At 43.7% G+C, this 45,820-nt stretch carries 51 protein-coding genes; 46 read left to right on the top strand and 5 right to left on the bottom strand.

Going from position 1 to position 45,820, the window contains the following annotated elements:
• The 25 genes from hepS to ypjB all read left to right on the top strand — a co-directional run.
• Window positions 1-670, top strand: a 670-nt coding sequence (gene hepS, locus RAC86_RS08345; RefSeq protein ID WP_377885489.1) for a heptaprenyl diphosphate synthase component 1, incomplete at its 5' end; no start/stop codon positions are given.
• A 6-nt stretch (window positions 671-676) separates the two neighbouring features.
• Complete coding sequence (menG, locus tag RAC86_RS08340; RefSeq protein ID WP_072566489.1) at window positions 677-1,378, top strand: demethylmenaquinone methyltransferase; 702 nt, start codon at window positions 677-679, stop codon at window positions 1,376-1,378.
• Window positions 1,379-1,403: 25 nt separating this feature from the next.
• A complete protein-coding gene (hepT, locus tag RAC86_RS08335; protein WP_003246013.1) occupies window positions 1,404-2,366 on the top strand; it encodes a heptaprenyl diphosphate synthase component II in 963 nt (320 codons plus the stop codon).
• A 115-nt stretch (window positions 2,367-2,481) separates the two neighbouring features.
• Complete coding sequence (ndk, locus tag RAC86_RS08330; RefSeq protein WP_080490493.1) at window positions 2,482-2,931, top strand: nucleoside-diphosphate kinase; 450 nt, start codon at window positions 2,482-2,484, stop codon at window positions 2,929-2,931.
• A gap of 238 nt (window positions 2,932-3,169) precedes the next feature.
• The gene (cheR, locus tag RAC86_RS08325) at window positions 3,170-3,940 is read left to right on the top strand and encodes a protein-glutamate O-methyltransferase CheR (RefSeq protein ID WP_072566487.1); all 771 of its coding nucleotides are present in this window, start codon (window positions 3,170-3,172) and stop codon (window positions 3,938-3,940) included.
• Between the two features lie 74 nt (window positions 3,941-4,014).
• Window positions 4,015-5,187, top strand: a complete 1,173-nt coding sequence (gene aroC, locus RAC86_RS08320) for a chorismate synthase (RefSeq protein WP_072566486.1) — start codon at window positions 4,015-4,017, stop codon at window positions 5,185-5,187.
• Window positions 5,187-6,275, top strand: coding sequence for a 3-dehydroquinate synthase (gene aroB / locus RAC86_RS08315; protein ID WP_072566485.1), 1,089 nt, complete (start codon window positions 5,187-5,189; stop codon window positions 6,273-6,275). Before aroC ends, aroB begins: the two co-directional genes overlap by 1 nt.
• On the top strand, window positions 6,272-6,655 hold the full coding sequence (gene aroH / locus RAC86_RS08310) for a chorismate mutase (RefSeq protein WP_014114208.1): 384 nt from the start codon (window positions 6,272-6,274) through the stop codon (window positions 6,653-6,655). Before aroB ends, aroH begins: the two co-directional genes overlap by 4 nt.
• A gap of 223 nt (window positions 6,656-6,878) precedes the next feature.
• Window positions 6,879-8,426, top strand: a complete 1,548-nt coding sequence (gene trpE / locus RAC86_RS08305) for an anthranilate synthase component I (RefSeq protein WP_072566484.1) — start codon at window positions 6,879-6,881, stop codon at window positions 8,424-8,426.
• Window positions 8,398-9,414: an anthranilate phosphoribosyltransferase gene (trpD, locus tag RAC86_RS08300; protein WP_072566483.1), complete on the top strand. Its 1,017-nt coding sequence runs from the start codon at window positions 8,398-8,400 to the stop codon at window positions 9,412-9,414. Before trpE ends, trpD begins: the two co-directional genes overlap by 29 nt.
• Complete coding sequence (gene trpC / locus RAC86_RS08295) at window positions 9,407-10,159, top strand: indole-3-glycerol phosphate synthase TrpC (protein WP_014114205.1); 753 nt, start codon at window positions 9,407-9,409, stop codon at window positions 10,157-10,159. The genes trpD and trpC overlap by 8 nt, the downstream gene beginning before the upstream one ends.
• A gap of 4 nt (window positions 10,160-10,163) precedes the next feature.
• Window positions 10,164-10,811, top strand: coding sequence for a phosphoribosylanthranilate isomerase (locus RAC86_RS08290; protein WP_072566482.1), 648 nt, complete (start codon window positions 10,164-10,166; stop codon window positions 10,809-10,811).
• Window positions 10,792-11,994, top strand: a complete 1,203-nt coding sequence (gene trpB, locus RAC86_RS08285) for a tryptophan synthase subunit beta (protein ID WP_072182220.1) — start codon at window positions 10,792-10,794, stop codon at window positions 11,992-11,994. The genes RAC86_RS08290 and trpB overlap by 20 nt, the downstream gene beginning before the upstream one ends.
• Window positions 11,987-12,790, top strand: a complete 804-nt coding sequence (trpA, locus tag RAC86_RS08280; RefSeq protein ID WP_072566481.1) for a tryptophan synthase subunit alpha — start codon at window positions 11,987-11,989, stop codon at window positions 12,788-12,790. Before trpB ends, trpA begins: the two co-directional genes overlap by 8 nt.
• 11 nt (window positions 12,791-12,801) lie before the next feature.
• Window positions 12,802-13,884, top strand: a complete 1,083-nt coding sequence (hisC, locus tag RAC86_RS08275; protein ID WP_014114201.1) for a histidinol-phosphate transaminase — start codon at window positions 12,802-12,804, stop codon at window positions 13,882-13,884.
• A 48-nt stretch (window positions 13,885-13,932) separates the two neighbouring features.
• Window positions 13,933-15,048 (top strand): prephenate dehydrogenase, encoded by a 1,116-nt coding sequence (locus RAC86_RS08270; RefSeq protein ID WP_072566480.1) that lies wholly within the window; start codon window positions 13,933-13,935, stop codon window positions 15,046-15,048.
• Window positions 15,049-15,059: 11 nt separating this feature from the next.
• Window positions 15,060-16,346 (top strand): 3-phosphoshikimate 1-carboxyvinyltransferase, encoded by a 1,287-nt coding sequence (aroA, locus tag RAC86_RS08265; RefSeq protein WP_072566479.1) that lies wholly within the window; start codon window positions 15,060-15,062, stop codon window positions 16,344-16,346.
• A 346-nt stretch (window positions 16,347-16,692) separates the two neighbouring features.
• Complete coding sequence (locus RAC86_RS08260; RefSeq protein WP_072566478.1) at window positions 16,693-17,964, top strand: tetratricopeptide repeat protein; 1,272 nt, start codon at window positions 16,693-16,695, stop codon at window positions 17,962-17,964.
• A 71-nt stretch (window positions 17,965-18,035) separates the two neighbouring features.
• A complete protein-coding gene (locus RAC86_RS08255; RefSeq protein WP_003225551.1) occupies window positions 18,036-18,575 on the top strand; it encodes a ReoY family proteolytic degradation factor in 540 nt (179 codons plus the stop codon).
• Window positions 18,576-18,629: 54 nt separating this feature from the next.
• Window positions 18,630-19,076 carry a YpiF family protein gene (locus tag RAC86_RS08250; RefSeq protein ID WP_072566477.1) on the top strand — a complete coding sequence of 149 codons (447 nt, stop codon included), beginning with the start codon at window positions 18,630-18,632 and terminating at the stop codon, window positions 19,074-19,076.
• A 142-nt stretch (window positions 19,077-19,218) separates the two neighbouring features.
• Window positions 19,219-19,722, top strand: coding sequence for a Rieske (2Fe-2S) protein (locus RAC86_RS08245; protein ID WP_003225556.1), 504 nt, complete (start codon window positions 19,219-19,221; stop codon window positions 19,720-19,722).
• 1 nt (window position 19,723) lies between these two features.
• A complete protein-coding gene (gene qcrB, locus RAC86_RS08240; RefSeq protein ID WP_003225560.1) occupies window positions 19,724-20,398 on the top strand; it encodes a menaquinol-cytochrome c reductase cytochrome b subunit in 675 nt (224 codons plus the stop codon).
• 34 nt (window positions 20,399-20,432) lie between these two features.
• A complete protein-coding gene (locus RAC86_RS08235; protein ID WP_014114196.1) occupies window positions 20,433-21,200 on the top strand; it encodes a menaquinol-cytochrome c reductase cytochrome b/c subunit in 768 nt (255 codons plus the stop codon).
• Window positions 21,201-21,310: 110 nt separating this feature from the next.
• Window positions 21,311-21,904, top strand: a complete 594-nt coding sequence (lhaT, locus tag RAC86_RS08230; protein WP_175304911.1) for a lipoprotein heptaprenylglyceryl N-acetyltransferase LhaT — start codon at window positions 21,311-21,313, stop codon at window positions 21,902-21,904.
• Between the two features lie 68 nt (window positions 21,905-21,972).
• Window positions 21,973-22,767 carry a sporulation protein YpjB gene (ypjB, locus tag RAC86_RS08225; RefSeq protein ID WP_003225565.1) on the top strand — a complete coding sequence of 265 codons (795 nt, stop codon included), beginning with the start codon at window positions 21,973-21,975 and terminating at the stop codon, window positions 22,765-22,767.
• Window positions 22,768-22,807: 40 nt separating this feature from the next.
• Here ypjB and RAC86_RS08220 read toward each other — a convergent pair whose 3' ends face one another.
• On the bottom strand, window positions 22,808-23,680 hold the full coding sequence (locus RAC86_RS08220; protein WP_003230635.1) for a YitT family protein: 873 nt from the start codon (window positions 23,678-23,680) through the stop codon (window positions 22,808-22,810).
• 139 nt (window positions 23,681-23,819) lie between these two features.
• On the opposite strand from RAC86_RS08220, the gene RAC86_RS08215 reads away from it, so the two are divergent.
• From RAC86_RS08215 to RAC86_RS08130, 18 genes are all read left to right on the top strand, one after another.
• Window positions 23,820-24,155, top strand: coding sequence for a nucleotide pyrophosphohydrolase (locus RAC86_RS08215; protein WP_003225569.1), 336 nt, complete (start codon window positions 23,820-23,822; stop codon window positions 24,153-24,155).
• Window positions 24,156-24,166: 11 nt separating this feature from the next.
• Window positions 24,167-24,970, top strand: a complete 804-nt coding sequence (gene dapB / locus RAC86_RS08210) for a 4-hydroxy-tetrahydrodipicolinate reductase (protein ID WP_072566476.1) — start codon at window positions 24,167-24,169, stop codon at window positions 24,968-24,970.
• 15 nt (window positions 24,971-24,985) lie between these two features.
• Window positions 24,986-25,399: a methylglyoxal synthase gene (mgsA, locus tag RAC86_RS08205; protein WP_003225572.1), complete on the top strand. Its 414-nt coding sequence runs from the start codon at window positions 24,986-24,988 to the stop codon at window positions 25,397-25,399.
• Window positions 25,392-26,102 (top strand): bacillithiol biosynthesis deacetylase BshB1, encoded by a 711-nt coding sequence (gene bshB1, locus RAC86_RS08200; protein WP_072566475.1) that lies wholly within the window; start codon window positions 25,392-25,394, stop codon window positions 26,100-26,102. Before mgsA ends, bshB1 begins: the two co-directional genes overlap by 8 nt.
• A complete protein-coding gene (gene bshA, locus RAC86_RS08195; protein ID WP_061187644.1) occupies window positions 26,099-27,232 on the top strand; it encodes an N-acetyl-alpha-D-glucosaminyl L-malate synthase BshA in 1,134 nt (377 codons plus the stop codon). The genes bshB1 and bshA overlap by 4 nt, the downstream gene beginning before the upstream one ends.
• A gap of 4 nt (window positions 27,233-27,236) precedes the next feature.
• On the top strand, window positions 27,237-28,430 hold the full coding sequence (locus tag RAC86_RS08190) for a CCA tRNA nucleotidyltransferase (protein ID WP_072566474.1): 1,194 nt from the start codon (window positions 27,237-27,239) through the stop codon (window positions 28,428-28,430).
• Window positions 28,415-29,392: a biotin--[acetyl-CoA-carboxylase] ligase gene (locus RAC86_RS08185; RefSeq protein WP_061187646.1), complete on the top strand. Its 978-nt coding sequence runs from the start codon at window positions 28,415-28,417 to the stop codon at window positions 29,390-29,392. The genes RAC86_RS08190 and RAC86_RS08185 overlap by 16 nt, the downstream gene beginning before the upstream one ends.
• Before the next feature lie 244 nt (window positions 29,393-29,636).
• Window positions 29,637-30,470 (top strand): 3-methyl-2-oxobutanoate hydroxymethyltransferase, encoded by an 834-nt coding sequence (gene panB / locus RAC86_RS08180; protein WP_014114188.1) that lies wholly within the window; start codon window positions 29,637-29,639, stop codon window positions 30,468-30,470.
• Between the two features lies 1 nt (window position 30,471).
• Window positions 30,472-31,332 carry a pantoate--beta-alanine ligase gene (gene panC / locus RAC86_RS08175; protein ID WP_072566473.1) on the top strand — a complete coding sequence of 287 codons (861 nt, stop codon included), beginning with the start codon at window positions 30,472-30,474 and terminating at the stop codon, window positions 31,330-31,332.
• A gap of 1 nt (window position 31,333) precedes the next feature.
• Complete coding sequence (gene panD / locus RAC86_RS08170) at window positions 31,334-31,717, top strand: aspartate 1-decarboxylase (protein ID WP_003225586.1); 384 nt, start codon at window positions 31,334-31,336, stop codon at window positions 31,715-31,717.
• A 125-nt stretch (window positions 31,718-31,842) separates the two neighbouring features.
• Window positions 31,843-34,638 (top strand): ATP-dependent DNA helicase DinG, encoded by a 2,796-nt coding sequence (dinG, locus tag RAC86_RS08165; RefSeq protein ID WP_014114186.1) that lies wholly within the window; start codon window positions 31,843-31,845, stop codon window positions 34,636-34,638.
• Window positions 34,639-34,779: 141 nt separating this feature from the next.
• Complete coding sequence (locus RAC86_RS08160; RefSeq protein WP_003225588.1) at window positions 34,780-34,950, top strand: YpmA family protein; 171 nt, start codon at window positions 34,780-34,782, stop codon at window positions 34,948-34,950.
• Window positions 34,951-34,958: 8 nt separating this feature from the next.
• A complete protein-coding gene (gene tseB, locus RAC86_RS08155) occupies window positions 34,959-35,444 on the top strand; it encodes a cell wall elongation/penicillin-binding protein regulator TseB (protein WP_014114185.1) in 486 nt (161 codons plus the stop codon).
• Between the two features lie 22 nt (window positions 35,445-35,466).
• The gene (aspB, locus tag RAC86_RS08150) at window positions 35,467-36,648 is read left to right on the top strand and encodes an aspartate transaminase AspB (protein WP_014114184.1); all 1,182 of its coding nucleotides are present in this window, start codon (window positions 35,467-35,469) and stop codon (window positions 36,646-36,648) included.
• A gap of 141 nt (window positions 36,649-36,789) precedes the next feature.
• Window positions 36,790-38,082, top strand: a complete 1,293-nt coding sequence (gene asnS, locus RAC86_RS08145) for an asparagine--tRNA ligase (RefSeq protein WP_003225591.1) — start codon at window positions 36,790-36,792, stop codon at window positions 38,080-38,082.
• A gap of 94 nt (window positions 38,083-38,176) precedes the next feature.
• Complete coding sequence (gene dnaD / locus RAC86_RS08140) at window positions 38,177-38,875, top strand: DNA replication protein DnaD (protein WP_072566472.1); 699 nt, start codon at window positions 38,177-38,179, stop codon at window positions 38,873-38,875.
• Window positions 38,876-38,893: 18 nt separating this feature from the next.
• Entirely contained in the window at window positions 38,894-39,553 is a 660-nt protein-coding gene (gene nth, locus RAC86_RS08135) for an endonuclease III (protein WP_072566471.1), read from the top strand.
• A complete protein-coding gene (locus tag RAC86_RS08130; RefSeq protein ID WP_014114182.1) occupies window positions 39,550-40,044 on the top strand; it encodes a YpoC family protein in 495 nt (164 codons plus the stop codon). The genes nth and RAC86_RS08130 overlap by 4 nt, the downstream gene beginning before the upstream one ends.
• A 73-nt stretch (window positions 40,045-40,117) precedes the next feature.
• On the opposite strand, the gene RAC86_RS08125 is transcribed toward RAC86_RS08130, so the two are convergent.
• Window positions 40,118-42,856, bottom strand: a complete 2,739-nt coding sequence (locus tag RAC86_RS08125; RefSeq protein WP_072566470.1) for a PBP1A family penicillin-binding protein — start codon at window positions 42,854-42,856, stop codon at window positions 40,118-40,120.
• A 21-nt stretch (window positions 42,857-42,877) separates the two neighbouring features.
• The gene (recU, locus tag RAC86_RS08120) at window positions 42,878-43,498 is read right to left on the bottom strand and encodes a Holliday junction resolvase RecU (protein ID WP_014114180.1); all 621 of its coding nucleotides are present in this window, start codon (window positions 43,496-43,498) and stop codon (window positions 42,878-42,880) included.
• Window positions 43,499-43,538: 40 nt separating this feature from the next.
• Here recU and RAC86_RS08115 point away from each other — a divergent pair, with 40 nt between their 5' ends.
• Window positions 43,539-44,501 carry a DUF2515 domain-containing protein gene (locus RAC86_RS08115; RefSeq protein ID WP_072566469.1) on the top strand — a complete coding sequence of 321 codons (963 nt, stop codon included), beginning with the start codon at window positions 43,539-43,541 and terminating at the stop codon, window positions 44,499-44,501.
• A gap of 24 nt (window positions 44,502-44,525) precedes the next feature.
• On the opposite strand, the gene sspM is transcribed toward RAC86_RS08115, so the two are convergent.
• Window positions 44,526-44,630, bottom strand: coding sequence for an acid-soluble spore protein SspM (sspM, locus tag RAC86_RS08110; protein ID WP_003225606.1), 105 nt, complete (start codon window positions 44,628-44,630; stop codon window positions 44,526-44,528).
• A 198-nt stretch (window positions 44,631-44,828) separates the two neighbouring features.
• Between sspM and RAC86_RS08105 the strand changes: the two genes are divergently transcribed.
• A complete protein-coding gene (locus RAC86_RS08105; protein WP_014114178.1) occupies window positions 44,829-45,074 on the top strand; it encodes a DUF5446 family protein in 246 nt (81 codons plus the stop codon).
• 45 nt (window positions 45,075-45,119) lie between these two features.
• Window positions 45,120-45,491 carry a YppE family protein gene (locus RAC86_RS08100; RefSeq protein WP_072566468.1) on the top strand — a complete coding sequence of 124 codons (372 nt, stop codon included), beginning with the start codon at window positions 45,120-45,122 and terminating at the stop codon, window positions 45,489-45,491.
• A 39-nt stretch (window positions 45,492-45,530) separates the two neighbouring features.
• Here the strand turns inward: RAC86_RS08100 and RAC86_RS08095 are convergent, their stop codons facing one another.
• Window positions 45,531-45,719: a YppF family protein gene (locus RAC86_RS08095; RefSeq protein ID WP_003225611.1), complete on the bottom strand. Its 189-nt coding sequence runs from the start codon at window positions 45,717-45,719 to the stop codon at window positions 45,531-45,533.
• Window positions 45,720-45,820: the final 101 nt, after the last annotated feature.

Below are 45,820 nucleotides of genomic sequence, written 5' to 3'. Positions count from 1 at the left end.
TGCGCCAAAAATTGATGAGGATAAGCTTCTTCTTTTTCATGCTTTATTTGAAGAAGCCGACATAAAAAACAACGACAGAGAAAATTATATTGTAACAGCGATGCTTGTACAAAGCGCCCTTGATACCCATGATGAAGTGACGACAGCCAGAGTCATAAAACGAGACGAAAACAAAAACCGCCAATTGACTGTTCTCGCAGGCGATTATTTCAGCGGGCTGTACTACTCTTTACTATCTGAAATGAAGGATATCTACATGATTCGGACGCTTGCTACAGCCATCAAAGAAATCAATGAACATAAAATTCGTCTATATGACCGTTCTTTCAAGGACGAACACGATTTTTTCGAAAGTGTCGGCATCGTTGAATCAGCTTTATTCCATCGGGTTGCGGAACACTTCAATCTTCCGCGCTGGAAAAAGCTGTCGAGTGATTTTTTTGTATTTAAGCGGCTTATGAACGGAAATGATACATTTCTGGATGTGATCGGCAGTTTTATACAGCTGGGAAAAACAAAAGAAGAGATATTAGAAGATTGTTTTAAAAAAGCGAAAAACAGCATTGAGTCACTTTTGCCTCTAAATTCACCTGTTCAGCACATTTTATTAAACCGTCTGAAGACAATCAGCCAAGATCAAACCTATCATCAGAAAGTGGAAGAAGGGTAAACCATTATGCAGGAATCAAAAGAACAGCGCGTACATGGAGTATTTGAAAAAATATCTAAAAACTACGACCAAATGAACTCCGTCATCAGTTTTCAGCAGCATAAAAAATGGCGCGATAAAACGATGCGCATTATGGATGTGAAAGAAGGCGCCAAAGCGCTTGATGTCTGCTGCGGAACGGCTGACTGGACGATCGCTCTTGCAAAAGCAGCCGGAAAAAGCGGCGAGATTAAGGGCTTGGATTTCAGTGAAAATATGCTGAGTGTCGGACAGCAGAAAGTGAAAAACGGCGGATTCAGTCAAATTGAACTGCTGCACGGAAATGCGATGGAGCTTCCTTTTGATGATGATACATTTGATTATGTCACTATTGGCTTCGGACTTCGCAATGTCCCTGATTACTTGACCGTATTGAAAGAGATGAGACGTGTGGTAAAGCCGGGCGGCCAGGTGGTATGTCTGGAAACGTCCCAACCAGAAATGTTCGGATTCAGACAGGCTTACTTTATGTACTTTAAGTATATTATGCCGTTTATCGGGAAACTGTTTGCGAAGAGCTATAAAGAATATTCTTGGCTTCAAGAATCAGCCAGAGAATTCCCTGGAATGAAGGAACTGGCAGGCCTGTTTGAAGAGGCGGGCCTGAAAAATGTCAAATATCATTCGTTTACTGGCGGAGTCGCTGCCACGCATATCGGATGGAAATGAAAACACAGATGTTTGGGTGAATGATATGAAATTTAAAATGGCCTACTCTTTTTTAAATGACGATATTGATGTAATCGAAAGAGAACTTGAACAAACCGTACGTTCCGATTACCCGCTTTTAAGCGAGGCAGGTCTTCACCTGCTGCAGGCCGGAGGGAAACGTATTCGGCCCGTTTTCGTGCTGCTTTCCGGCATGTTTGGCGATTACGATATTAATAAGATTAAATATGTCGCCGTCACTCTGGAAATGATTCACATGGCATCTTTGGTTCATGATGATGTCATTGATGATGCGGAGCTTCGCAGAGGGAAGCCGACAATCAAAGCAAAGTGGGATAATCGCATTGCGATGTACACAGGCGATTATATGCTTGCGGGATCTCTTGAAATGATGACGAGAATTAACGAACCGAAAGCCCATAGGATTTTGTCACAAACGATTGTTGAAGTGTGTCTTGGGGAAATCGAGCAGATCAAAGACAAATACAACATGGAACAAAATCTCAGAACGTATCTCCGCCGCATCAAAAGAAAAACGGCGCTCCTGATCGCGGTCAGCTGCCAGCTCGGTGCTATTGCGTCCGGGGCTGATGAAAAGATTCATAAGGCGCTGTACTGGTTTGGGTATTACGTCGGCATGTCTTATCAAATCATCGATGATATCCTTGATTTTACTTCAACTGAAGAAGAGCTGGGCAAACCCGTTGGAGGAGATTTGCTTCAAGGGAATGTCACATTGCCAGTGCTGTATGCTCTGAAAAATCCAGCATTAAAGAATCAGCTTAAATTGATTAACAGCGAGACAACGCAGGAACAGCTTGAACCAATCATTGAGGAAATCAAAAAAACGGATGCGATTGAAGCATCTATGGCAGTAAGCGAAATGTATTTGCAGAAAGCTTTCCAGAAGTTAAACACGCTTCCGAGAGGGCGGGCACGTTCGTCTCTTGCGGCCATCGCAAAATATATCGGTAAAAGAAAATTTTAATTTTTGTAGATATTAAGAAATTTCTCCACCCCGGATTGATTAATTATCAGAAAGATGTTACGATTTCGGTGTGCAGTGTGAAAGCCTATACATACATAATGATGGGGTGGAGAATGTGATGGAAAAGACTTTTATCATGGTGAAACCAGACGGTGTCCAACGTCAGCTCATTGGAGATATTTTATCCAGATTCGAACGTAAGGGCTTACAATTAGCTGGTGCCAAGTTAATGAGAGTGACTGAACCAATGGCTGAGAAACACTACGCCGAACATCAAGGGAAGCCTTTCTTCGGAGAGCTCGTTGAGTTTATTACTTCAGGACCTGTATTCGCAATGGTTTGGGAAGGCGAAAATGTCATTGAAGTAACGAGGCAGCTGATCGGAAAGACAAATCCTCAAGAAGCTTTGCCTGGTACGATTAGGGGAGATTATGGCATGTTTGTCGGAAAAAACATCATCCACGGCTCTGATTCTCTCGAAAGTGCAGAACGCGAGATTAACATTTTCTTTAAGAATGAAGAATTAGTATCATATCAACAGCTCATGGCAGGCTGGATCTATTAATCATTATGAAAATAAGTAACAGAGCCGGCACCATGTAATGCCGCCGGTTTTCGTTTTCTTTTGTAAAGGTTTACATTAAAGTGAATAAAGAGTTTAATGGCAGGATGCATCAGATTCCTGCCTTTCCTAACGATCTAAAATCAGCTGCAAAGCTGATTTTTTTATTGAAACAATACAATTTCCTGATAAAACAAGCTATACTAGGACAAAAAGACAGCGAGACTGGGAGAGTAGAGAGATGGATACATACAGCGTATTTACAACGAAGTGGAAACAATTAACCGGAGTCGATTTGACATTATATAAAGAAGCACAAATGAAGAGAAGGCTGACGTCGCTTTATGAGAAAAAGGGGTTTCAAAGCTTTAAGGACTTTGCGGCGGCATTGGAAAAGGATCAAGCCCTCTTAAATGAAACATTGGACAGAATGACGATCAATGTTTCAGAATTTTATCGTAATTATAAAAGATGGGAAGTTCTTGAGACTGCTATTTTGCCGTTAATCAAGAACTCTAAGCCTTTAAAGATATGGAGTGCCGCCTGCTCAACGGGTGAGGAGCCTTATACGCTTGCCATGCTTTTGGATCAGCAAAAAGGTCTTCCCGGCTTTCAGATCCTGGCGACTGATATTGATGAAAAAGCATTGGAAAAAGCGAAAAAAGGCGTCTATCAGGAGAGGTCTTTACAAGAAGTGCCGTCATCTGTGAAGGATCGTTATTTTACTCAAAACGCAAATAGAAGTTATGAAGTCAAACCGGAAATCAAAAAGAATATTACATTCAAAAAGCACAATCTACTGGCTGATCGTTATGAACAAGACTTTGACTTAATTGTGTGCCGCAATGTATTTATTTATTTTACAGAAAGCGCGAAGGAAGAGCTTTATTTAAAAATGGCACATAGCTTGAAAAAGAATGGAGTTCTATTTGTCGGCAGCACCGAGCAAATCTTCAATCCTGAGAAATTTGGCCTGATTCCAGCCGATACATTCTTTTATCAAAAAAGATAGACTGACTTTTTGCTGAAAAATATGTTATAGTAGTTTTACTTAAAAGCGTTAATGCGATGAAGGGAGAAGAAGTCATGAGATATTTAACAGCCGGAGAATCACACGGCCCCCAACTGACAACCATTATTGAAGGTGTGCCTGCCGGGCTTTACATAACGGAGGAAGATATCAATTTTGAGCTTGCCAGACGCCAAAAAGGCCATGGCCGCGGCCGCCGTATGCAGATCGAAAAAGACCAGGCCAAAATTATGAGCGGGGTGCGCCATGCACGAACACTCGGTTCACCAATTGCTCTCGTCGTTGAAAATAACGATTGGAAGCATTGGACAAAAATCATGGGCGCGGCTCCGATTACAGAGGATGAAGAAAAGGAAATGAAGCGCCAAATTTCCAGACCGAGACCTGGGCACGCTGACTTAAACGGTGCGATTAAATATAATCACCGTGATATGAGAAATGTGCTTGAGCGCTCTTCAGCAAGGGAAACAACTGTCAGAGTGGCGGCAGGAGCTGTCGCTAAAAAGATTCTTTCTGAGCTCGGCATTAAGGTGGCAGGTCACGTATTGCAAATTGGCGAAGTTAAAGCTGAAAAAACAGAATATACGTCAATTGATGACCTGCAGCGTGTAACGGAGGAGTCTCCGGTCAGATGCTACGATGAAGAAGCGGGCAAAAAAATGATGGCTGCCATTGATGAAGCGAAGGCCAACGGAGATTCCATCGGCGGAATTGTAGAAGTCATTGTCGAGGGAATGCCGGTAGGCGTGGGCAGCTACGTCCATTATGACCGCAAACTTGACAGCAAGCTTGCTGCTGCTGTTCTGTCAATTAACGCATTTAAAGGTGTGGAATTCGGCATCGGCTTTGAAGCAGCCGGAAGAAATGGAAGCGAAGTCCATGACGAGATCATTTGGGACGAGGAAAAGGGATATACCCGCGCTACAAACAGACTCGGGGGACTGGAAGGCGGCATGACGACAGGAATGCCGATTGTTGTCCGCGGAGTCATGAAGCCGATTCCGACTTTGTATAAACCGCTGAAAAGCGTAGATATTGAAACGAAAGAACCCTTTTCTGCCAGCATTGAACGTTCAGACAGCTGTGCAGTGCCTGCGGCAAGTGTAGTAGCTGAAGCGGCTGTCGCATGGGAAATTGCCAACGCAGTCGTTGAACAATTCGGCTTAGATCAAATCGACCGTATTAGAGAAAATGTGGAGAATATGAGAAAACTGTCGAGGGAATTTTAATGAAAACACTGCATGTTCAAACCGCTTCCTCGTCGTATCCTGTTTTTATCGGGCAAGGCATCAGAAAAGAGGCTTGCGAACTATTAACCTCTTTAAACAGGCCTTTAACACGGATTATGCTTGTCACTGATGAAGAGGTTGACCACCTGTATGGTGATGAAATGCTTCATTTGCTGCAAGAAAAATGGCCTGTGAAAAAAGTGACGGTGCCGAGTGGAGAGCAGGCGAAATCCATGGACATGTACACAAAACTGCAGAGTGAAGCGATTCGTTTTCATATGGATCGCTCCTCATGCATCATCGCGTTCGGTGGCGGTGTTGTAGGAGATCTTGCCGGTTTTGTGGCTGCCACTTTTATGCGTGGCATTGATTTCATTCAAATGCCTACGACGCTTTTGGCGCATGACAGTGCAGTCGGAGGAAAGGTAGCCGTGAACCATCCGCTCGGAAAAAATTTAATCGGTGCGTTTTACCAGCCGAAGGCCGTGCTCTACGATACAGACTTCCTGCGTTCTCTGCCTGAAAAAGAGCTTCGATCCGGAATGGCAGAAGTGATTAAACACGCTTTTATCTATGACAGAGCGTTTCTGGAAGAGCTGCTGAATATCCGCTCACTGCGCGATATCACCAGTGATCAGCTAAATGACATGATTTTTAAAGGCATTTCAATAAAAGCATCTGTCGTTCAGCAGGATGAAAAAGAAGAGGGGATTAGAGCTTACTTAAACTTTGGACATACGCTCGGCCATGCTGTTGAGGCCGAATATGGATACGGACAGATCACTCACGGTGATGCCGTAGCCCTCGGAATGCAGTTTGCTTTATATATAAGCGAAAAGACAGCGGGCTGTGAAATGGACAGGAAACGTTTGGTCAGCTGGCTAATAAGCCTAGGCTATCCAAATCAAATTAAAAAAGAGACGGAAACTTCGGTTCTATTGGACCGTATGATGAATGATAAGAAAACCCGTGGCGGGAAGATTCAGTTTATCGTGCTCAACGAATTAGGAAAAGTTGCTGATCACACATTTTCCAGAAATGAACTTGAGAGCTGGCTGAACAAATGGCGATTGGAGGAGACATCATGATGATTCGCGGAATTCGCGGAGCAACTACAGTTGAACGAGATACTGAAGAAGAAATTTTACAAAAAACAAAACAGCTGTTAGAGAAAATCATAGAAGAAAACAAAACAAAACCGGAAGATGTTGTTCAAATGCTTCTTTCGGCGACACCTGATTTGCACTCCGTTTTCCCGGCAAAAGCTGTTCGTGAGCTTTCAGGATGGCAGTATGTGCCGGTAACCTGTATGCAGGAAATGGACGTAATCGGCGGTCTGAAAAAGTGCATCAGAGTCATGATGACCGTCCAGACAGATGTTCCTCAGGATCAGATCAGACATGTATATTTAGAAAAAGCCGTTGTATTAAGACCCGATTTATCATTGACAAAAAATACTGAATTGTAATACGATAAGAACAGCTTAGAAATACACAAGAGTGTGTATAAAGCGATTGATTGATTGATTGAGTTGAGTTATAGAATAGGGTAGCAGAGAATGAGTGTAGTTGAGCTGAGACATGTATGTTTATTCTACCCAAAAGAAGCCTTTCTTTTGGGTTTATTTGTTATATAATGTTTTATCCTCTCATGCCATCTTCTCATTCTCCTTGCCATAAGGAGTGAGAGCAATGTATTTCCAATCCAACATTTCTTCATTTTTACAGGACAGCTTGTCCCACCACACCATACCGATTGTGGAGACCTTCACAGTCGATACGATGACACCCATTCAAATGATAGAGAAGCTCGACAGGGAGATTACGTATCTTCTTGAAAGCAAGGATGATACATCCAACTGGTCAAGATATTCGTTTATCGGCCTGAATCCATTCCTCACGATAAAAGAAGAGCAGAGCCGTTTTACAGCTACAGATCAGGACGGCAGATCTCTTTACACAGGAATTGAACTTAAAGAAGTTCTGAATTGGATGAATACCACGTACAACATCAAAACGCCAGAGCTAGGCATTCCTTTTGTCGGCGGAGCTGTCGGGTACTTAAGCTATGATATGATCCCGCTGATTGAGCCTTCTGTTCCTCCGCATTCAAAAGAAGCAGGAACGGAAAAGTGTATGCTGTTTGTTTGCCGGACATTAATCGCGTATGATCATGAAACCAAAAACGTCCACTTTATCCAATATGCAAGGCTCAATGGACAGGAAACAGAAAACGAAAAAATCGATGTATTTCATCAAAATCATCAAGAGCTTCAAGATCTCATAGAAAAAATGATGGATCAAAAAAACATAAAAGAACTGTTTCTCTCTGCTGATTCATATAAGACACCCAGCTTTGAGACAGTATCTTCTAATTATGAAAAATCAGCTTTTATGGCTGATGTAGAAAAAATAAAAGAATATATAAAAGCGGGCGATATCTTCCAGGGCGTTCTGTCACAAAAATTTGAGATTCCGATAAAATCAGATGCCTTTGAGTTATACCGGGTGCTTAGGATCGTCAATCCTTCTCCGTATATGTATTATATGAAACTCAAGGACAGAGAAATAGTCGGAAGCTCTCCGGAACGTTTAATCCATGTTAAGGACGGGCACTTGGAAATCCATCCGATTGCCGGTACGAGAAAACGAGGCGCAGATAAAGAGGAAGATGAAAAACTCAAAGTTGAGCTGATGAAGGATGAAAAAGAAAAAGCAGAGCACTACATGCTCGTTGACCTTGCCCGGAACGATATTGGCAGAGTAGCAGAGTATGGATCTGTTTCTGTGCCGGAGTTCACAAAAATTGTCTCCTTTTCGCATGTCATGCATATTATTTCGGTGGTTACAGGTCGATTGAAAGAAGGGATTCACCCAGTCGATGCACTGATGTCCGCTTTCCCGGCAGGAACTTTAACAGGCGCTCCCAAAATCCGTGCCATGCAGCTTTTGCAAGAGCTGGAGCCTACACCGAGAGAGACATACGGCGGCTGCATCGCCTACATCGGATTTGACGGTAATATCGACTCTTGTATTACGATTCGCACCATGAGCGTAAAGGGCGGTGTTGCATCGATACAGGCAGGTGCTGGCATTGTTGCAGATTCTGTTCCGGAAGCCGAATACGAAGAAAGCTGTAATAAAGCCGGTGCGCTGCTGAAAACGATTCATATTGCAGAAGACATGTTCCATAGCAAGGAGGATAAAGCTGATGAACAAATTTCTACAATTGTGCGTTGACGGAAAAACACTTACTGCCGATGAGGCAGAGGCATTGATGAATATGATGATGACAGCGGAAATGACGCCTTCTGAAATGGGCGGTATATTGTCTATTCTTGCTCATCGGGGAGAGACGCCAGAAGAGCTTACGGGCTTTGTGAAGGCGATGCGGGCACGCGCTCTTACAGTCGATGGACTTCCTGATGTCGTTGATACATGCGGAACCGGAGGAGACGGTATTTCCACTTTTAATATCTCAACGGCATCAGCAATTGTTGCCTCAGCAGCAGGGGCAAAAATCGCTAAGCACGGCAATCGCTCTGTCTCTTCTAAAAGCGGAAGTGCTGATGTTTTAGAGGTGTTAGAGGTTCCAATTCAAACGACTCCCGAAAAAGTCAAAAGCAGCATTGAAGTAAACAACATGGGATTTCTTTTTGCCCCGCTTTATCATTCGTCTATGAAACATGTAGCGGGTACTAGAAAAGAACTGGGTTTCAGAACGGTATTTAATCTGCTCGGACCGCTCAGCAATCCCTTGCAGGCGAAGCGTCAGGTGATTGGGGTCTATTCCGCTGAAAAAGCTGGAGTGATGGCAAGCGCACTGGAGACGCTTCAGCCGAAGCACGTCATGTTCGTATCAAGCCGTGACGGTTTAGATGAGCTTTCAATTACAGCACCGACTGACGTGATTGAATTAAAGGACGGGGAGCGCCGGGAATATACCGTTTCACCGGAAGATTTCGGTTTCACAAATGGCAGACTTGAAGATTTACAGGTGCAGTCACCGAAAGAGAGTGCCTGTCTTATTCAGAATATTTTTGAAAATAAAAGCAGCGGTTCCGCTTTATCTATTACTGCTTTGAATGCAGGGGCTGCGATATACACGGCGGGGATCACCGCCTCACTGAAGGAAGGAACGGAGCTAGCATTAGAGACGATTACAAGCGGAGGCGCTGCCGCGCAGCTTGAACGAATAAAGCAGAAAGAGGAAGAGATCTATGCTTGAAAACATCATCAAACAAAAGAAGGAAGAAGTAAACACACTGGTCCTGCCGGAAGAGCAGCCTTTCGAAAAACGTTCATTTAAAGAGGCGCTGGCAAGCCCGAATCGGTTTATCGGGTTGATTGCTGAAGTGAAGAAAGCGTCGCCGTCAAAAGGGCTCATTAAAGAGGATTTTGTCCCTGTGCGGATTGCAAAAGACTATGAAACTGCGAAAGCAGATGCGCTTTCCGTTTTAACAGACACCCCGTTTTTTCAAGGGGAAAACAGCTATTTATCAGACGTAAAGCGCGCTGTTTCGATCCCTGTACTCAGAAAAGATTTTATTATTGATTCTCTTCAAGTGGAGGAATCAAGAAGAATCGGAGCGGATGCCATCTTGTTAATCGGTGAAGTGCTTGATCCCTTACACCTTCATGAGTTATATCTTGAAGCAGGTGAAAAGGAGATGGACGTGTTAGTCGAGGTTCATGATGCAACAACGCTAGAACAAATATTGAAAGTGTTCACGCCTGATATTCTCGGCATAAACAACCGAAACCTAAAAACATTTGAAACCTCTATAATGCAGACAGAACAAATCGCATCTCTTGCTCCGAAAGAATCACTGCTTGTCAGTGAAAGCGGAATCGGTTCTTTAGAACATTTAACATTTGTCAAAGAACATGGAGCACGAGCTGTGCTTATCGGTGAATCATTGATGAGACAAACATCACAGCAAAAAGCAATCCATGCTTTGTTCGGGGAGTGAGGATGTGAAGAAGCCGGCATTAAAATATTGCGGCATACGGTCACTGCAGGATTTGCAGCTTGCAGCGGACTCGCAGGCTGATTATCTGGGCTTTATTTTTGCTGAAAGCAAACGAAAAGTATCTCCGCAAGATGTGAAGAAGTGGCTGAGTCAAGTTCGTGTCGAAAAACGGGTTGCAGGGGTTTTTGTTAATGAATCGATAGAGACGATGTCACGCATTGCCGACGACTTGAATCTCGATGTCATTCAGCTTCACGGTGATGAGGAACCGGCGGATGCCGATGCGCTTCGCATGCTGACAGATTGTGAAATATGGAAGGCGCTTCACCATCATAAGAACACAACTCAAGAAATTGCCCGCTTTAAAGATGATGTGGACGGCTTTGTGATTGATTCATCTGTCAAAGGGGCAAGAGGCGGCACTGGTGTTGCTTTTTCTTGGGACTGTGTGCCGGAATACAAGCAGGCAGCTATAGGCAAACGCTGTTTTATCGCAGGCGGCGTGAATCCGGACACTATCGCAGACTTATTGAAATATGAGCCGGCAGGAATTGACCTTGCCAGCGGAATCGAAAAAAACGGACAAAAAGATCAGAATCTGATGAGGCTTTTAGAAGAAAGGATGAACCAATATGTATCCATATCCGAATGAAATAGGCAGATACGGTGATTTCGGCGGAAAGTTTGTTCCGGAAACACTGATGCAGCCGTTAGAAGAAATTGAAACCGCATTTAAAGAGATCAAGGATGATCCTGTTTTTCGTAATGAATATTACAAGCTGTTAAATGACTATTCCGGAAGGCCGACTGCACTCACATTCGCTGATCGAGTCACTGAGTATTTAGGCGGTGCGAAAATTTATTTGAAACGAGAAGATTTGAACCATACAGGGTCTCATAAAATCAATAATGCGTTAGGTCAAGCGCTGCTCGCTAAGAAAATGGGAAAAACGAAAATCATTGCTGAAACCGGTGCCGGTCAGCACGGTGTGGCCGCTGCAACAGTCGCAGCCAAATTCGGCTTTTCCTGCACTGTGTTTATGGGCGAGGAGGACGTTGCCCGCCAGTCTCTGAACGTTTTCCGCATGAAGCTTCTTGGAGCGGAAGTTGTGCCTGTAACAAGCGGAAACGGCACATTGAAGGATGCCACAAATGAGGCGATTCGATACTGGGTTCAGCATTGCGAGGATCATTTTTACATGATTGGATCAGTTGTCGGACCGCACCCTTATCCGCAGGTGGTCCGAGAATTTCAGAAAATGATTGGAGAGGAAGCGAAGGATCAGCTGAAACACATTGAAGGCACTCTGCCTGATAAAGTAGTGGCGTGTGTAGGCGGAGGAAGCAATGCGATGGGCATGTTTCAGGCGTTTTTAGATGAAGATGTTGAACTGATCGGCGCTGAAGCAGCCGGAAAAGGAATTGATACTCCTCTTCATGCCGCTACTATGTCGAAAGGAACCGTAGGCGTTATTCACGGTTCATTGACTTATCTGATTCAAGATGAGTTCGGGCAAATTATTGAGCCTTACTCCATTTCAGCAGGACTCGACTATCCTGGAATCGGTCCGGAGCACGCTTATTTGCATAAGAGCGGCCGTGTCACTTATGACAGTATCACAGATGAAGAAGCGGTGGATGCATTAAAACTCTTGTCAGAAAAAGAGGGGATTTTGCCGGCAATCGAATCTGCCCATGCTTTAGCGAAAGCATTCAAACTCGCCAAAGAGATGGATCGCGATCAAACCATTCTCGTCTGTTTATCAGGACGGGGAGATAAGGATGTCAACACATTAATGAATGTATTGGAAGAAGAGGTGAAAGCGCATGTTTAAATTAGATCTTCAAGCATCAGAAAAATTGTTTATCCCGTTTATTACAGCGGGAGATCCATCGCCTGAGGTTTCGGTTAAACTGGCGAAGTCACTCCAAAAAGCAGGCGCCACAGCACTGGAGCTTGGTGTTGCATACTCAGACCCGCTTGCAGACGGTCTGGTGATCCAGCGTGCTTCAAAGCGGGCGCTTGATCATGGAATGAATATCGTAAAGGCAATCGAATTAGGCGGAGAAATGAAAAAAAACGGAGTGAATATTCCGATTATCCTCTTTACGTATTATAATCCTGTGTTACAATTGAACAAAGAATACTTTTTCGCTTTACTGCGGGAAAATCACATTGACGGTCTGCTTGTTCCGGATCTGCCATTAGAAGAAAGCGCCAGCCTTCAATCGGAATGCAAAAGACATGAGGTGACGTATATTTCTTTGGTTGCGCCGACAAGCGAAAGCCGTTTGAAAACCATTATTGAACAAGCCGAGGGCTTCGTCTACTGTGTATCTTCTCTAGGTGTGACCGGTGTCCGCAATGAGTTCAATTCATCCGTGTATCCGTTCATCCGGACAGTGAAGGATCTTAGCACTGTGCCGGTTGCTGTAGGATTCGGTATATCAAACCGCGAACAGGTCATGAAGATGAATGAAATTTGTGACGGTGTCGTAGTGGGAAGTGCGCTCGTCAGAAAAATAGAAGAGCTAAAGGACCGGCTCATCAGCGCTGAAACGAGAGATCAAGCGCTGCAGGAGTTTGAAGATTACGCAACGGCGTTTGGCGGCTTGTACAGTTTAAAATGAGGTGACTGGATTTGCGTATCAAAGAACATTTAAAACAGCTGAAGCCTTATCAGCCTGGTAAGCCGATTGAAGCAGTGAAATCAGAATATGGCTTGGATAAAGTTGTGAAGCTTGCTTCAAACGAAAATCCGTACGGCTGTTCAGAAGCTGCAAAAGAGGCGCTTCAACATGAGATTCATCAGCTTGCGCTTTATCCGGACGGGTATAGCGCCGCTTTGCGGACAAGGCTCAGTGAGCACCTCAATGTCAGTGAAACATCACTTATTTTCGGAAACGGTTCAGATGAAATCATTCAGATCATCTGCCGGGCATTTTTAAACGATAAAACCAACACGATAACGGCTGCTCCGACTTTTCCGCAGTATAAACATAATGCGGTCATTGAAGGCGCTGAAGTTCGTGAAATCGCACTTCGTCCTGACGGCTCACATGATTTAGACGCCATGCTTGAAGCGATTGACGAACAGACACAAGTCGTTTGGATATGCAGTCCGAATAACCCGACTGGCACTTATACATCAGAAGGGGAATTACTCGCATTTCTGGAGCGCGTTCCTTCTCGTGTCCTCGTTGTTCTTGACGAAGCATATTATGAATATGTAACAGCTGAGGATTACCCGGAAACTGTGCCGTTATTAAACAAGTATTCCAATCTGATCATATTACGGACATTCTCAAAGGCTTACGGTCTGGCTGCGCTCAGAGTCGGATACGGAATTGCTGACGAGGACCTGATTCGCCAGATTGAGCCGGCAAGAGAGCCATTTAACACGAGCCGTCTAGGTCAGGCTGCGGCGATCGCAGCACTTGATGACCAAGCGTTTATTGCTTCCTGTGTCGAGCAAAATAAAGCAGGCCTTCAGCAATATTATGATTTTGCGAAGATTCATGGTTTAAAGTGCTACCCTTCACAGACCAATTTTGTGTTAATTGACTTTAACCGTCCTTCTGATGAACTGTTTCAGGCTCTGCTGGAAAAAGGCTATATTGTCCGGTCAGGAAATGCATTAGGTTTCCCGACATCACTCCGGATTACGATCGGAACAAAAGAGCAAAATGAAGAAATTCTTGCAATTTTAGCTGAAATTTTATAAGAGGTGATCAAATATCACCTCTTTAGTCTATAAACCAGGTGATGACGTATGAATCGAATGAAAGATACAATATTGCTCGCCGGTCTCGGATTGATAGGCGGTTCGATTGCGTTAGCGATCAAAAAAGAGCATCCGGGCAAACGGATTATCGGAATCGACATCTCTGATGAACAGGTAGTAGCCGCATTAAAATTAGGTGTGATAGACGAGCGTGCTGATTCGTTTATTAGCGGTGCAAAAAAGGCAGCTACAGTAATCATTGCGACACCTGTCGCGCAAACCCTGCTTATGCTTGATGAGCTGGCTCATTCAGGAATTGAACATCAGCTTTTGATTACCGATGTAGGAAGCACAAAGCAAAAAGTGGTTCGATACGCTGAGCAAGTGCTGCCTGGCCGCTACCAATTTGTCGGGGGGCATCCGATGGCGGGTTCACATAAATCAGGAGTGGCCGCTGCGAAGGAATTCCTGTTTGAAAATGCATTTTATATTTTAACGCCAGGCCAGAAAACGGACAGACAAGCGGTAGAACAGTTGAAAAACCTGCTGAAGGGGACGAATGCCCATTTTGTGGAAATGTCACCAGAAGAGCATGATGGCGTTACAAGTGTGATCAGCCATTTTCCGCATATTGTCGCAGCAAGCCTAGTTCATCAAACCCATCATTCGGAAGAGCTTTATCCGCTTGTTAAGCGTTTTGCTGCCGGCGGGTTTAGGGATATTACAAGGATTGCATCGAGCAGCCCCGCAATGTGGCGGGATATTCTATTACATAATAAAGATAAAATTTTGGACCGTTTTGAAGAGTGGATTCGTGAAATTGAGACGATCCGGACATATGTAGAACAAGAAGATGCGGAAAATCTATTTCGTTATTTTAAAGCGGCCAAGGATTATCGCGACGGACTGCCGCTTCGGCAGAAGGGCGCGATACCTGCATTTTACGATTTATACGTGGATGTTCCCGATCATCCGGGTGTGATTTCCGAGATAATGGCTATCTTAGCTGCGGAGCGCATCAGTATCACGAATATCCGCATTATTGAAACACGAGAAGATATTAACGGGATTTTAAGGATCAGTTTTCAGTCTGATGATGACCGCAAACGGGCAGAACAATGCATTGAAGCCCGGGCGGAATATGAAACTTTTTATGCTGATTGAGGTGGAAAATAATGAAAAGAGAAAAGGTGCAGGCCTTAAACGGAGAAATACATATTCCTGGTGATAAATCTATTTCTCACCGTTCCGTCATGTTTGGCGCGCTAGCGAAAGGCACAACAATTGTTAAAAACTTTCTGCCGGGAGCGGATTGTTTGAGCACCATCGATTGCTTTAGAAAAATGGGTGTTCAAATTGAGCAAAACGGCAGCGATGTAGTGATTCACGGAAATGGAATCGATTCCCTGAGTGAGCCAGAAAGCCTTTTAGATGTCGGAAATTCAGGTACAACGATTCGCCTCATGCTCGGCATTTTGGCGGGCCGTCCCTTTTACAGCGCGGTAGCCGGAGATGAGAGCATTGCGAAGCGCCCAATGAAACGTGTAACTGAGCCTTTGAAGCAAATGGGGGCTAAAATCGACGGCAGAGCCGGCGGAGAATTTACACCGCTGTCAGTGAGCGGCGCTTCATTAAAAGGCATTGATTATGTATCACCTGTTGCAAGCGCACAAATTAAATCTGCTGTTTTGCTGGCCGGATTACAGGCTGAGGGCACAACAACCGTCACAGAGCCTCATAAATCTCGGGACCACACTGAGCGGATGCTTTCTGCTTTTGGCGTGAAACTCTCTGAAGATCAAACGAGTGTTTCCATTACAGGAGGGCAGAAATTGACAGCTGCAGATATTTTTGTTCCTGGAGACATTTCTTCAGCGGCGTTTTTCCTTGCTGCGGGTGCAATGGTTCCAAACAGCAAGATTATATTAAAAAACGTAGGTTTAAATCCGACTCGGACAGGTGTCATTGACGTCCTTCAAAACATGGGGGCAAAACTTGAAATCAAACCGTCTGCTGACAGCAGTGCGGAGCCTTATGGAGATTTGGTTATAGAAACGTCATCTCTAAAAGCGGTTGAAATCGGAGGAGATATCATTCCGCGTTTAATTGATGAAATCCCTATCATCGCGCTTCTTGCGACTCAGGCGGAAGGAACAACCGTTATTAAGGATGCGGCAGAGCTTAAAGTAAAAGAAACAAACCGCATTGACACCGTGGTTTCTGAGCTTCGTAAGCTAGGTGCTGAGATTGAACCGACAGCAGATGGAATGAAGGTTTATGGCAAGCAAACACTGAAAGGCGGCGCAACAGTGTCCAGCCATGGAGATCATCGAATCGGAATGATGCTTGGTATCGCTTCCTGTATAACTGAGGAGCCAATTGAAATTGAGCAGACAGATGCCATTCACGTTTCTTATCCAACCTTCTTCGAGCATTTAAATAAGCTTTCAAACAAATCCTGAAGTTTTTCCTTCAGGATTTTTTGTGTAGATTGCCTGTGAGAATCATAATCCGAGACCAAAAAACATAGCTTGTCTTATAGAAAAGAAAAAACGAAAAGGGGGGATGCGCTTTACTTACAAGCCGGCAGGTCAGAGAGCTGCTTTACTGTACAGAGGGCGATCTTCCTTTTTTCATTTTCTATCTCAAGAACTTTTGGTAAACTAATAAGACTCAATAATTCCCTGCCGTACAGCAAGCATCTTATTTGCCGGGGGCTTTCGTCTGAATTATGATAAGATTAACCCGAACAAATAAAGCTTTTTTGTATGGTTGATGTTCTATAGGAAAAGAAAGGACCGGTCCGATTTGAATACATTGATTCAAGAAGCCATAAAATTAGTTGAAGCAGGTGAAACAGAAAAAGGCCTCAACACTCTCTCGAAAGCTGAAAACCAGCTCCATGATGAAGACAAAGCCATTGCCGCCCAGCTTTATTACGAGTGGGGCAATGTAGAAAAAGCGATTTCACTGATCAGTGATTTACATGATTTATATCCAAATGAAGCAGAACTGACGAATTTTTACGCTGAACTTTTAATAGATATTGACGAAGAAGAAAAAGCCCTCGCTGTGCTGGAAACCATTCCGGAAACAGATCCATCATATCCGGAAAGTTTGCTGCTTATGGCGGATCTTTATCAGATGCAAGGGTTATTCGAAGTCAGTGAACAAAAGCTTTTACAGGCAAAGTCCATTCTGGACAATGAACCCATTATTGATTTTGCACTGGGTGAACTTTACTTTACTCAAGGAGCCTATGCAAAAGCGGTTCAATATTTTAAAACAACGGCTGAGGAGCAGAGTGAGATCGGAGGCGTTAATGTCCATCAAAGACTGGCCGAATCGTTAAGTGCCTCAGGTGAATTTGAGGATGCCATTCCGTGGTACGAGAAAGCTGTTGATGAGAATCCTGATCCTAATACGATTTTCGGCTATGGGTTTACAGCCTTACAGGCGGGGCTTGTTAAAACAGCTATTAAACAGCTGTCTGATTTAAAAGAGCTTGATCCATCTTATTCTTCACTTTATATGCCGCTTTCGAAAAGCTATGAAGCTGAAGGGATGTATGAAGAGGCATTAAAAACGGCAAAAGAGGGTATCAGATATGATGAATATAACAAAGAGCTTTTCCTCTATGCCGCAAAAATGGCTTTAAAAATCGGGAAGTCAGAAGATGGGAAAAAGCTGCTTCAGGAGGCGCTTGCACTTGATCCGGGCTTCGTCGAGGCACTTCATACACTTCTTGCCGTGTATCATAAAGAAGAGGATTATGAACAGATCATTGATCTTATTCAAGAGGTGCGCGGTTATGGGGAAGAAGACCCGAAATACAATTGGTATCTTGCGAGCGCATATACCGAATTAGAGCAATACGAGAAAGCAAAACAATCCTTTGAGGCTGCCTTTCTTCACTACCGGGAGGACAGAGATTTCTTATACGAATACGCAAGCTTCCTATTAGAAGAAGGCCTGCAAAAAGAAGCGCTGCCGCTTTTGAAAAAGGTTCTTGAAATTGACGGGGCCAATGAAGAGCTGGAAGAAACGATTTTGCGAATCGAGGATGAATTTTCTAGATAAGCAGGAATGTTCACCATTCATGTGGAACATATAAGTATATAGATTATACGAACGATAGAGGAGGGAATTACATGCAGACCCCTGTTTCTGTCAATGAGAAAAAAGATTTTATCCGCTGGTTTTTAAACCATTATCAGTTAAAGCGCCGAGAGTGCGTTTGGATCTTGAACTACTTAATGAGCCATGATTCTCTCATGGAGAAGGTTCATTTTGTAGAACAGGCAGAATTTTGCCCGAGAGGCATTATAATGTCAACACATTGTGTTGAAGAAGTTCCGTTTCGGTTCTATAAAGAGAATGTCATGACAACCGACGCGGAAAAATCTTTTCATGATATTAGATTAAATAAACAGCAGGATTTGTTTATCCAGCTTAATTTCCGTTCAGCGTACAGCTCACCTGAGTATGCTGCAGTACTGGAATCCAACCCTCATATTCCGAAGGATCTGTTTGAGAACAAAAAAGATCAGGGGTTGGCTGAACAAATTTTGGAGCACGCTATTTCCACATTCCAAAGAGAAAAATTATTAAAAGACATTGACGATGCGCTAGATCGTCATGATAAAGAAGCATTTGAACAACTATCGCGCCAATTGAATCAGCTCACATAATTTGACCAGCCTTGCAGTGTATTGCAAGGCTTGTTGTCGTAAAGGGGGAGAACGATGAGGTGGAGAATGACTGATGCCAAGGACTATTTACAAGCTAAGGATTACATTGATACCGCTGTCATTCCATTAATTAACATAAAGGTAGGCGACCATTTCAAAATGGCGGCGGAGAAAGGAGAATTCACGCAGCTTCTGTCAGAAGAACTGGAAAGGCAGTTAAAGGGACGGGTATATTTACTGCCTCCATATACATATGTTGATAGAAATGAAATAACCGTTCAAGGACTTAAGGGTTTGCGGGAAGAGCTTATATCAGAATTTCCGCATGTTGTGCTGCTCACGTCTGACGAAAATTGGAAAAGTGAGGATGCGTTAGGCAAAATCATTGTGACACCGTCTGTTCCGTTAGAGCATTTAAATGACTCTTTAAAAAGAAAAATATTGGATGAACGCACTGCTGAAATTTTGAACGTTTTGTTACAGTTGTGGAGCATCCAATAAAAACACTTACATTTCCTTATAAACAATATTTTGGCTATATTGACCTTGCTGAGAGATTCATATATTATGAGGGTGTCTAGAGTTATTGCAATATTTTCTATTTTAGTCAGTTTGCAGGGGTGACCTAGAGGGGGGAGAAGTTATGGGCGGAAAACATGATATATCCAGACGTCAATTTTTGAATTATACGCTCACAGGCGTAGGGGGTTTTATGGCGGCTAGTATGCTCATGCCTATGGTTCGCTTTGCACTCGACCCGGTATTAAAATCGACAGGGAAGCAGGACATGGTTCAGGTTGTCAGCGTAGATGAGCTGACAAAAGAGCCGCAGCGCTTTGATTTCAAAATTAACCAAGTCGATGCCTGGTATGAGTCAGAAGAGTCAAGATCAGCCTGGGTCTTCAAAAGCGGGGATGAGATTGTAGCGCTTTCGCCAATTTGTAAGCATTTAGGGTGTACGGTGAACTGGAATAGTGATCCTAAAAATCCGAATAAATTCTTTTGTCCATGCCATTACGGACTCTATGAAAAGGACGGCACCAATGTCCCGGGCACGCCGCCGCTTTCGCCTCTTGATCATTATGAGCAAGAAGTAAAAGACGGCTTCCTGTATCTTGGAAAAGCAAAGCCTAAGGGGGAAGGGTGACATGCTGAACAAAATTTATGACTGGGTAGATGAGCGGCTTGATATTACACCGATGTGGAGGGATATTGCCGATCACGAAGTACCGGAACATGTGAATCCCGCCCATCATTTCTCTGCGTTTGTGTATTGCTTTGGGGGACTGACGTTTTTTGTAACCGTTATCCAAGTGTTATCTGGAATGTTTTTAACGATGTACTATGTGCCTGATATCAAAAATGCCTGGGAATCGGTATATTATTTGCAAAATGAAGTGGCATTCGGCCAAATTGTCAGGGGAATGCACCACTGGGGTGCGAGCCTGGTCATTGTGATGATGTTTTTACATACGCTGAGGGTCTTTTTCCAAGGGGCGTATAAAAAGCCGCGCGAGCTGAACTGGATTGTCGGTGTACTGATCTTTTTTGTCATGCTCGGGCTGGGCTTTACAGGCTACTTGCTTCCTTGGGACATGAAGGCTCTGTTTGCAACAAAAGTCGGGCTGCAGATCGCTGAAGCCACGCCTTTGATCGGGACGCAAGTCAAAACACTCCTTGCGGGGCACCCGGATATTGTAGGCGCCCAAACGCTGACTAGGTTTTTTGCGATCCATGTATTCTTTCTTCCTGCCGCATTGTTCGGGCTGATGGCTGCACATTTTATTATGATCCGGAAGCAGGGGATTTCAGGACCACTTTAAACTCTTGATCTGCGAATAAAAGGGAGGGGATGACATGCACCGGGGCAAAGGGATGAAATTTGTAGGCGACTCAAGGATACCGGCTGAAAAAAAGCCGAATATACCGAAGGATTATTCGGAGTATCCTGGTAAAACAGAGGCTTTCTGGCCGAATTTCTTGTTGAAGGAATGGATGGTTGGAGCTGTCTTTCTGATCGGTTTTCTTGTTTTGACGATTGTGCATCAGCCGCCTTTGGAGCGGATGGCGGACCCGACTGATACAGGTTATATTCCGCTGCCGGATTGGTATTTTCTTTTCTTATACCAGCTGTTGAAGTATGAATACGCCGCCGGAAGCTTTACAGTGGTCGGCGCCATGATTATGCCGGGACTCGCTTTTGGCGCCCTGCTTTTGGCGCCATTCCTTGACAGAGGAACAGAGAGAAGGCCGTGGAAGCGTCCTGTTGCTGTCGGTATGATGCTTTTAGCGATTTCCGCTGCTGTGTTTTTGACGTGGCAGTCAGTTGCTACTCACGACTGGGCCAAGGCAGAAGAACAGGGGAAAATCACAAAAGAAGCCGACATTGACACCAATGCAGAAGGATATAAGATTTTTAAAGAGCAGGGCTGTATTTCTTGCCATGGGGATAACCTTCAAGGAGGGGCAGCCGGGCCTTCGTTGGTTGACACCGGGCTGAAGCCGGATGAAATCAAAAAAATAGCTGTTGAAGGGAAAGGCAAAATGCCGGCGGGCGTATTCAAAGGGAATGATAAGCAGCTCGAAGAACTTGCGAAATTTATTTCTGAAACAACCGCAAAATAACGTGTTGTGAATTGTGAAATGGAAGGATATACTTTTATTATCAAAAGCTGACCCGGCGTCAGCTTTTTTATATGGACATATTATTTTTACAGACTGAGAGTTGATTTAATGTGAAATGGTTTCAATATGTATTAGGACAGCGGCCGATGCTTATTCTTGTCTTAGCCATCAATTTTCTGGGAACGGTTTACGGATACTATTGGTACTTGCCGCAGCTTCTGGAGACACCGGCCCGTTTCCTGATTTTTGTTCCGGACAGTCCGACAGCAACGTTTTTCTTTCTGTTTGTGCTACTCGCCTTTATCATGAAACGGAACGCTCCGCTCTTTGAGGCGCTTGCGCTAGTCACTCTCGTAAAGTATGGACTTTGGGCGGTCGCTATGAATTTTCTTGTGCTGGCTGTAGAAGGTGACTTGCCGTGGGAGGGCTATATGCTGATTGCCTCGCATTTTGCCATGGCAGTCCAAGGCGTGTTGTACAGTCCGTATTTTCGTTTTTCTTTTTGGCATCTTGCAATTGCTGCAGTCTGGACGCTCCACAACGATGTCATTGATTACTTGTTTGACATGATGCCGCAATACTCTATGCTTTCTGATTATATGACTGATATAGGGTACGGAACATTTTGGCTGAGCATTTTTTCAATTGGGCTTGCTTACTTTCTCGTGGTCTCGAAAAAGCAAACAAAGCTTGAGCTGATGTAAAGACAATGTTGGTCTATCCTTGTCCCTTTCTTCATATTCTGTAAGGAGAGAGAGTGGGAGGGACCTGCATGAAACGAAAGCTGACGATCTGTTTGTTGATTGCTCTTATTTTTTATAATGGAAATGCCAAGGCTGCAGAGCGGGGAAGTCTCGAAGAGTTAAACGATTTATCCGATACGGTCTTTCAAATGACCCGCCAGTCAAAATATGAAGAGGCGCTGCAAGTCCTTGCTTATTTTGAAAAAACATTAAAATCCGCTGAGAAAAAAAAGCAAGACACCATGCTAACTGGAGCCCAAATCCGTCAAATCACACTGGGCTATAACGATATGGTACGGAGTTTAAAGCAGGCTGATACATCAGATACACAAAAACTCAGAGCAGCCGCGCAGTTCAGAATGCTGATGGACGCAGTTGACAATCGATCTGATCCGCTTTGGGGCTCACTGGAGAGACCGATTATGGAAGCCTTTGCTGAACTGAAGCAGGATGTCCAAAAGAATGAAAGTACGAGCTTTCATGAAAAATGGAATGAATTTATCAGTCTATATGATTTGATTTACCCCAGTCTTACAATCGATGTATCAGAGGATCAGCTTGAAACAGTCGGGAAACATATAGACGTCATTGAGCAAGAGGAATTTCAGCAAATGACTGAGAGCACGAAGCTTGAACGGCTTTCTCTTCTTCAGCATGATCTAAAAAATGTATTTGACAGGGTGGAGGAGGATGATGCCGATCCGTCTTTACTCTGGGTGATCATCACAACCGGCAGTATTATCATTACAGCTCTGACCTATGTCGGCTACAGAAAGTACAAAGCGGAGAAAAACAAGCTGAAAAAACGGGACTACCCTAAATAAGTATGAGGGGCGGCTGCTGCCGCCTTTTTTCTATCAAATGTCAGCGTGGAAGCGGATTTTTATTTTCGTCAAGCGTAAATCCTTCTCCAAGCACATCGTGGACATCGCTTACCGCCACAAAGGCATGAGGATCAATGGAGTTAATCACACTTTTCAGCATCACCAATTCGTTCTTCGGCACAACACAATAAAGGACATCTATATCCTCTTTTGTATAAGAACCCTGTCCTTTCAAAATGGTGACGCCTCGTTCCATTTCTTCAAGAATCTTTTTCTGAATCAGATCGTTTTTCGAAGAGATAATTGTAGCGCCTTTAGCAGCGTATCCGCCTTCCTGAATAAAATCAATTAATCTTGCCGCTACAAATACAGCCACCAGGGTATACATCGCTTCTTTGTAGGAGAGATAAGTAAGCAAAGACAAAATGATAACGCAGGCATCGAAAGCAAACATCGTTCTGCCCATCGGAATCCCAAAATACTTATTGACCAAACGGGCGATGATATCAACTCCGCCTGTCGTACCGCCGAACTTAAAAATAATTCCTAATCCGGCTCCGATAAACACGCCGGCAAATAAAGCAGCGAGCGCTAAGTCGTGCTGAAGAGGCATATGTATTTCATATCGCTGAAAAATGCTGAGGAACAAAGACAGGGCTACAGTGCCGACAAGGGTGTAAACAAACATTGTCCTGCCAAGCAAACGCCAGCCGATAAAAAAGATCGGAATATTCAAAACCAGGTTCGAGATAGAGGGGCTGATGTGGAAAAGGGCATAAAGCAAAAGTGTAATACCTGTAAAGCCGCCCTCCGCCAGATTGTTCTGCATATTGAAGTGAACCAAGCCAAATGAAAAAATTGCCGCTCCGATTAAAATAAAAAATATGTTTTTTAATCTAATTTCTCCAAGCATCACACAAAACCCCTTTTCCTTCCATTAGATAGCGTTTATATTATAGTGGATGAAAAAGAAAACAGCAAACGTGCTTAAACATTTGTCAAACGTATCTGAATTAGCTAACATGTAAGAGGATGATAGGAGGTTTCGTTTAGTGAGTGATAAAACAATGAAAGACATACAGGCTGAAGTAGACCGTTACATCGGCCAATTTAAAGAAGGATATTTCAGCCCGCTTGCCATGATGGCGAGGCTGACCGAAGAACTTGGCGAGCTTGCCAGAGAAGTGAATCACCGCTATGGAGAAAAACCAAAAAAAGCGTCTGAAGATGATAAAAGCATGGAAGAGGAAATGGGCGATGTGCTGTTTGTATTGGTTTGTTTAGCCAACTCTCTTGATATCTCTTTAGAGGAAGCCCACGACCGAGTCATGCATAAATTTAATACTAGAGATAAAGATCGCTGGACCAGAAAAGAAGAAGGAAAGTAGAGGAGATCAAGATGTCAAACGAAACAATTAAAGTAGTCATTGCAGGACCGCGTGGAAGAATGGGGCAGGAAGCTGTTAAATTGACAGAACGAACACCTCATTTTGACCTTGTCGGGGCCATAGACCATACATACGACCAGCAAAAATTATCTGATGTGATGTCTGTTGAGTCAGACGCTCTCATTTACACAGATATCCGTGCATGCTTTACGGAAACACAGCCGGATGTCTTAATTGATTTAACAACGCCTGAAATCGGGAAAGTACATACAAAAATTGCATTAGAACACGGAGTTCGTCCGGTTGTCGGAACAACCGGTTTCTCAGAAGCTGATTTAAAAGAGCTTACGTCTTTAACAGAAGAGAAGGGAATCGGAGCCATCATCGCTCCAAATTTTGCACTTGGTGCGGTGCTGATGATGAAATTTTCGAAAATGGCTGCCAACTACTTTGAGGATGTTGAGATTATTGAGCTTCACCATGATCAGAAGCTTGACGCGCCAAGCGGAACGGCGCTGAAAACAGCGGAAATGATTTCAGAAGTTCGTAAAGAAAAGCAGCAAGGACACCCGGATGAAAAAGAAATTCTTCCAGGAGCTAGAGGAGCGGAGCAAAACGGTATCCGCTTGCACAGTGTCCGTCTTCCGGGATTGATCGCACATCAGGAAGTCATGTTCGGTATGGATGGCCAAACGCTTCAGATCCGCCACGATTCCTATAACCGCGCTTCTTTCATGTCAGGTGTTAAACTGTCAGTCGAACAAGTCATGAAGATCGATCAGCTTGTGTACGGATTAGAAAATATCATTGATTAGACAGGGGGATAAATGATGAAAATTGCTTTGATCGCGCATGACAAGAAAAAACAGGATATGGTTCAATTCACGACTGCCTATCGGGATATTTTGAGACATCATGATCTATACGCGACCGGAACAACAGGATTGAAAATTCAAGAGGCGACAGGTCTTCAAATTGAACGTTTTCAATCCGGCCCTTTAGGGGGAGACCAGCAAATCGGTGCACTGATCGCGGCCAATGCACTCGATCTTGTCATCTTTTTGCGCGACCCGCTGACCGCGCAGCCGCATGAACCGGATGTCTCGGCATTAATCCGGTTATGTGATGTGTATTCCATTCCGCTCGCTACAAATATGGGTACTGCGGAGATTCTTGTCCGCACACTTGATGAAGGTGTTTTCGAATTCCGCGATCTTCTTCGGGGAGAAGAGCCGAATGTATAATGCTGACGTTCTTGCGTTTGGCGCCCACAGTGATGATGTCGAGATCGGAATGGGCGGCACAATCGCGAAGTTTGTCAAACAGGGAAAAAAAGTAATGATATGCGATTTGACTGAAGCGGAACTCTCTTCAAACGGAACGGTCAGTTTACGTAAAGAAGAAGCAGCTGAAGCAGCCCGTGTATTAGGTGCAGAAAAAAGAATTCAGCTGACACTTCCAGACCGCGGTCTGTTAATGAGTGATCAGGCAATTCGGGCGATTGTCAGTGTCATCAGAACCTGCCGGCCAAAAGCAGTTTTTATGCCGTATAAAAAGGATCGCCATCCGGATCACGGCAATGCGGCTGCACTGGTGGAAGAAGCAATCTTTTCCGCAGGAATCCACAAATATAAAGACGAAAAAAGCCTTCCCGCGCATAAAGTAAACAAGGTTTACTATTATATGATAAATGGTTTTCATCAGCCTGATTTTGTCATTGATATCTCGGATACAATAGAGGCCAAAAAACAAAGCCTCAATGCCTACAAAAGCCAGTTTATACCGTCAAAGGATTCAGTTTCAACTCCTCTGACGAATGGCTATATCGAGATCGTTGAAGCGAGAGAAAAGCTTTACGGTAAAGAAGCGGGTGTGGAGTATGCCGAAGGTTTCTTTTCCAAACGGATGCTGATGCTCGATCATGATGTGCTTGGGGGCGAACAATGAAAAAACTAAAAATAGGGATCACATGCTATCCGAGCGTCGGAGGCTCAGGTATCATTGCGACAGAACTGGGGAAGCAGCTTGCTGAAAAGGGACATGAAATCCATTTTATCACGTCAAGCATTCCGTTTAGACTAAATACATATCACCCCAATATTCATTTTCATGAAGTTGAGGTTAATCAATATGCTGTTTTTAAGTATCCTCCGTATGATTTGACACTAGCAAGCAAAATCGCTGAGGTGGCAGAACGGGAGAATTTAGACATTATCCATGCTCACTACGCTCTCCCGCATGCGGTTTGCGCCTATCTTGCAAAGCAGATGCTGAAACGCAATATCGGCATTGTGACAACTTTGCATGGCACGGATATCACTGTGTTAGGCTATGACCCCTCTTTAAAAGATCTTATCCGTTTTGCCATTGAGGCATCAGACAGGGTGACAGCTGTCTCCTCAGCGCTTGCAGCTGAAACGTACGATTTAATTAAACCGGAGAAAAAAATCGAAACGATTTATAACTTTATAGACGAGCGCGTGTATCTGAAGAAAAACACTGCGGCAATTAAAGAGAAACATGGTATTTTACCAGACGAAAAAGTTGTCATCCATGTGTCCAACTTCAGAAAGGTCAAACGTGTGCAGGACGTCATCCGTGTGTTCCGGAATATCGCCGGCAAAACGAAAGCGAAGCTGCTGTTAGTCGGAGACGGTCCGGAGAAATCGACAGCCTGTGAGCTTGTCAGAAAATATGGATTGGAAAACCAAGTTTTAATGCTTGGAAATCAAGATCGTGTTGAGGAGCTTTATTCCATTAGCGATATAAAGCTGCTGCTGTCTGAAAAAGAAAGCTTCGGCCTTGTCCTGCTTGAGGCGATGGCTTGCGGGGTGCCTTGTATCGGAACAAACATTGGCGGTATTCCGGAGGTTATTAAGAACAATGTGAGCGGATTTTTGGTGGATGTCGGCGACGTTGCAGCCGCAACAGACCGCGCGATGAGTATTTTAGAAGATGAACAGCTAAGCAAGCGTTTTACAGAGGCTGCAATGGAGATGCTCAAAAATGAGTTTTCTTCACAAAAAATTGTCAGCCAGTATGAACAGATTTATGCCGATTTAGCAGAACCGGAGTGATCACATGGAACAAGTTTTTATCAAAGCACTTCCCGTGCTCCGCACCTTAATCGAAGCGGGCCATCAGGCTTATTTTGTCGGAGGTGCAGTTCGTGACAGCTATATGAAACGAACGATCGGAGATGTCGATATCGCGACTGATGCGGCACCAGATCAAGTAGAAAGGTTGTTTCAGCGGACGGTTGATGTAGGCAAAGAGCACGGGACGATTATTGTGCTCTGGGAAGATGAAACCTATGAAGTCACTACATTCCGGACTGAATCAGAGTATGAAGATTATAGAAGACCGTCAGACGTGCAATTTATCACATCATTAGAAGAGGATTTAAAACGCAGAGATTTGACGATTAATGCGATGGCCATGACAGCAGATGGGAAGGTGCTTGATTATTTCGGCGGCAAGAAAGATATTGATCAGAAACTGATTCGAACCGTCGGAAAGCCTGAGGACAGATTTCAAGAGGATGCACTTCGTATGTTGAGAGCTGTACGCTTTATGAGCCAGCTTGGCTTTACGCTTTCACTAGAAACAAAAGAAGCCATCACGAAAGAAAAATCACTCCTATCCCATGTTTCAGTTGAACGAAAAACAATAGAGTTTGAAAAAATGCTGCAGGGAAGAGCGTCCCGCCAGGCGCTTCAAACGCTCATTCAAACGGAGCTGTATGAGGAACTGCCTGGTTTTTATCATAAACGAGAGAACCTGCTTGCGGCGAGTGAGTTTCCTTTTTACTCTTTAACATCCCGTGAAGAGCTTTGGGCTGCGCTTTTAATTGATCTTGAAATAGATTTGAAAGATGCGCCGCTTTTTCTGAAAGCATGGAAGCTCCCGGGAAAAGTGATGAAGGAAGCGATTCACATAGCCCATACGTTTGGCCAGAGCCTTGACGCTATGTCAATGTACAAAGCCGGGGAAAAATCACTTCTATCAGCGGTCAAAATATCGCAGCTTCGGCAAAACGAAAAACTGGATGACGAAAAACTAAAGGACATTCAAAACACTTATCAAAGCCTGCCGATCAAAAGTCTTAGGGATCTTGATTTCACGGGTAAGGATTTGCTTGCGCTTCGTAACCGGCCTGCCGGGAAATGGGTGTCGGAAGAATTACAGCGGATCGAGCAGGCTGTTGTGACAGGAAAGCTCTCCAATCAAAAGAAACACATAGAGGAGTGGCTGAAGACATGCGGTCAACATTAAGAAAAGACCTTATTGAATTATTTTCTCAGGCTGGAAATGAATTTATTTCCGGCCAAAAAATCAGTGATGCGCTCGGCTGTTCCAGAACTGCTGTGTGGAAGCATATTGAAGAGCTTCGGAAAGAGGGCTATGAAGTAGAAGCCGTTAGAAGAAAAGGATATCGGCTTATCAAAAAGCCCGGGAAACTCAGTGAAAGTGAAATTCGCTTCGGATTGAAAACGGAAGTGATGGGCCAGCATCTTATTTATCAAGACGTTATTTCAAGCACGCAAAAAACGGCGCATGAGCTTGCGAATAATAACGCACCGGAAGGCACTCTTGTGGTGGCTGACAAACAAACAGCCGGCAGGGGGCGAATGTCTAGGGTATGGCATTCCCAAGAGGGAAACGGCATTTGGATGAGCCTGATTTTGCGGCCTGACATTCCGCTCCAAAAAACACCGCAGCTCACATTACTTGCTGCAGTAGCTGTTGTGCAGGGAATAGAAGAGGCAACAGGCATCCAAACGGATATTAAATGGCCTAATGATATTTTGATTAACGGAAAAAAAACAGTCGGCATCTTAACAGAAATGCAGGCCGAGGAAGACCGTGTACGTTCAGTTATCATCGGGATCGGCATTAACGTTAACCAGCAGTCTGATGATTTTCCAGATGAACTGAAGGACATCGCGACAAGCCTCAGCCAAGCTGCCGGAGAAAAAATTGACCGGGCCGGCGTCATCCAGCATATTTTACTTTGCTTTGAAAAACGGTACCGGGATTATATGACACACGGCTTTACGCCGATTAAGCTTTTATGGGAAAGCTATGCGCTGGGAATCGGCACTAATATGAGAGCCAGAACGTTAAACGGAACCTTTTATGGGAAGGCGTTAGGTATAGATGATGAAGGCGTTCTTCTTTTAGAAACGCAGGAAGGCATTAAAAAAATCTATTCTGCCGATATTGAATTGGGTTAATGTGTTGGTACAAGCCCGTTGATTTTGGTATACTTCCATTGGGCAGTATCGCCTGCGAACTGCACCTATTATAAAAATAGATAGACATTGCAGCAGTCTGCCTTGATCCAAAAAAGGACTGGGACAGAGGGATGAAACTCGCCGAACTTTAGAAAGTGCAGAATCCTTCTCGTTAAACGGAAGGTTTTTTGGCTTGTATAAGAAAACGGCAGCTCATCTCCTCTAAACATGAGGAGGAGAAAACATGAAAACAAAACTCGATTTTCTAAAAATGAAGGAGAATGAAGAACCGATTGTGATGCTGACCGCTTATGATTATCCGGCAGCTAAGCTTGCTGAACAAGCGGGAGTTGACATGATTTTAGTCGGTGATTCACTCGGAATGGTCGTCCTCGGCCTTGATTCAACTGTCGGTGTGACAGTTGCGGACATGATCCATCATACAAAAGCTGTTAAAAGAGGCGCGCCGAATACTTTTATTGTGACAGACATGCCGTTTATGTCTTATCACCTGTCCAAGGAGGATACGCTGAAAAATGCAGCGGCTATCGTTCAGGAAAGCGGAGCTGACGCACTGAAGCTTGAGGGCGGAGAAGGCGTGTTTGAATCCATTCGCGCATTGACGCTTGGGGGCATTCCGGTAGTCAGTCACTTAGGCCTGACACCGCAGTCAGTCGGTGTATTAGGCGGGTATAAAGTACAGGGCAAAGACGAACAAAGCGCCAAAAAATTAATAGAAGACAGTATAAAATGCGAAGAAGCAGGAGCTATGATGCTTGTGCTGGAATGTGTGCCTGCAGAACTTACAGCCAAAATTGCCGAGATGCTAAGCATTCCGGTCATCGGAATCGGGGCTGGTGTGAAAGCAGACGGGCAAGTTCTCGTTTATCATGATATTATCGGCCACGGTGTTGAGAGAACACCTAAATTTGTAAAGCAATATACGCGAATTGACGAAACAATCGAAACAGCAATCAGCGGATATGTCCAGGATGTAAGACATCGTGCTTTCCCTGAACAAAAGCATTCCTTTCAAATGAATCAGACAGTGCTGGACGGCTTGTACGGAGGAAAATAAGATGAGACAGATTACAGATATTTCACAGCTAAAAGAAGCCATAAGACAATATCAGTCAGAGGGGAAGTCAATCGGATTTGTTCCGACGATGGGATTTCTGCATGAGGGGCATTTAACCTTGGCAGACAAAGCAAGACAAGAAAATGACGCCGTCGTTATGAGTATTTTTGTGAATCCTGCGCAATTTGGTCCTAATGAAGATTTTGAGGCATATCCGCGAGATATTGAGCGGGATGCGGCTCTTGCAGAAAACGCCGGAGTCGATATTCTTTTTACGCCTGATGCTCATGATATGTATCCCGGTGAAAAGAATGTCACGATTCATGTCGAAAGACGCACAGGCGTTTTATGCGGACGCTCAAGAGAAGGACATTTTGACGGTGTTGCAATTGTACTGACGAAGCTGTTCAATCTTGTGCAGCCGACCCGCGCCTATTTCGGTTTAAAGGATGCACAGCAGGTAGCAGTTGTTGATGGCTTAATCAGCGATTTCTTCATGGATATTGAATTGGTTGCTGTCGATACGGTCAGAGAGGAAGACGGCTTAGCCAAAAGCTCCCGTAATGTATATTTAACAGCTGAGGAAAGAAAAGAAGCGCCTAAGCTGTATCGGGCCCTTCAAACAAGTGCGGAGCTGATCAGAGCTGGCGAAAGAGACCCTGAAGCGGTAATAAAAGCTGCGAAAGAAATCATTGATACGACAAGCGGCACCATTGACTATGTGGAGCTTTATTCCTATCCGGAACTCGAGCCTGTGAACAAAATTGAAGGAAAGATCATTCTGGCTGTAGCAGTTGCTTTTTCAAAAGCGCGTTTAATAGATAATATCATTATTGATATTCGAGAAATGGAGAGAATATAATATGTATCGCACGATGATGAGCGGCAAGCTTCACAGGGCAACCGTTACGGAAGCAAATCTGAATTATGTGGGGAGCATTACAATTGATGAAGATCTCATTGATGCGGTGGGAATGCTTCCTAATGAAAAAGTGCAAATTGTGAATAATAATAATGGAGCACGTCTGGAAACGTATATTATTCCTGGTAAACGCGGAAGCGGCGTCATCTGCTTAAACGGTGCAGCCGCACGCCTTGTGCAGGAAGGAGATAAGGTCATTATTATTTCCTACAAAATGATGTCTGATCAAGAAGCGGCAAGCCACGAGCCGAAAGTGGCTGTTTTGAATGATCAAAACAAAATTGAACAAATGCTGGGGAACGAACCAGCTCGTACAATTTTGTAGAAGAAAAGCCCCCTTTATCGGGGGTTTTCTTTTAAGATTTTGGGAGTAAAACGGTTTTGCCGCTCCATTTCCGTACAAAACGTGTTACACTTTTGTCGTATGCAAGAATTGAGGTGTCCATTTTAATGAATAAGCAACGGTTCGTTGTTATAGATGTAGAAACAACAGGGAATTCGCCGAAGAAAGGCGATAAAATCATACAAATCGCAGCGGTTGTAATCGAAAATGGACAAATTACTGAGCGGTTTTCAAAATATATTAATCCAAATAAATCCATTCCTGCTTTTATTGAGCAGCTTACTGGAATCTCTAATCAAATGGTAGAGCATGAACAGCCGTTTGAGGCTGTCGCTGAAGAAGTGTTCCATTTGCTTGACGGCGCTTATTTTGTCGCCCACAATATCCATTTTGACCTTGGGTTTGTCAAGTATGAGTTACATAAGGCGGGCTTTCATCTCCCAGATTGTGAAGTGCTGGATACTGTCGAGCTCTCCCGTATTGTTTTTCCGGGATTTGAGGGATATAAGCTGACCGAATTAAGCGAGGAGCTTCAACTGCGGCATGATCAGCCGCATCGGGCTGACAGCGACGCTGAAGTGACAGGGCTTATTTTTTTGGAAATCCTTGAAAAGCTGCGGCAGCTTCCTTATCCGACATTAAAGCAGTTAAGAAGGCTCTCGCAGCATTTTATCAGTGATCTGACGCATTTGTTGGATATGTTCATTTATGAAAACAGACATACCGAAATACCGGGTTATGCGCGCTTTTCCTCTTTTTCTGTCAGAGAACCCCAATCAATCGATGAACGTGCCAATGAAGAGGGGAACTTCTCATTTGAGATCGAAAATTGGGAAGCTGGAAATGAAAAAGCGCTGTCAGAGTTAATGCCTGGGTATGAAAAAAGAGAAGGCCAAATGATGATGATGAAAGAGGTAGCTGAAGCGTTTGCCAATCGTGAGCATGCGCTGATTGAAGCTCCTCCGGGAATCGGAAAAACGATTGGCTATCTTATTCCAGCTGCGCTTTTTGCCAAGAAATCAAAAAAGCCGGTCATTATCAGTACGTATTCAACGCTTTTGCAGCAGCAGATTCTGACAAAGGATTTGCCGGTTGTCCAAGATCTGTTTCCATTTCCGGTAACAGCGGCGATTTTAAAAGGGCAATCGCATTATTTATGCCTTTATAAATTCGAGCAGGTGCTTCATGAAGACGATGATAATTATGATGCCGTACTGACAAAGGCACAGCTCCTCGTTTGGCTGACAGAGACTAACACAGGAGATGTAGCTGAACTGAATTTACCTTCAGGCGGAAAATTGCTGTGGGACAGATTGGCTTATGACGATGAATCCTATAAAAGAAGTCGCAATGAGAATGTGACCGGCTTTTATGAGCGGGCCAAACAGATTGCTATGCGTTCCGATTTGGTGATCACCAACCATTCTCTTTTGCTGACCGATGAAGGCAGCCAGAAAAAAAGGCTCCCTGAAAGCGGCACATTTATTATCGATGAAGCACATCATTTTGAACGTGCGGCAAGCGAACATTTAGGAAAAAGAGCCACGTACATAGAATTGCATACTAAATTGAGCAGAATCGGCACTTTGAAGGAGCAGGGACTTCTAAAAAAGATGAGACAGCTATTCCAGCGAAACAGCCTGCCGGTTGATTCCTTCTTCGAATTGGAAGAGTGGATTCAGCACATTCAAGCAGAAAGTGATGCTTTCTTCAGCTCAGTGCATTCTTTTGTCAAACGAAGAAAACCTAAAGAAGACTTAAACCGTCTAGTTTTTAAGGTGAACAAAGAAAGCCAAGATAAAAGCTGGTCGATTTTAACGGATGGAGCGGAGAGGCTTTGTTCTATGCTGACACATTTGCAGCAGCTTTTTGAGGCACAGTCGGCCCTAATGGAAAAACATCTGACGAGTATGAAGAGCAAAACCGTCTTTTTAGCGGATGAATATCAAAGAAGCATGAAAGGCTTGCAGCAGTACTGTCAGACGTTGCAGAAACTGTTCTTTGAGTCTCAAGACGATGAAGCCGTTTGGATTGAAATAGACGCAAAGGGAGCGAAAAATGCGGTGGCCATTTACGCACAGCCGCTTGAACCTGGTGAACTTCTGGCTGATCAGTTTTTCGCGCGCAAAAACAGTGTGGTGCTTACATCTGCAACCCTTACAGTCGAAGATTCTTTTCAATTTATGATTGAACGACTGGGGCTGGGTGACTTTTTCCCGCGGACAATGAGAATTGAGTCGCCTTTTTCTTACGATGAGCGCATGCGGGTGTTGATTCCAAAAGAAATGAAATCAATCCAAGATACGGGGCAAGCTGAATTTATACAGGATACTGCCCGTTATATTGAACTGATGGCAAAGGAAAAACAGCCTAAAATCCTTGTGCTGTTAACATCCCATGATATGCTGAAAAAGGTTCATCAGGAACTTAAGCACGTGATGAGCGCTTCCGGCATTCAGCTCTTAGCGCAAGGAATTACAGGCGGAAGTCCTGGAAAACTGATGAAGACTTTTAAAACATCTAATCAGGCGATCCTGCTTGGTACGAATCACTTTTGGGAAGGCGTTGATTTCCCTGGTGATGAGCTGACAACGGTAATGATCGTGAGGCTTCCATTCCGATCCCCTGATCATCCGCTTCATGCTGCAAAATGTGAGCTTGCCCGCAAAAAAGGGCGGAACCCGTTTCAAACAGTATCACTTCCGGAAGCTGTGCTGACCTTCAGACAAGGAATCGGCCGCTTGCTGCGGACAGCCGGAGACAAAGGGACGATTGTCATATTGGACCGACGGATTAAAACGGCTGGTTACGGCCGGCTGTTTCTTGATGCCTTGCCGACAACCTCCGTATCTGAAATGACTGACAGCGAGCTTGAGGCTTACGTTGCCGGGGAAAATGAATAAAAGCCGCATAAAGCGGCTTTCCGGTGTGGGAGTAGGATGGTGTTTTATTTAAAAGCGGTTTTGCCGCTCTGTGATACTAGTATGGCGTGTCCTGAAATGGAGTATGACTAACAATATTTGTTCAAACTGGAGGATGAAAAAATGGAAAGCAAAATCGAAATTCTTTCAACAATTAACGTAGAGCATTCTGATGACCTGTATAAAATTGTAGACACACTGAATCGGACACTGAAGAGAGACAATCTGATGTTCGGCCTTGCGCTGGATGAAGAAAACAAAAACCAAGCCGTTTTTACCATTTATCGTACGTAGGTGAGAAGATGAGAAAAAAAGCATTAATATTTACCGCCATTTTTGGTATTATTTTTTTAGCAGTACTTCTTGTCTCGGCAAGTATTTATAAATCAGCCATGGCACAAAAGGAAGAGGGGCACGAAGCAGCAGCTGCTGAAGCTAAAAAAGAAACCGATCTCGCCAACGTTGATCAAGTCGAAACATTTGTCGGAAAAGAAAAATATTATATCGTAAAGGGAACGGACAAAAAAGGCACTACATTATATGTCTGGGTTCCTGCTGATAAAAAAGCAAAAATTCTCTCAAAAGAAGCAAAAGAGGGTATCTCGGAAGACAAAGCGGCAAAAATCATACAGGATGAAGGGCTGGTTTCAAAGCAAAAAGAGGTTCACCTGGCAAGAGAAGGAAATGTCCTGCTTTGGGAAGTGACGTACTTAGACAAAGAAGGTCAATACAGTTTAAGTTATGTGGACTTTACAACTGGAAAGATTCTCAAAAATATCACGCCTTAAGACGAATTAGGGGGAGTTCAAGTTGAAACTGGCAAAAAGAGTATCCGCATTAACACCATCTACCACACTGGCAATCACAGCGAAAGCGAAAGAACTGAAAGCGGCGGGCCATGATGTCATCGGCTTAGGAGCAGGCGAACCTGACTTCAATACACCGCAGCACATTATTGATGCCGCTGTACGTTCAATGAACGAAGGCCATACGAAATACACGCCTTCAGGTGGTCTGGCTGAACTGAAAAACAGCATTGCAGAGAAATTTAAACGTGACCAGAATATTGAATACAAACCGTCTCAAATTATTGTCTGCACTGGTGCCAAACATGCTCTGTACACCCTTTTCCAAGTGATTTTGGATGAAGGAGATGAAGTCATTATTCCAACGCCTTACTGGGTAAGCTATCCGGAGCAGGTGAAACTCGCTGGCGGAAAGCCTGTTTATGTAGAAGGGCTTGAGGAAAATCATTTCAAGATTTCTCCTGAACAGCTGAAAAATGCGATCACGGATAAAACAAAAGCGATCGTCATTAACTCTCCAAGCAACCCGACTGGTGTCATGTATACGGAAGAAGAATTGGCAGCGCTTGGTGAAGTGTGCCTTGAACATGACATCCTGATTGTGTCTGATGAAATTTATGAAAAACTTACATACGGCGGAAAGAAACACGTTTCCATTGCACAGCTGTCTGACAGTCTGAAAGAGCAGACGATTATTATTAACGGCGTGTCGAAGTCACACAGCATGACGGGCTGGAGAATCGGTTATGCAGCTGGGTCTGAAGACATTATTAAAGCGATGACGAACCTTGCAAGCCACAGTACGTCAAATCCGACATCAATCGCACAGTACGGAGCAATTGCTGCTTATAACGGGCCTTCTGAGCCATTGGAGGAAATGAGAGAAGCATTTGAACATAGATTACATACAATCTATGCAAAGCTCGTAGAAATCCCTGGGTTCAGCTGTGTGAAGCCGGAAGGTGCTTTTTACTTGTTCCCGAATGCAAGAGAAGCAGCCCAATCTTGCGGTTTCAAAGATGTAGATGAATTTGTTAAAGCGCTTCTTGAGGAGGAAAAAGTTGCGATTGTTCCTGGATCTGGCTTTGGCTCTCCTGATAATGTCCGTCTGTCTTACGCAACATCGTTAGAGCTTCTTGAAAAAGCGGTTGAAAGAATCAAGCGTTTTGTCGAAAAACATAGCTAACAGATTAAAAAGCGGCTGACAGAAAAGCCGCTTTTTATCTGCATTGACCCGGTTAGTTAAGAGCGGGTATAATAAAGTGATGATAATAGAGTTCGGGGCAATGGGCTTCCGAATGTCTTTCTTGTTTTGGAGGGAAATATGTTGAAAACAACAATCAACCAAGTGTACAAGCACGTAGGTGAGGAAGTAATGATCGGAGCTTGGGTCGCTAATAAGCGTTCAAGCGGGAAAATCGCGTTTTTACAGCTGCGGGACGGTACCGGATTTATTCAAGGTGTCGTAGTAAAAGCGGAAGTGGAAGAAAGCATTTTCCAAACAGCTAAATCAGTGACGCAGGAAACGTCACTCTATATAAAAGGGATTGTCAAAGAGGACGAGCGTTCTCCGCTTGGTTATGAACTAGCTGTGACAGGTATTGAAGTTATTCACGAAGCGACTGATTATCCAATTACGCCAAAAGAGCACGGCACGGAATTCTTGATGGATCACAGACATTTATGGCTGCGTTCAAAACGCCAGCATGCGATCATGAAAATCCGTAATGAAATCATTCGCGCGACTTACGAATTCTTTAATAACGAAGGCTTCGTAAAAGTGGATCCGCCGATTCTGACTGGAAGCGCACCTGAAGGAACAACAGAGCTCTTTGCGACAAAGTACTTTGATGAAGATGCTTACCTGTCTCAAAGCGGTCAGCTTTACATGGAAGCTGCGGCAATGGCTTTAGGAAAAGTATTCTCCTTCGGACCGACATTCAGAGCGGAAAAGTCTAAAACAAAGCGCCACTTGATCGAATTCTGGATGATCGAACCGGAAATGGCGTTTGTAGAATTTGAAGAAAACCTTCAAGTACAGGAAAATTACGTTTCATTCATTGTGCAATCAGTTCTTAAGAATTGCAAAATTGAATTAAACACATTAGGAAGAGACACGTCAAAACTTGAGCAAATCAAAGCTCCGTTCCCAAGAATCACGTATGACGAAGCGATTGATTTTCTGAAAGAAAAAGGCTTTGATGACATCGAGTGGGGAGATGACTTCGGAGCGCCTCATGAAACAGCGATTGCCGAACACTATGACAAACCGGTTTTCATCACCCGCTACCCGACGTCCTTAAAACCATTCTATATGCAGCCTGCCTCTGACCGTGATGATGTCGTGCTTTGCGCTGACCTGATTGCGCCGGAAGGCTATGGAGAAATCATCGGCGGATCTGAACGGATTCACGATATGGAACTTTTGGAAGCTCGTCTTAAAGAACATGGACTGGATTCTGACGCATATAAATGGTATGCTGAACTTAGAAAATATGGATCAGTTCCTCATTCCGGCTTCGGCCTTGGATTAGAGCGGACAGTTGCTTGGATCAGCGGAGCGCCTCACGTTCGTGAAACCATTCCGTTCCCAAGACTATTAAACCGCCTGTATCCGTAATACATTCAAATGAAACAAGAAAAAGAGTCTCCTGCAAGGGAGACTTTTTACAGTAAAGGGGAAATCGTGATCCTTTACAGTAAGAGGTGTGACAATGAAAAAACATCAATTTATTGACATGCAGGAGCAGGGAACGTCAACAATCCCTAATCTTCTGCTCACGCATTATAAACAGCTCGGGCTTAATGAAACAGAACTTATCCTGCTGTTAAAAATCAAAATGCATTTAGAAAAAGGCTCTTATTTTCCTACACCGAATCAGCTGCAGGAAGGGATGTCAATTTCTGTTGAGGAATGCACAAACAGATTGCGGATGTTCATTCAAAAAGGTTTTCTGTTTATTGAAGAATGCGAAGACCAAAACGGCATCAAATTTGAAAAATATTCTCTTCAGCCTTTATGGGGCAAGCTGTACGAGTATATACAGCTTGCACAGACTCAAACACAGGAAAGAAAAGCAGAAGGGGAACAAAAAAGCCTTTATACCATTTTTGAGGAAGAGTTCGCCAGACCCTTATCACCTTTGGAGTGTGAAACACTGGCCATTTGGCAGGACCAAGATCAGCACGACGCACAGCTGATCAAACACGCGTTAAAAGAGGCTGTACTCTCAGGGAAACTCAGCTTCCGCTACATTGACCGGATTTTGTTTGAGTGGAAGAAAAACGGGCTGAAAACTGTAGAGCAGGCTAAAATCCACAGCCAAAAATTCCGGCGTGTGCAAACAAAGCAGAATGAACCGCAAAAAGAGTATAAAAGGCAGGTTCCTTTTTACAATTGGCTTGAACAATAAAGTGAAAAGGTGACAATCGTGTTAAATCTAAAACAAATTGAATTCTGTTTAGACAAGATAGGCGACATGTTTCCCCACGCAGAGTGTGAATTGGTTCATTCCAATCCTTTTGAATTAGTGGTGGCAGTCGCTTTATCTGCGCAATGCACAGATGCACTTGTAAACAGAGTGACCAAAACATTATTTCAAAAATATAAACGGCCGGAAGACTATTTGGCTGTTTCGCTGGAAGAGCTTCAGCAGGATATTAAATCAATCGGTTTGTATCGCAATAAAGCGAAAAACATCCAAAAACTAAGCAAAATGATTATTGAAGATTACGGCGGGGAAGTGCCGCGAAACCGTGATGAGCTTGTCAAACTGCCAGGTGTCGGAAGAAAGACCGCCAACGTCGTGGTATCCGTTGCCTTTGGCGTGCCGGCCATCGCCGTAGATACCCATGTGGAGAGAGTCAGCAAGCGTTTGGGAATCTGCCGTTGGAAGGACTCGGTGCTGGAAGTGGAAAAGACGTTGATGCGCAAGGTTCCGAAAGAAGACTGGTCCGTTACGCATCACCGGCTTATTTTCTTCGGCAGATATCACTGTAAGGCCCAGTCACCGCGCTGTGCGGAATGCCCGCTGCTTTCTCTGTGCAGAGAAGGGCAGAAGAGAGATAAAAAAGGACTGGTGAAACGATGACGCAAGCGAAAGAAGTGTTGGCTTCTTATGAGCAATACTTGCGCAGTCTTGGCCAGCTGAGCTCCTCGGATATGAAAGAAGCCTTGCAGATCAACCCAGTGTATTTTGATTTCTGCACGGAATCTCAAGGCATTTTGCCATGGGAGGACAGCGGTAAGTATGTTCCGCTATTATTTAATGTGTGGGAAGACATTAAAGCATCACTTCTCCCTGTTTTTCAAACACGAAAATCGAGATGCGACCAAAATGATATGCTGAAGGGCATTGTGTGTTTGCTGGCTTCGCTTCACTGGACAGCAGGTGAGCGGGTGAAATCGCTTGATTGGGCAGAACTGACGGAGAAATCATTCCCCGCCAAGCCGATCAATTGGGCTGAACGAGTAGAATTTATTCTTCTAAAGCCGACCCAATACCATTGCTTTATTCAGCTTGATGAGCTGTTTACTGAAATGAAAAAGCATTTTTATAAATACCATGCGATGAATCGATAAAACCTCTCCATAAAAGGAGAGGTTTTTTATTATGAAGAGAAAAGCCATCACCCAAAAGGTGATGGCTTTTTGTTTAATTTGTTTTTTCAGTTGTTGATGATGAGTTCGTTTGTGTTTCTGTTTTGTTTTTATTTGTATCAGAACCTGATGAATCATTCGTATCTGAGTTCGTATCACCATCCGACGTATCCTGGTTGTTGCTGTTATTGTTGTTGTTGTTATTGTTAGGTTGGTCTTGGTTATTGTTGTCGGGCGGATTGGTGTTCGTGTTGTCTTGTTTTTTGTCTTGGTCGTTTGTTGAATCATCTGTCCTATCTTTATCTGTCTGACTGTCATCTGTTTGAGAATCATCAGTTTGTGTGTCATCCTGAGTCTTCTCATCATCTTTATTTTCATCATCCGTTTGTTGCTGATCTTCTTTATCTTCATCATCTTCAGCTTTCGGTACTTCATAGGATGTGGAAGCTGTACTTTTGCCATCATCACTGACGGCTGTTACTTCGAATTTGTATACAGATCCTGGCTGCACGCCCGAAATGACTGCCTCTTTTGCAGAGCTGTTTTGAATTTCTGAGTAGCTGCCGCCATCAACAGATTGCTTAACAGCAAAGGTCGCATCTCCATCGTAATTCCAGCTTAATGTCAAAGATTGATTGTCTTTATCATATTTCACGCTTAAACCAGACAGTTTTTCTGTTTCTTCTTTTTCTTCTTTCTCATATGTTTTAGAAACAGTAGAAGGAGCTGTGCCTTTTACAAAGTACTCTGTGAGCTTTTTATCACTTGGCGTATTTGGTCCTGCCAGTTTTGCCGGGTTAGAGCCTTTTTCTACAGTGGCTTCCACTACGCTGTCAGGCTTCTCAAATGATCCGCTTCCGTCATCGACGTCGGCAATGAGTTGGGCGAAGATGCGCTTTGCAACTTTTTGCTCTTCAGCTGAAAGAGATTTCTTTCCAGCTTCGTTTTCTCCCATACCCGTCCAGACTGCTGCTGTATATTGCGGTGTGTAGCCGACAAACCAAGAATCTCGGGCACCGCCGCTTGCGATATTGTACCTTTGGACTTCATTTTCATCAAAGTTTGTTGTCCCTGTTTTTCCTGCTACTTCCACACCGGGTACTTGTGCAAGCTGTCCAGTACCTGTCTTAACAGCTGTTTTCAGCATATCTGTAATCATAAACGCAGTATAATCGCTCATTGCTGATTTTGATTTCGGTGTTAAGTCAAGCTTCGTGCCATCGTTAAATTCAATAGACTTTACAAAATGTGGTGCATTATACGTTCCGTTATTTCCAAACGCGCTGTATGCGCCTGCCATTTTTAGAGGAGAAACACCATCGTCTCCACCAAAACCGCCAATTGAATAGGCCTCTGATACATTATCTTTTGTTAATCCAAGTCCAAGTCCATTTGCAAAGTCTACAGCAGTATCTTTACCGACTGCCTGGAATGCTTTTAAAGCTGGGATATTTCTTGATTGTGCAAGAGCGTAACGCATAGAGATAGACCCTAGATATTTACGGTCCCAATCACGGATTGGTTTTCCATTCGAATACGTATAAGCTGAGTCATCAATTTGTTCGTACGTGGACCATTTTTTGTTTTCAATAACTGGGCCGTAGTCCAAAATCGGTTTTATGGTTGAACCAGGCTGTGCCTCAGTTTGAGTTGCATAGTTAAAGCCTCCGACAGGCTGATTGCGTCCGGCACCAATCGCGCTTACTTCTCCAGTTTTTGTATCGAGAAGCGTAACGCCGCCCTGCATGCCTTCAGTAAATCCGACGGTGTCTCCGTTCATTAATTCATCTAGTTTGTCTTGTGCTTTTGTATCTAATGTCGTATAAATTTTTAATCCGTCAGTACCTGGGTTGACATCAGATTTTTCTTCAATTTCTTTCATGACTTCTTCAACAAACGCGCTGTATTTATTTGAATTTGTTTTTTCATATTCCTTCTGTGACACAACGCCTTCGTCTTTCACTGCCACTTTTTTCGCTTTGTTATATTCAGAATCAGAAATAAATCCTTGCTTTTTCATCAGACTGAGTACAATATTCCGCCGTTTTTCCGCTTTATCCGGGTTTTTAACGGGATTGTACGCTGTCGGGCTTTGCGGCATACCCGCAAGTGTCGCAGCTTGTTCCACAGTCAATTTGCTTAAATCTGTGACGCCGAAAAATTCTTCCGCCGCTTTTCCGATTCCGTATGCTCTAGGAGAAAAATAAATCCGGTTTAAATACATTTCTAAAATTTCATCTTTAGAGTAATTGCGTTCAAGCTGAATCGATAGCCAAACTTCCTGCACTTTCCGTTTCAGCGTCTTCTGATGAGAAAGAAGGGAGTTCTTGACGACCTGCTGTGTGATTGTACTTCCGCCTTCAGCCCCGAAGCCATCTGTAAAGTTGGCGACTAAGGCGCCTCCGATACGGACAGGGTCAATCCCGTGGTGCTCATAAAAACGGGCGTCCTCTGTCGCAATAAAGGCTTCTTTTACAACATCGGGAATTTCATCTATCGAGACGTAGGTCCGCTTTTCGGAGCCGTATTCAGCGATTTCTTTTCCGTTTTTATCATAAATTGTTGATGAATAAGGCGTCTTTAATTTGTTTTCATCCAATGATGGAGCATCTGAAACCATGACGGCAAATGTTACCGCACCGCCGACTACGCCTAAAACAAACAGAATGAGTAAAGTAAAAAGGGTCTTTTTAAACAATCCGCCTTTTTTTCGTTTCTTGCCTTTTTTCGGTGAAGGACTCGATTTGCTGTTCGCTTTTCGTCGAGCTTCACGGCTGTTAAATTGATCTGACATAACATCTCAACCTTTCGTTAATCAACCTTTCGCACTAGAAGATGGCGAAAAATAAAGCTGTTCAATAATACTAATATAATCAATTCTAGGTGCGTATCCAAGAGAAATCGGATATGCTGATTCCTCTAACTCATCTTTTCGAATTGATTTTCTGCCGTTTTTTTCTTTTCTGTCCCAGAAAAAAAACAGCTTATCGGCTTCCAAAAAATAAACCTGGTCGAAAGCGGATATAATAACAAAACAAATACCGTCTTGAGCCTTTACCTGCTTCATATGCTCGATTTGATGGTCATGGAAATTCTGCAGGGGGAAAGAGGTCTTGTTTTTCGTTTCTTTCGCCTCAAAATCAATATACCGCCCTTTGTAAATCCCGTTATAATCTGTTGTCGATGATTGTTTAAAGTAAGCTTCTTTAATCACTGCGGCGCTTCTTTTTGGATAATGGACATTTACAATTTGAACTGGTGTCGGCTTTTTGTGTATGACGGCAATTTGGTTTGTCAGATAATACTTATTCGTTTCGTTTAAGTCATCTTCGAGGGTCATCCCGCGATTACTGTAAGACGGGGCCCTTTTCTGACTGTTTTGGGATGAAACCGAATGTTTCGGCTGGAACGTTTTTCCGTTAGGATACCGAATCACTTTCTCATCCTCCTTATTAAACTATTCATGACGGAAGTGAATGAACGTGCAAGAACAACAGACCAACAGAAAGCTTCTGAGCCGGATTGAGCGGCAGACAAAATCAAAAAACGCAGATAATATTTCAAGAACGAACGCGTATAAAGCGTTTTATGACCGTCATCCGGAAATTAAATGGTCGCTTTTGGCATCCTTCGTTTCTCGCAATGCCGGCTGGTCAATGACTGACTTAAAAGGCAGTCTGTTTCAGCTTGGACTCCGTGAGAGACAGCAAAAGTGGTTCTTTTTAGCCTATGAAAGAGCGAACTGGCTTATTTTTTCGGATGCCTATCCGCAGCTTCTTTTGTACCACTGGTCAAAAAAAATCGGGAAACCGCTGTTCCATCACCTGCATGTGTTTGGGGTCTCGCAATTTATGACGGAAGAATGGGCCCATTTTTGGCATGAGCGAAACACGGAGCGGCTGATGTATGCCCTCATTATAAATGAACAAAACACTATCCAAACACCTATTATACAAAATCCTTCGTTTAAAAAGAATGTTTTTGACACGATTCCTTTTTATTTAAGTGATTGGTTTCATTTTAACACGGTTATTTTTCCTTCTTCAGACGGGTTTCTTTACGGCATTTCAGTGAAACGCTTTTCAAAGACAGAGGAAAGGGTAAGGCTGGGAAAGCAGCTGTCTCAATTGCTGTTCAGTCCGGAATTGTTCTCCTCTTTTTATCACTTTTTGCATACAGTGCCGCACACAGGCTCCCGTTTTGATATGGAAAAAATGATCGGGATCACAAAAAGAACATCTCCTATGTTAAGGACATGCTATCCTGAGGTAATCCACTCATTAGACGGAGAGAAGACAGATTGGTTTCATGGAAAGATAAAGAAAGCGTTCTTTAGGCGTGAGGAATTGCCGAAGCAGATTGAATTGACAGACTGGTATTTACATAAAAAACGCCAGCTTCATGCGCTTTTTGCGGTGGAGCATTGGCTGAAAAAATAAAGAAGCAAGGAATTTCCTTGCTTCTTACGTAGAAGGGCGGTTCGGGCCGCCTAGTTTTTTATCTAAAGAATCGATTGCTTTTGATTCCGTCTTTTTTTGCTGGCCGGCTTTTTTCGGTCTTGTTTTCATACGGCACCTCCTCACAAGTATCGTTTGCATTAAGGGAGAGGATCATACAATTTTTGCGGGTCTTTTTGTCGAAAACTTCAGCTTTTCGTGGAATGCCTGTTTGTTTGGCGATTTGCTTCTAGTTTTGTCATGAGGAAGGAAAGAGCCTGAAGAGCAAAGAATGTTAACCGGGAGAGACGAGGAAAGGGAGGTACACGAATGTCCGGTTATGTAAGCAAAACAGATATTCTCCGTATGCTTTCTGATATAGAAGATGAATTAACCCGAGCTGAGCAAAGCCTGAATCATTCTGTAATTGCCTTTGAGGCTGAGATGCGGGAAACGGAAAACGATCGCCTGAGTGTGCTGGAAGAAGAACTCATGGACCTTCATATTTGTATAAACGAGCTTTGTCAATCGCCTCAACACAGGTATGCGTTTGAAAAGGTATACCGTATCGGCTGAATTTGCGAGTGAAATTTGGTACGATATGCATTGAGGTGAAGGGTATTGCAATCACAAACGTTGCTGGAAATGACCGAGCAAATGATAGAATCTGCTGAAAAAGGTGCTGATCGATATCAGGAAGGAAAAGACAGTGATCTTTCTTATGATTTTTTTGAGACGATAAAGCCTGCAGTTGAAGAGAATGATGATCTAGCGGCTCGCTGGGCGCAAGGGGCGCTTGAATTGATAAAAGCCCGCCGTCCGAAATATGTGCATAAAGAGCAAATCGAGACCGTAAAGGATAATTTTCTGGAATTGGTCCTTCAATCATATGTTCATCATATTCATAAAAAACGATTCAAGGACATCACTGAGTCAGTCCTTTATACATTGCACGCAGTAAAGGATGAAATTGCAAGAGAAGACAGCCGGTAAAGGCTGTCTTCTTTTAAGTTTGTTATAGGGGGCCGGACGTTAATTCAACTCATATGCCGGGCTTTCTGCTCCATTTGCTTCGAGAACCTTCATACTGTTACGAAACTCAGTTGTGCTGAGATGTCCTTGAATATAGAGGAACTTGGCAAAGTCCATCAGTTTATTCATACAGTCTGTTTCATATTTCTTCATTTCTGCAAAACGTTTGCTTAAGTATGATACGTTCATTATGGTGCATCCCCTCTCATCTGTATTGAAAATATGGTACCATAATGATTCGACTTTTTTCTGTTTTTAAAAAATTTAAACTTTCGACACAATTTGACAAA

This window comes from Bacillus sp. LR_5 (genome assembly GCF_042709275.1).
This window is presented reverse-complemented; position numbering and strand designations above follow the sequence as displayed.

Bases quoted from the DNA above. Each gene is read 5' to 3' on its own strand.
- bshB1 (WP_072566475.1), top strand. From the start codon at position 25,392: ATGTATAATGCTGACGTTCTTGCGTTTGGCGCCCACAGTGATGATGTC.
- RAC86_RS08255 (WP_003225551.1), top strand. From the start codon at position 18,036: ATGCAGACCCCTGTTTCTGTCAATGAGAAAAAAGATTTTATCCGCTGG.
- trpE (WP_072566484.1), top strand. From the start codon at position 6,879: ATGTATTTCCAATCCAACATTTCTTCATTTTTACAGGACAGCTTGTCC.
- RAC86_RS08235 (WP_014114196.1), top strand. From the start codon at position 20,433: ATGCACCGGGGCAAAGGGATGAAATTTGTAGGCGACTCAAGGATACCG.
- menG (WP_072566489.1), top strand. From the start codon at position 677: ATGCAGGAATCAAAAGAACAGCGCGTACATGGAGTATTTGAAAAAATA.
- panC (WP_072566473.1), top strand. From the start codon at position 30,472: ATGAGACAGATTACAGATATTTCACAGCTAAAAGAAGCCATAAGACAA.
- RAC86_RS08270 (WP_072566480.1), top strand. From the start codon at position 13,933: ATGAATCGAATGAAAGATACAATATTGCTCGCCGGTCTCGGATTGATA.
- hepT (WP_003246013.1), top strand. From the start codon at position 1,404: ATGAAATTTAAAATGGCCTACTCTTTTTTAAATGACGATATTGATGTA.
- dinG (WP_014114186.1), top strand. From the start codon at position 31,843: ATGAATAAGCAACGGTTCGTTGTTATAGATGTAGAAACAACAGGGAAT.
- tseB (WP_014114185.1), top strand. From the start codon at position 34,959: ATGAGAAAAAAAGCATTAATATTTACCGCCATTTTTGGTATTATTTTT.
- RAC86_RS08190 (WP_072566474.1), top strand. From the start codon at position 27,237: ATGGAACAAGTTTTTATCAAAGCACTTCCCGTGCTCCGCACCTTAATC.
- RAC86_RS08095 (WP_003225611.1), bottom strand. From the start codon at position 45,719: ATGAACGTATCATACTTAAGCAAACGTTTTGCAGAAATGAAGAAATAT.
- RAC86_RS08105 (WP_014114178.1), top strand. From the start codon at position 44,829: ATGTCCGGTTATGTAAGCAAAACAGATATTCTCCGTATGCTTTCTGAT.
- RAC86_RS08245 (WP_003225556.1), top strand. From the start codon at position 19,219: ATGGGCGGAAAACATGATATATCCAGACGTCAATTTTTGAATTATACG.
- bshA (WP_061187644.1), top strand. From the start codon at position 26,099: ATGAAAAAACTAAAAATAGGGATCACATGCTATCCGAGCGTCGGAGGC.
- dnaD (WP_072566472.1), top strand. From the start codon at position 38,177: ATGAAAAAACATCAATTTATTGACATGCAGGAGCAGGGAACGTCAACA.
- RAC86_RS08125 (WP_072566470.1), bottom strand. From the start codon at position 42,856: ATGTCAGATCAATTTAACAGCCGTGAAGCTCGACGAAAAGCGAACAGC.
- trpD (WP_072566483.1), top strand. From the start codon at position 8,398: ATGAACAAATTTCTACAATTGTGCGTTGACGGAAAAACACTTACTGCC.
- ypjB (WP_003225565.1), top strand. From the start codon at position 21,973: ATGAAACGAAAGCTGACGATCTGTTTGTTGATTGCTCTTATTTTTTAT.
- RAC86_RS08250 (WP_072566477.1), top strand. From the start codon at position 18,630: ATGAGGTGGAGAATGACTGATGCCAAGGACTATTTACAAGCTAAGGAT.
- RAC86_RS08160 (WP_003225588.1), top strand. From the start codon at position 34,780: ATGGAAAGCAAAATCGAAATTCTTTCAACAATTAACGTAGAGCATTCT.
- panD (WP_003225586.1), top strand. From the start codon at position 31,334: ATGTATCGCACGATGATGAGCGGCAAGCTTCACAGGGCAACCGTTACG.
- aroB (WP_072566485.1), top strand. From the start codon at position 5,187: ATGAAAACACTGCATGTTCAAACCGCTTCCTCGTCGTATCCTGTTTTT.
- trpA (WP_072566481.1), top strand. From the start codon at position 11,987: ATGTTTAAATTAGATCTTCAAGCATCAGAAAAATTGTTTATCCCGTTT.
- panB (WP_014114188.1), top strand. From the start codon at position 29,637: ATGAAAACAAAACTCGATTTTCTAAAAATGAAGGAGAATGAAGAACCG.
- RAC86_RS08220 (WP_003230635.1), bottom strand. From the start codon at position 23,680: ATGCTTGGAGAAATTAGATTAAAAAACATATTTTTTATTTTAATCGGA.
- qcrB (WP_003225560.1), top strand. From the start codon at position 19,724: ATGCTGAACAAAATTTATGACTGGGTAGATGAGCGGCTTGATATTACA.
- aroA (WP_072566479.1), top strand. From the start codon at position 15,060: ATGAAAAGAGAAAAGGTGCAGGCCTTAAACGGAGAAATACATATTCCT.
- trpB (WP_072182220.1), top strand. From the start codon at position 10,792: ATGTATCCATATCCGAATGAAATAGGCAGATACGGTGATTTCGGCGGA.
- RAC86_RS08115 (WP_072566469.1), top strand. From the start codon at position 43,539: ATGAACGTGCAAGAACAACAGACCAACAGAAAGCTTCTGAGCCGGATT.
- dapB (WP_072566476.1), top strand. From the start codon at position 24,167: ATGTCAAACGAAACAATTAAAGTAGTCATTGCAGGACCGCGTGGAAGA.
- aroC (WP_072566486.1), top strand. From the start codon at position 4,015: ATGAGATATTTAACAGCCGGAGAATCACACGGCCCCCAACTGACAACC.
- cheR (WP_072566487.1), top strand. From the start codon at position 3,170: ATGGATACATACAGCGTATTTACAACGAAGTGGAAACAATTAACCGGA.
- trpC (WP_014114205.1), top strand. From the start codon at position 9,407: ATGCTTGAAAACATCATCAAACAAAAGAAGGAAGAAGTAAACACACTG.
- RAC86_RS08130 (WP_014114182.1), top strand. From the start codon at position 39,550: ATGACGCAAGCGAAAGAAGTGTTGGCTTCTTATGAGCAATACTTGCGC.
- mgsA (WP_003225572.1), top strand. From the start codon at position 24,986: ATGAAAATTGCTTTGATCGCGCATGACAAGAAAAAACAGGATATGGTT.
- sspM (WP_003225606.1), bottom strand. From the start codon at position 44,630: ATGAAAACAAGACCGAAAAAAGCCGGCCAGCAAAAAAAGACGGAATCA.
- aroH (WP_014114208.1), top strand. From the start codon at position 6,272: ATGATGATTCGCGGAATTCGCGGAGCAACTACAGTTGAACGAGATACT.
- RAC86_RS08185 (WP_061187646.1), top strand. From the start codon at position 28,415: ATGCGGTCAACATTAAGAAAAGACCTTATTGAATTATTTTCTCAGGCT.